The sequence below is a fragment of the Leifsonia sp. genome (assembly GCF_051955155.1).
In the GTDB taxonomy this organism is placed as follows: Bacteria; Actinomycetota; Actinomycetes; order Actinomycetales; family Microbacteriaceae; genus Leifsonia.
Genome location: NZ_JBQCGZ010000131.1, coordinates 1 through 56,670, shown reverse-complemented (window position 1 = coordinate 56,670; position 56,670 = coordinate 1). Strand labels below are relative to the sequence as shown.

Below are 56,670 nucleotides of genomic sequence, written 5' to 3'. Positions count from 1 at the left end.
ACGGACCGCTCCAGGCACCGCGACCTCGAACGCGTCGAGCGTCCCCTCGCCGCCGTCCGCCATCGGCGCGAGCCGCACCACGTCTCCCGGACGCACGCTGCGCCAGCCGTCGGCGAGCGCGGACGCGACCTCCGTCGCGGAGGCGGACCCCTTGAACGAGTCGGGGGCGACGACGACCGTGCTCACCCTGGTCACACTGGCACAGAACCGAGCGGGATGTGCTCGCCGAACGCGCGCACCGTCCGCTGGACGACCGACGCCGGGTCGGCCGCCCAGATCTCGGCGTTGAAGATCTCCACCTCGATATCGCCCGCGTACCCGGTCGCCTCCACCGCGCGCGTCAGGCTCCCGAAGTCCACGTGGCCATCGCCCATCATCCCGCGCGCGAGCAGCGCGTCCGCCGGGATCGGGGTGAGGAAGTCGCAGACCTGGTAGCTCGCGATGCGGCCTTCGACGCCGGCGCGGGCGATCTGCCCGAGCACCTCCGGGTCCCACCAGATGTGGAAGGTGTCCACCACGACGCCGACCGACTCCGCGGGGAACGGCTCGGCGATGTCCAGCGCCTGACCGAGCGTCGAGACGACGGCGCGGTCGGCCGCGTACATCGGGTGGAGAGGCTCGATGGCGAGCGTGACGCCCGCGGCGCGCGCCTCCGGCTCCAGCTCGGCGATCGCGTCGGCGACCCGCGCCCTGGCGCCCGCGATGTCGGTCGAGCCCGCAGGCAGGCCTCCGGCGACGAGCACGAGCACGGCGGCGGAGCCGGGAGCGCCCGCCGCGGCGAGCGCGGCCGTCTCCTCGATCGCGCGCCGGTTCGTCTCCAGTGCCGCGCGGCGCTCCTCGCCCTCGACCGCCGTGAAGAAGCCGCCGCGGCAGAGGCTGGAGACCCGCAGGCCGGAGTCGGCGACCATCCGCGTCGCCGGGGCGAGGCCGACCTCGGCGATGGGCTCGCGCCACAGGCCGATGGCGCCCACGCCGGCATCCGCGGTGACCCGCAGCGCATCCGCGAGGCTCGCGTACTTGATGGTCGCCTGGTTGATGGACAGTCGCGGGTCCGGGCTCATGCGTCCACCCCGTTCAGGCGCAGCAGGTCGGACCAGCGCTGCGCGGCCAGGTCCGGCCGCTCCAGCGCGCCGCATGCCGCCGCCAGCCGGACGATCTCCGACAGGTGCGGGAGGCTGCGCGCCGCGTGCAGGCCGCCGACCATGCTGAACGCGTCCTGGTGGCCGTTGAGCCAGGACAGGAAGGCGACGCCGGTCTTGTAGTAATAGGTGGGCGCGGCGAAGATCTGCCGGGACAGCGCCTCGGTCGGGCCGAGGATGTCGCGGTAGCGCTGCTCGTCCCCCGCGTCCAGCGCCTGGATGGCCGCCGACGCGCTGGGGGCGAGCGCCGCGAACGCGCCGAGCAGGGCGTCCGAGTGCTCGGCGCCGTCACCCTGGATGAGGCCGACGTAGTTGAAGTCGTCCCCGGTGAACATCCGGACGTGCTCGGGCAGGCGCGAGCGCAGCGCGATCTCGGCGTCCGCGTCCAGCAGGCTCATCTTGATCCCGGCGACCTTCTCGCCGCCGGCCTCGATGATACGCAGGACGGTGTCCGCGCCGCCGAAGTAGCCGGCGAGGGCGGGATCGAACGCCTCGCCCAGCCAGTGCAGCACAACCGGGGCGCCCGCGGCCGCGATCACCTCGGCGTAGACGCGCTCGTAGTCGGCGGGCGACTCGGCGGCGCGCGCCAGGTGCCTGCTCGCCATCAGCACGACGCCGGCGCCGGCGTCCTCGGTGAAGTGCAGCTGTTCCTTGTACGCGTCGACGACGGCGTCCAGCGCGATGCGCTCCTCGTCGACGTGGTCGGTGTTGACGCCGGCGACGACGCTGCCGCCGACGGCGCGCGCCTCGGCGGCGCTGCGTGCGATCAGCTCGCGCGTCGCCGCCGCATCCAGGCCCATGTTCCGCTGCGCGGTGTCCATCGCGTCGGCGACGCCGAGCCCCCACGAGTAGACGTGGCGGCGGAAGGCGAGCGTCGCATCCCAGTCGATGTCGGCCGGGGCGCCGGGGACGTTGTCGCCCCACGGCTTCGGGATGACGTGCGCGGCCGCGTAGGCGACCCGGGACCGCAGCGGTGCGGCCGGGCGCTCGTAGGCGGGCGCCGCGCCGAGGCCGGCGGTCGCTGTGGTGCCGTCGGGGCTGAGCAGGGTGGCGCCCAGGGCGGTCGCCTGCGCCGTCTTCATCATCGTGCAGCCCCGGCGAGCGCGGCCGGCTCGGGCAGCACGACCTCGGGCAGCTGGATGCGGCGGCCCTCGCGCGAGGAGAGCAGGCCCTGCTCGGCCAGCTGGACGCCGCGCGCGCCGGCGAGGAAGTCGTAGTGGTTGGGGCCGTCCTCGAGCACGTGGCGGAGGAACTCCTCCCACTGCGTCTTGAAGCCGTTCTCGAACACCTCGTTCGCCGGGGACTCGATCCAGTCGGCGGCGTAGTCGTGCTCGTCGGCGAGGTCCGGGTTCCAGACCGGCTTGGGAGTGGCGTTGCGCGGCTGGATCTTGCAGCCGAACAGCCCGACGACCGCGCTGCCGTGCGTGCCGTCCACCTGGAACTCGACCAGCTCGTCGCGGTTGACGCGGGTGGTCCAGCTGGAGTTGAGCTGGGCGGTCACACCGCCGGCGAGCTGGAAGATCGCGTACGCCGCGTCGTCGGCGGTGGCCGGGTAGGGCCTGCCCTGCTCGTCGACCCGCTGCGGGATCTCGGTGACCGCCTGCGCGTACACGGACTCGACGCGGCCGAACAGGTTCTCGAGCACGTAGCTCCAGTGCGGGAACATGTCGACGACGATGCCGCCGCCGTCCTCGGCGCGGTAGTTCCAGCTGGGGCGCTGGGCGGCCTGCCAGTCGCCCTCGAACACCCAGTAGCCGAACTCGCCGCGCACCGAGAGGATGCGGCCGAAGAAGCCGGAGTCGATCAGACGCTTGAGCTTGCGCATCCCCGGCAGGTACAGCTTGTCGTGCACGACGCCGTTCTTGACACCGGCCTCGTTCGCGAGCCTGGCGAGCTCGAGCGCCTCCTCGAAGCTCTCGGCGGTCGGCTTCTCGGTGTAGATCGCCTTGCCTGCGGCGATGGCCTTGCGGATGGCGGCGCTGCGCGCCTTGGTGACCAGGAAGTCCGCGTAGATCTGCCAGCGGTCGTCGGCGAGGGCGGCGTCGAGGTCGGTGGTGTAGTCGGGGATGTCGTGGCGCTTCGCCAGCTCGGCGAGCTTCTCCTCGCTGCGGCCGACGAGCAGCGGCTCGACCTGCACGCGGCGGCCGTCGGAGAGCAGCACACCGCCCTGCTCGCGGATCGCGAGGATCGACCGCACCAGGTGCTGCCGGTAGCCCATGCGTCCGGAGACGCCGTTCATGATGATGCCGATGGACGACACGTGTACTCCTTTGTCGGTGTGCGCCCCTGGATTCGTGTGGGAAAGCGCTTACCAGCAGCGTACCCACAGCCCTTCGCCGCGTCAACACCCGCACCGCCGCCCGCGCGCGAGGGGCGTGTCGTTGTCGCTTTCGGACGCGAGAAGCGACACGACGCGCCCCTCGGGAGCGCGCTGGCGCGGCTTACGAGGTAGTGCGGGCGGGAGTCCCGGGGATGGCGGCGCCCTCGGCGCGGAAGTCGATGCCGTGCGCCTGCCTGCCGAGCGCGGTGAGGACGATCACCGCCACCGCCGCGATCGCGACGGTCGAGGCCATCGCCCAGCCGTATCCCCACTGCGGCGCGAGCGCCTGCTGGATGGGCAGGTTGAACGCGGCGATCACGTTGCCGAGCTGATACGTCACGCCGGGATAGAAGCCGCGGATCGCGTTCGGCGACATCTCGTTGAGGTGGGCGGGGATCGCGCCCCACGCGCCCTGCGTCGTGAACTGGATGAGCGCGGAGCCCAGGCACAGCATCCCCGCGGTCGTCGAGAACGCGAAGATCGGGATGATCGGCAGCGTCAGCGCTGCACCCAGGATGATCGTCGCCTTCCTGCCCCAGCGGTCGGACAGCGACCCCAGCACGATGCAGCCGACGATGGCGCCCACGTTGTAGACGACGGCGATCCAGCCGGCGGTCGCCGCATCCAGCCCGGCGCCGCCGTTCTCGGTGGACTTCAGGAACGTCGGGTAGATGTCCTGCGTGCCGTGGCTCATCCAGTTGAACGCGGCCATCAGCAGCACCAGGTAGACGAAGCGGCGCAGCACCTTCCCGTCGAAGAACACGCGCCGGATGGAGGTGTTCGCCTTGCGCATGGTGTCGCGGGTGTTCTCCCACACCTCGGACTCGCGCACGCGCGACCGGATGATCAGCGAGATCAGCGCGGGCAGGATGCTGAGCGCGAACAGCCAGCGCCAGTTCAGCCCGAAGACCGAGTGCACGAGCAGGAACGCCAGCGCGGCGAGCAGGTAGCCGGCCGAGTATCCGGCCTGCAGGATGCCCGAGTACAGCCCGCGGCGGGTGCGCGGCACCTTCTCCATGGTGAGCGCGGCGCCGAGGCCCCATTCGCCGCCCATCCCGATGCCGTAGAGCAGGCGCAGGATGAACAGCACGGTGAAGTTCGGCGCGAACGCGCACAGGAACCCGACGACGGAGTAGAAGCAGACGTCCGCGATCAGCGGGATGCGCCGTCCCACCCGGTCGGCCCAGAGCCCGAACAGGTACGCGCCGACGGGACGCATGATGAGCGTGATGGTGGTCAGGAACGCCATCTGCTCGAGCGGGACGCCGAACTCGGCGCCGATGTCGGCGTAGACGAGGACGATGATGAAGTAGTCGAAGGCGTCCATCATCCAGCCGAGCAGCGACGCCGCGAAGGCGTTCCGCTGGTCGGGGCTGAGGCGGGTGGAGACGGTTGCGGTGTCGGACACGACGGTTACCCTTTCCGATCGGCTGTGATCGGCACGCGCGCGAGAAAGCGCTTACCAGCGGTAAGGATAGTCGCCGCGGCGTGGGAGTCAACCCGCGGTGGGGAGCGCTTCGACACTCTCGATTGAGGGAGTGTTTCTCGTTACCAACGATTCGCGCATTTCGGCGGGCTGATTTCGTTCTCGCCTATATTTGCCCTATCGCAGCTTGAAATCTCCCGGTGCCTCGAGCACTCGCATCGCATCTTTACGACGCTCCTTCGCCCCAACAAAAAGCACGGAGTTTCCGGATACTGAACGATAGATCCATCCCTGCGAGATCAACTCCTCGATCACCGCTGGGACATGAGAGCGATCGGCCAAGCTCAGCCCTCGAGTCAGTGCGCCCTCCTTGCGCGCCGAGCCGCGCTGACCAAACACTTTCTTAAAGATTGTCAGCGCGATCCGTGAGTCGCGGTCGATCTTGAGTCCCATGATTCCTGCGGTCGTTTGCGTAGCTGTGCTGAACCGCTCAATCTCGCACTCAGCGAAATTTGGCTCCATCCACGGCGGCAAACTCGCAAGGCCGTCGATAAACCCGATCATCGCTTGTTGAAAGTGGGGTACAGCGGAGTGCTCGTCGAGGCCGGACACATCGAGACGCTCGAGCACACAGTCCTTGAATGTGGTGGCACCAAGTAAAGGATGGTCCGAGAGAAGCAGTTGTTCGAAGTAGACGCCCACGACCAGAAATGTGTTGGTCAGCTGCCGGCCGTCCCACGTCATCTCGGTTCCTACACGGAGCAGATCTGCCATCACGGCATCAAAACGCTCGGACTTCTCCCGATTCACGAGTGCGGCCACAACGGACCCGACATTGAGCCCCATCCCAGTAAGCTCCGCGGCGGCTACCTCAACGCCTAGCTCGTCTGCGGCGGACACCCACGAAGCGATCGATCCAAGGGGATGGCTCTCCCCGTACGGGCTGGTCGCGTAAGCAGCGAGGTCAAGCCCGTAGGCGGTGTCGGCAAGGTCGCGGTCAACAAACTGGCGCATGTCTGTTTGATCTCGTGGGTCCGAAACCGCCAGGCCCGGTAGGCGCAGAAGTAGCTGAAGACCCTCCTCGTCTGGTTGGATCCCGTTGACCGCGACGAAGGCGCTCCTGAGCATGTCCATATCGATCGGACCAGTGACATCGGCACGAGAACGAGCGAGCGTTGCGACCCGCGCCACGATGTCCCGAATAGTCTCAGGTCGTACTGCGCTGAACATTTGGGCTTCGCGTTCACAGATGGCATCGATGAATCGACGCCACCCAGCGGCTCTGGTTACGGCGCCAGCAACCGATGAGGCATTGGCAGCCTCAATGGACACCAAGTACCCGAGCAGCAGCGGTCGCATAGGGACCCACTCGGGGACGGTCCAGGTGACACCGGATTGACGTAAGAATTCGGCGAGTTGGCCCTCGTCGAAATCCGGGACGCTGTATTGCTCATGAGCCTTGAACCCGAGCGCCGACACCATCTCCGCCGAGCCGGAGAAGTAGTGGGACCGGCCAGCGACCACAATCCCTGCCTGGGAGGGCGTCTCGTTGACGAGGCGACGTACGGGGCTCAGGGCCTCCCACCGGACGGTCTTCACATCGGCCGCACCGCCGAGCCACCTACTCGGCACGATCTCATCGAACCCATCGAGCAGGAGTACGCACGCGCCAGCGCGCCAAGCAGAGATCAGCCCATCGGGATGTTCGAAACCAATCTCCTCTGCGTGCCGTCGAAGAATCTCTGCTGGGGTTTTGAGTCCAGCACAGTCACGCAAATTGATGTGGATGGGAAACGGGGTCAGTTTCCCACGCTTGAAATGTTCCTTCCGTAAGCGGCGGTAGAGCTCGCGTAGCGTATGGCTCTTTCCTACGCCGTAATTGCCGACTATGAGAACGCGGTTCCCGGCAATTAGCTGCGATCCCATGTCCTCGAGGCTTACGGACTCGCCACTCGCACGTTTGACTTCAATCGGAACGTTAGCAGCAGGGCTGTTCGCCGATGCACCGAACGTGATGCTGCCGAAAGGTGCGTTGTCGCGCGACTGAATGTAGAGCTCGGAATTGCAGATGCGCTGGTGCAGCGTTGCGATGCTTATTGCGTGAATGCGTTCGCCGACGCGCGACGCAACAGCCTCAACTGCGGAGCGTTGATCAGCGGTGGGCTCGGCACGAGTCACAAACCATCCCGTGCGAGCCTTGAGAGGATTACCTGCCCGGGCGCCGACTGCCTTTAGGAGCTCTGCGAGCTTCTCGGCGTCCTTGATCGCTTTTTCTTTGGTCGCGAGCGTTGTGAACTCATAAGCGTGAATGTCGTCGTGACTCACGAAAAGTCCGTCACGCTCGCGTCCCGCGTACATGATCGCGCCTTGCGTGCCCATCGGGTCGTGCAGCGCTCGGGCGAGCACTAGGCCCCGCTGCTCGAATTCCGAACCGCTTTCCTCTGGGACAAGCCCCACAATTCCCCCTTTAGTGACTAAGGGATGACCGCGCGTTCTGACCTCATCCCCCTGCAGCCTCAGGCTATTGGGAACTGCCGTCCCGAATCGATGAGCCGGTTGTAACCATTACGGGTGGGCTAGCCCAATCGCACGATCTGAGCGGTAGGCGGCCGTCAGCGCCGCGGCGTCGACGCGCGGACGTGGACCTCGGCGGCGACCGCGGAGGCGTCGGGGGCCTCGTCGGCGAGCGCGAGCTCCAGGGCGCGCGCGCCGATGTCGGCGAGCGGGAGCGCCACCGAGGTGAGCGCGGGGGTGACATCGCCGACGAGCGGGATGTCGTCGAAGCCGGCGACGCCGATCCCCTCGCCCGGGGCGATGCCGGCCTCGCGCAGCGCCGCCATCGCGCCGATCGCCATCACATCGCTGACCGCGAACACGCAGTCCGGGCGGGCGCCCGAGGCGAGCAGCTCCGTCATCGCGCGGTGGCCGCCGTCGCGCGTGAACTCGGCGTTGACCACCGTCGCGTCCGGCAGCACCGAGAGGAACCCGTCCACCCGGTCGCGCACGGTGACCAGCTCGTCGGGACCGGCCAGCACCGCGATGTCCTCGTAGCCGAGCGCCAGCAGCTCGCGCGCGAGCGCGGCGGCGCCGCCGCGGTTGTCGACGCCGACCGCGCGCAGGCCGGGCGCGCCGGAACCGATCACGGCGGCGCGGTCCGCGGCGCCGGGGATCGCGGTCTCGGCGCCGGCGATGCGGCTGCCGGCGAGCACGACGGCCCGCGGACGCTGCCCGCGCAGGGCGGCGAGCGCCGCCCGTTCGCGCGCGACCGTCGCCTCCCCCGCGTACGGACCGGTCGCGGTGATCGTCACCACGAGCCCGCGCTCGTCCGCGACGCGCACGACGCCGGACGCGATCGACGAGAAGTACGGGTCGGCGATGTCGCCGACGACGAGCGCGACCACGTTGCTGGTGCCGCGCGCGACCGCCTGCGCCTGCACGTTGGGGCTGTAGCCGAGCGCCTGCGCGGAGGCGAGCACGCGCTCCTGCAGCTCCGGGTTGACCTTGCGGGCGCTTCCGTTCAGGGCGCGGGACGCCGTGGCGAGGGACACGCCGGCGTGCGCGGCGACCTCGGACAGCGTCGGTGCGTTCTCGCTCACACCGCAAACCTACCGGTGCGCGGCCGATCGGCGGATCGGTCCGCCGTGTATGGTTGTTCTGACAAACTACCGAAGGAGGCGGTTCGATGCCGGCCGAGCACCCGCTTCCCCGCGATCTGTTCGACGACCTGGACAAGACCAGCCCCGTCCCGCTCTACTACCAGCTCGCCACGCGGCTCGAGCAGGCCATCCACGACGACATCCTCCCTCCCGGCGCCCGCCTGGAGAACGAGATCGCGCTGGGCCAGCGGCTGGGACTGTCCCGGCCGACCGTGCGCCGCGCCATCCAGGAGCTCGTGGACAAGGGGCTGATCGTCCGGCGCCGCGGCATCGGCACGCAGGTGGTGCACGGCAAGGTGACCCGCAACGTGGACCTGACGAGCCTGTACGAGGACCTCTCCCGCTCCGGCCAGGCGCCCCGGACCCGCGTGCTCGGCCACGAGGTGCGCCCGGCGACGGAGGACGAGGCGGAGCACCTGACGCTCGCGCCGGGCGACCCGGTGCTGCACGTGCAGCGGCTCCGCTACGCGGAGGATGTGCCGCTGGCGATCCTGGACAACATCCTGCCGACGGAGTTCACGGACATCACCCGCGACGACCTGGAGGCGCGCGGGCTCTACCAGCTGCTCCGCGAGCGCGGCGTGACGATGCGGATCGCGAACCAGCGGATCGGCGCCAGGGAGGCGACGGCCGAGGAGAGCGAGCTGCTGGAGATCAAGCGCAACGCGGCCGTCCTCACGATGTCGCGCACCGCGTTCGACACCGCCGGCCGCGCGGTGGAGTTCGGCCAGCACCTCTACCGCCCCGACCTCTACTCCTTCGAGATCACCCTCGTCGATCGCTGACCCGCGGCGCCGCCGCGCGGCTGTCCCCGTTCGGTACGTCTGCGGGGTGCTCGCGGCCGTGGGCGCACGAGTGCGGTGCCGCGTAACGGTTGCGCCGCGGCGCCCGGGCGCACTCGTGACGCGGCGGCGCACTCACCCCGCGAGTGTGCCCGTTCGGGACGTGCGAGGGGTGCTCGCGCAGGGACAGGCGTCCCGAACGGGGACAGCGGACGCGGGACGCGCGAGTGCGGTGCCGCGAAGCGGTTGCGGCGCGCCGTCACGAGTGCGGCGCGGCGCCCGGGCGCACTCGTGACGCGGTGGCGCACTCGCCCCGCGAGTGTGCCCGTTCGGGACGTCCGAGGGGTGCTCGCGCGGGGACAGGCGTACCGGGCGGGGACAGACGCGGAGGGACCAGGCGCGCGCGGGGGCGCGCTACAGCAGCGGGCGCTGGCGGCGGCGCTGCTGCTCGTAGTCGGCGCGGGCCGTGCGGGTGCTGTCCAGCTCGGAGACCTCGGCGACCGGGACGTCCCACCAGCCCTCGCCGTCCGGCGCGTACCGGAACGGGTCGGACTCGATGTGGATGAGCGTGGAGGCGGGCGAGGCCTTCGCGGCCGCCACCGCCTCCGACAGCCGGGCGATCGCGTCGGGGCCCGGCGCGATCTCCACCACGTCGATCCCGTAGCTGCGCGCGTTCGCGGCCAGGTCGACCGGCAGGAAGTCGCCGCGCTCGAAGTTCGAGCCCTCGGCGTCGCGGTAGCGGTAGCGGGTGCCGAAGCGCTGCGACCCGATCGTCTCGGACAGGTGCCCGATGGACGCGAAGCCCTGGTTCTGGATGAGGACCACCACGAGCTTGATGCCCTCGGCGACCGCGGTCGCCAGCTCCGAGTGCAGCATCAGGTAGGAGCCGTCGCCGACCATCACGATCACGTCGCGGTCGTCGCCGAGCGCATCCAGGCCGCGCTTCGCGCCGAGGCCGCCCGCGATCTCGTAGCCCATCGTCGAGAACGCGTACTCCACGTGGTAGCCGAGCGGGTCGCGCACGCGCCACAGCTTGTGCAGGTCGCCGGGGAGCGAGCCCGCCGCCTGCACCACGACATCCCGCGGCGCGCTGGCCGCCTGCACGGCGCCGATGATCTCGGGCTGGCCGGGCAGGTCGGCGCCAGTCGGGGCGAGCGCGACGTCCACCACGGCGTCCCACGCTCGCTTCTCGGCGGCGACGCGCTCGGCGAGGGCGGAGGAGACGCGGTGCCCTGGGAGCGCAGCGCGCAGTGCGTCCAGGGTATCCCTGGCGTCCGCGATCACCGGTAGCTGCGTCCCGTGCTTGTAGGCGTCGAACGCGGCGACGTTCACGTTCACGAACGTGACGCCCTCGGCCTGGAACGCGGTGCGGCTGGCGGTCGTGAAGTCGCTGTACCTGGTGCCGATGCCGATCACCACGTCCGCGTCGGCGGCCAGCCGGTTCGCGGCCGTCGTGCCCGTGGCGCCGACGCCGCCGAGGTACTGCGGGTGGTCCCAGACGAGCGCCCCTCCCCCGGCCTGCGTGGTCCCGACCGGGATGCCGGTCTGCTCCACGAACGCGGCGAGCGCGTCCTCCGCGCCCGAGTACAGCACGCCGCCGCCCGCGACGATGAACGGCCGCTCCGCCCCGCGGATCGCGTCGGCGGCGGCCTGCAGCGCCCAGCGCTCCGGCAGCGGCCGGCGCACGTGCCACTCGCGGGGCGCGAGGAACTCCTCGGGGACGTCCAGCGCCTCGGCCTGCACGTCCTCCGGGAGCGCGATGGTGACGGCGCCGGTCTCGGCCGGGTCGGTCAGCACGCGCATCGCGGCGAGCGCGATCGAGAACAGCTGCTCCGGCCGCTGCACCCTGTCGAAGAAGCGCGAGACCGGGCGGAACGCGTCGGTCACCTGCATCCCGAGGTCGTGTGGATGCTCGAGCTGCTGGAGCACCGGGTCGGCGACCCGCGTCGCGAAGGTGTCGGAGGGCAGCAGCAGCGCCGGGAGGCGGTTCGCGGTCGCGAGCGCGGCGCCGGTGAGCATGTTCGCGGCGCCGGGGCCGACGGACGCGGTCGCGGCGAGGGTCGCCCGGCGGCGGTGGACGCGCGCGTAGCCGACGGCCTGGTGCACCATCGCCTGCTCGTTGCGTGCCTGGTAGTACGGCATCAGCGTCGCGTCCTGCACGTTCGCCTGCTTCAGAGCCTGGCCGAGCCCGGCGACGTTGCCGTGGCCGAAGATGCCGAGCATCCCGGGAACCGTGCGCTCGCGCACGTCCCCGTCGACGGTCCACTGGTTGGCGAGGAAGGCGACGAGTGCCTGGCCGACGGTCATCCTGCGCGTGGTCATCGGGTGGCTCCTTGCGTTGTCGTGTCGGTGCGGTACGGGAGGCGGGGATCCGTCTCCATCCCGGCCCAGGTCTCCCGCAGCCAGGCCTGGCGCGGGTCGTCGCTGACGAGCCAGACCCGCTCCTCGTCCGGTCCCGCCATCACGTTGAGGTAGTAGAGGTCGTACTCGGGAGGCGCGACCGCCGGTCCGTGGTAGCCGAACGGCACCAGCGCGATGTCGCCCGTGCGGACCAGCGCGTTGGTCTCGATCTCGCCCGCCGCCGAGGAGGAGGTGGCGAACGTCCCGAACGCGTCCGCCGTCTCCGGAGCGCCGCCGCCGCGGACCGGCGCCGCCTCGAAGTAGTAGATCTCCTCGAGCCGGGATTCGTGGCCCGGCACGTTCTCGTCGTGCTTGTGCGCGGGATGCGACGACCAGTTGCCGCCCGGCGTGATCACCTCGCAGACGATGAGGGACGCGGCGTCGAGCGCGGCCGGGGTGCCGAAGTTGTGCACCTGGCGGGAGTCGGCCCCCGCGCCACGGAGCTCCACGGGCACGGCCTCGCGCGGGATGTAGGCCGAGGGCGTTCGGACGGTCGTCGGCGCCTCGGCGACCGCGACTCGGCCGGTCCCGCGCACGAGAAGGCCCTCGCCCGCTCCCACGAACAGCACGTCGGTCGGGCCGTCGAAAACGCTCGCCCGGCCGGCCAGCGCCGTGCTCGTGCCCTCGTGCTCGACGGTGAACGAACCGGCGAGCGGGACGACGATCCGCTCCACATCGCCGGCGGGCAGCTCCACCGCTCCGCCGTCGAGGGAGGCCACCCGCAGGCCGGTGTGCTGCCAGCCGGGGATGCCGCCGTCGACCACCGACTCCCACGCGCCGTCGCTCAGCGCGCCGCGCGGGAAGAACCACTCGTTGTGCCGTGTCATCCGCCGTCCTCGCCGGTCAGTGGTTCTCGGGGAAGCCCAGGTTGATGCCGCCGTGCGACGGGTCGAGCCAGCGGCTCGTGATCGCCTTGAGCTGCGTGAAGAACTTCACGCCCTCCGCGCCGTGCGCCTTGGTGTCGCCGAACAGCGAGTCCTTCCAGCCGCCGAACGAGAACGTGGCGACCGGGACCGGGATCGGCACGTTGATGCCGATCATCCCCACCTGGATCTCCTTCTGGAACCGGCGGGCCGCGCCGCCGTCGTTCGTGAAGATCGCGGTGCCATTGCCGAACGCGCCGGAGTTGATCAGCGCGACGCCCTCCTCGAACGAGGACACCCGGACCACGGCGAGCACCGGGCCGAAGATCTCCTCGGTGTAGGCGCGGGAGGTGGTGGGAACGCGGTCGAGCAGGGTCGGGCCGAGCCAGAAGCCGTTCGCGTCGCCGTCGGGGTTCACGTCGCGGCGGTCGACGACGACGTTCGCGCCGTCCTGGGCGGCGATGTCGATGTAGGAGGCGACCTTGTCGCGGTGCTGCTGCGTGACCAGCGGGCCCATGTCGCAGCCGCGGCGGCCGTCGCCGATGCGGAGGCCCGCAATCCGCTCGGTGATCTTGGCGATCAGGTCGTCGGCGACCGGCTCGACCGCGACCACCACCGAGATCGCCATGCAGCGCTCGCCCGCCGAGCCGAAGCCCGCGTTGATCGCGGAGTCGGCCACCAGGTCCAGGTCCGCGTCCGGCAGCACCAGCATGTGGTTCTTCGCTCCGCCGAGCGCCTGCACGCGCTTGCCGTGCGCGGTCCCGGTCTCGTAGACGTACTTCGCGATCGGGGTGGAGCCGACGAACGAGACGGCGGCGACGTCGGGATGCGTGAGCAGGCCGTCCACCGCCTCCTTGTCGCCGTTCAGCACGGTGAAGACGCCGTCCGGGAGGCCGGCCTCCTTCCACAGCTCGGCCAGCCAGATCGCGGCCGACGGGTCCTTCTCGCTCGGCTTCAGCACGACGGTGTTGCCCGCCGCGATCGCGATCGGGAAGAACCAGGCCGGCACCATCGCCGGGAAGTTGAACGGCGAGATGATGCCGACGACGCCGAGCGGCTGCCGGGTCGAGTAGACGTCGATCCCGCTGGAGGCCTGCTCCGAGTACTCGCCCTTCAGGTGGTGCGCGAGGCCGGTCGCGAACTCGACGACCTCCTGGCCGCGGCTGATCTCGCCGAGCGCGTCGGAGAGCACCTTGCCGTGCTCGGACGTGATGATCTCGGCCAGCTCGCCCTTGCGCGCGTCCAGCAGCTCGCGGAACCGGAAGAGGATGGCCTGCCTGCGCGCCAGCGAGAGCTCGGCCCAGGCGGGGAACGCCGCCTTCGCGGAGGCGATGGCGGCGTCGATCTCCGCGCGGTCGGCGAGGCCGACGCGCTTGGTCTCGACGCCGAGGGCCGGGTCGAAGACCGGCGCGGTGCGGCCACTGGCGGACGGGCGGGCGGCGCCGTCGATCCAGTGCGGGACGACGGGGAGCGTTGCGGTGTCGGTCATGATCTTCCTTCTGGGTCGTGCGGTGCCGGCCGTCAGCGGCCGTGGACGAGGGCGGCGGCGATGTCGACCGCCTGGGCGACGTCGCCGTCCGGCGGGTAGAGCAGGGTGCGGCCGACGACGAGGCCGTGCACGCCGGGGAGGCGGAGGGCGGAACCCCACGCGGCGTACGTCTCGTCCGGCGCGGTGTCGGCGTCGCCGCCGAGCAGCAGGGTGGGCAGGGTGGTCGCCGCCATCACGCGCTCCATGTCGTCAACGACCGGCAGCTTCAGCCAGGTGTACGCGGACGAGGTGCCGAGCCCGGCGGCGATGGCGACCGAAGTGACCACCGCGTCCGTCGTCAGGTCGTTGACGATGCGGCCGTCCTGCCAGCGGCTCATGAACGGTTCGAGCATGATCGGCAGCCGGGCCTCGGCCGCCGCGCCGACCGCGCGGGCGGTCTCCTCCAGCGTGCGCGCGGTCGCGGTGTCCTCCAGGTTCACCCGGAGCAGCAGCTTCGCGGCGTCGACGCCGTCGCGGACCATCGCAGGGACGTCGTAGCCGGTGAAGCGGTCGTCCATCTCGAAGGCGGCTCCGCGCAGACCGCCGCGGTTCATCGAGCCGACCGCGATCTTGTCGTCGAGCGCGCCGAGCAGGGCGAGGTCCTCGATGATGTCGGGGGTGCCGAGCACGCCGTCCACCCCGGGCCGGGAGAGCGCCAGCGCCAGCCGCTCCAGCAGCTCGTAGCGGTCGGCCATCGCCGCGGGGTCGTTGCGCACCGACAGCGCGCCGCGGGCCGGGTGGTCGGCGGCGACGATGAAGAGCCGGCCGTCGCCGCGGACCAGCGGGCGGCGGGTGCGGGCGCTCAGGGCGGCGCCGACGGCCTCCGGCTGCGCGTGGCGCAGGTCGCGGAGGCGGGCGAAGGCGTCGGCGCCGAGCACCGGCTGCGAGCGGTGGGTCAGGTCAGCTGTCGACACGTTCGAGCTCCTCCAGGATGTCGTCGACCTCCGCCGTGGTGGGCATCGCGGTCGAGCACTCGCGGCGGGTGGCGACGATCGCCCCCGCGATGTTGGCGAACCGCAGCACCCGCTCCAGCGGCCAGCCCTGCAGCAGCCCGTGGCAGAGCGCGCCGCCGAAGCCGTCGCCCGCGCCCAGCCCGTTGACGACTTCCACGGGATACGGCGGAACCTCCACCGTCTCCTCGCGGGTCTTCGCCAGCACGCCGCGTGGACCCTGCTTCACGATCGCGAGCTCGACGCCGCTGTCGAGCAGCGCGTCGGCCGCGCGCTGCGGGTCGGTCTCGCCGACGGCGACCTCGCACTCCTCGCGGTTGCCGACGGCGACGGTCACGTGCTCGAGCGCGCGGCCGACCTCGGCGCTCGCCTCGGCGGCGGACGCCCAGAACATCGGGCGGTAGTCCAGATCGAGGATCGTGAGCGGCGCGCGTCCCCGTGCCGCCCACGCGGTGTGGTGCGCGGAGCGGCTGGGCTCGCGGGAGAGGCCGGTGACCGTCGCCCAGAAGATGCGCGCGTCGCGGATCGCGTCCAGGTCCAGGTCGGCGTCGGTGACGGCGAGGTCGGGCGCGATCGGGTCGCGGTAGAAGTAGAGGGGGAAGTCGTCCGGCGGGAAGATCTCGCAGAAGGTTATGGGCGTCTTCAGGTCGGGGACCGTGGCGACGAAGCGGTCGTCGACCCCCAGCCTGCGCAGCTCCCGGTGCGCGTAGCGCCCGAACGGGTCGGCGCCGGTGGCGGTGATGACCGCGGAGCGGAGCCCGTGCCGCGCCCCGGCGATGGCGACGTTGGTCGCGCTGCCGCCGAGGTACTTGCCGAAGGTCTGCACGTCCTCCAGCCCGACGCCGTCCTGCAGCGGGTAGAGGTCGACGCCGATGCGGCCGAACGTGATCAGGTCGTACGCCGCCGTGGTCTGGTCCGTCGTGGCCACGGAACTCCTTCGTCGTGTGGATGCGGTGGATGCTGCCTGCGAGCGAGTCTACACCTTATGTTCTATCAAACTTACAAGTCGATTCGACCCGATGACCCCGCGAGGTGAGGGCCGACGCTCGAACCCGCTCGCCGCTTCAGTGGCTGTCGCCGCCCCCGCCACCGAGGCTCGCCGCGAGCGCGTCGAGCAGCTGGTTCCAGCCGGACTCGAGCCCGGCGACCGCGGGTGCGGCACCGGACCGGACGGCCGAGACGTCGATCGTGAGTTCCAGTTCCGTCTCCCCCGCGGCGGCGCCTGCGATGGACAGCGTGTGCCGCGCCGCGAAGAGCGGGGCACCGTCGGGGCCGAGCGGCGCGAGCGAGAAGACGAGGCGGCGCGACGGGTCCGCCGCCTCCACCCTGCCCTCCGACGCGTAGCGGACCCCGTCCCCCTCGGCGAGCACGAGGTGGATGGTCGCGCCCGGCTCCGGCGACAGCTCCAGTCTCTCGACGGTGAAGTGCGGCGGCGCCCACCACCGGGCGGCGCGGGCGGGGTCGGTCCAGGCGACCCAGACGGCGGCGGGGTCCGCCGCGAGCGTGCGGGTGAAGCGCAGGACACGGTCGGCACCCCCGGCGCCCGCCTCCTCGGCCAGGATCGCCCGCTCGTAATCCTCGAGGACGGCGTCGTCGGCCCCCGGTCGTGCCAGGTCGCCGAAGTACGCGGACAGGGCCCCGAACGCCTCCCGATCCAGCCGTGCGACCCTGCGGCGGCCCAGCCGGTGCACCCGGATCACGCCCGCCGCCTCCAGCGCCTGCAGATGCTTGGTGGTCTGCGGCTGCAGCGCGCCGATGGCCTCCGCGACCTCCCCGACCGTGCACGCCCGGGAGGCGAGGAGCTCGACGATGCGGAACCGGGTCGGCTCCGCCACCGCGGCGAGCGCGCGCTGGACGTCCGGTCCGTTCACGCGGCGACGAGCGCGGCGAGGTTGTCCAGCTCGTTCGCCCTGCCCGCCAGGAGCCGCTGCGTCCACTCCTCGTCGTGCATCGGCTCGACGTGCATGAGGATCCGCGTTCCCTCACCCTCGGGCGCGAGCTCGACGACCGTGAGCTGCTCGTACGGCTCGTGGCCGGGGACGAAGTCGACCACCGACCGGTAGGCGAGCCTGGTGGGCTCGACGATCTCGGTGAAGTACTTGCGGGACTCGGTGCTCAGCGGCATCCCGTGCTGCTCCATGAACGCGATCTGCTCGGGCGCGACGGCGGTCATCGTATAGACGAGCTCGCCTCCCGGTGTCAGGTCGAGCCGAGTGACCTCGGTGCGGAAGCCCTCCGGGGCCCACCAGGAGGAGATGCCCTCCGCTGTGGTCCAGAGCTCCCAGACGCGGGCGGGTGCTGCGGCGACGGTTCGTTCGATGGTCTCGGTCATGCGGCCACCATACATTCGTCTAGACGAATGCGTCAATGGCCCCGAGCACGATCCAGGATCCGCGGCCCGCACAGCCAGGTGAGCACGCACAGCACGCCGGTGAATACGAACACCGCGGCGAACGCGCCCTCGGTCTCCGTTCCGCCGAACGCCGAGAACACGATGGCGGTCGCGGCGAGCGCGATCGCCGAGCCGATGGCGTCCGCGATCGACAGCGCCGAGCTGTTGAAACCCTGGTTGTCCGGCGTCGAGTACTCGAGCGTCAGGACGCCGAGCCGGGGATAGAGGACGCCCATCCCCGCGCCCGCGAACGCCCAGCCGATCACGACGACGACCGGGGACGCGCCGGTGAGCGCGGTGACGAGGAGGGCGGCGATCGCGACCGTCAGCCCGAGCGCGCCCAGGCGGGCGGCGAGCAGGTGGCCGATGGCCGGGAACCGGCCCTGCGCCCAGGACGCCGCGGCCCAGCTCAGCCCGGCTGCGGTCAGGGCGAGGCCCGCGACCGCGGCCGATGCTCCGTACTGGGTCACCAGGAGCAGCGGCACGTACACCTCCGCGGCGAAGAACGTGCCGGCGACGAGGGCGCGCATCAGGATCACGCTGGGCAGCCCGCGACGGGCGCGCAGCGTCCCCGTCGGCAGCAACGGGCGCAGGGCGACCAGCGCGACGACGGTCGCGAGCACCGGCGCGAGCCACTGCACCAGGCCGCGCGACTCGGCGGCGAGCGTGAGCGCGAGCACGGCGGCGGCGACCAGGACGGCCCAGCCGATCCGCACCAGCTCGCGGCGCCCGATCGCCGACCGCTCGGCAGGACCGTGCACGCCGCGCATCGCCGGGACGACCATCAGCATGGCGAGGACGACCAGGCCGACCACGCCGAGGAACACCCAGCGCCAGCCGACGGTCTCGGCGAGCGCTCCGGCGACGACCGGCCCGATCAGCGACGGGATGACCCACGCGGCCGCGAAGGCCGCGAAGATCCGCGCGTGCAGCGCGGGCGGGTAGACGCGGGCGACGATCACGTACAGGGCGACCGTCACCGCGCCGCCCGCGAGCCCGTGCACGAGCCGCCCGGTGACGAACAGGACCATGTCGGGCGCGGTGCCCGCGATCGTCAGGCCGGCGGCGAAGAGCACGACAGAGGCGAACAGCGCGTTGCGCGGGTTGCCGCGGTCCGACCAGACCCCGGCCAGCACCATCCCGACGACGCTCACGGCGAGCGGACCGGCGAACGCGAACGCGTACAGCCCGGCGCCGTCGAGCTCACGGCTGACGGTCGGCATGATCGTGGTGACCGCCATCGCCTCGAACGCCGCGAGCATGACGAGCAGGAACATCCCGATGCTCACCCAGCGGAAGCGCGGGCCGAGCACCCCCTCCGGCTTCGGGAGGCGGTCTGTTGCGGGCGGTGGAGCAGTGTCCGGCAGGGAGGCATTCCCGTCGCGAGAAGTCATGCGACGAGCCTAGAACCTCAAGTAAGGTTGAGGTCAATGACTCCCGCAGAGCCGATCCTGACCGTCGGGGACGTCGCCGCCCGCAGCGGCGTCGCCGTCTCCGCGCTGCACTACTACGAGCGCGAGGGGCTGATCGCGAGCGAGCGCACCGCCGGCAACCAGCGGCGGTACCGCAGGGATGTGCTGCGCCGAGTGGCGTTCATCCGCGTCTCGCAGCGGGTCGGCATGCCGCTCGCCGATATCCGCGCCGCCCTGGACTCGCTGCCGGCCGGGCGCACCCCGACGAAGAAGGACTGGGCGCGGCTGTCCCGGCTGTGGCGCGCGGAGCTGGACGAGCGCATCCGCTCGCTGGAGCGGCTGCGCGACGACCTCACGGGCTGCATGGGCTGCGGCTGCCTGAGCCTGCGCACGTGCACCCTGCAGAACCCCGGCGACGCCCTCTCCGCGGACGGCCCCGGCCCCCGCCGCTGGACCTGATGCCGGGCGCCGAGAAGAGAGTCGTTGTCGCTTCCCACCGCCGAAAGCGACATCAACCCGCCACTCGCGAACCGCACGGCGGCGGGTACGGCTAGCGGGCGCGGGCGGTGGAGGCGCGGACGACCAGCTCCGGGAGGATGCTCACGGGGCCCGGCTCGTCGCCGCCCTCGATCTCGGCGACCAGGCGCTCGACGCTGCGCCGGCCGAGCTCGGTGAAGTCCTGCAGCACCGTGGTCAGCGGCGGCCAGAAGTGCGCCGCCTCCGGGATGTCGTCGAAGCCGACCACGCTGAGGTCGTCCGGGATGCGCCTGCCCTGCTCCAGCGCCGCGTGGTACACGCCGAGCGCCATCTGGTCGTTGGACGCGAACACGGCGGTGACCGCGGGATCGGCGGCGAACTCCCGCGCCGCCCGGTACCCGGACCCTGCCGACCAGTCGCCGCGCCGCACCTCCTGCTCCGGCAGCCCGGCCTCGCGCAGCTCGCTCCGGTAGCCGTCGACGCGCGCCTGCGCCTCGAACCACTCCAGCGGCCCGGCGATGTGCACGATGCTGCGGTGCCCCAGCCCGATCAGGTGCCGCGTCGCCGCCCGGGCGCCCGCCTCCTGATCGACGGTCAGCTCGCGCGAGACGACCTCGGCGCCGCCCTGCAGGGTCACGTAGGGGACGCCGATCGCCGCCGACGCCACCCGGCGCAGCACCGCCTCCTGCGGCGCGATCACGATGATCCCCTCCACGGCCTGCGACAGCAGGTGGTCGATCCCCGCCGCGATGCCCGCGTCGCTCAGCTCGGTCAGCTGCGTCACCGCGACGTAGTAGCCGGCGTCGCGGCCCGCGCTCTGGATGGCGTTGATGCTGGACACCGGCCCGTACAGCGCGGCGGCCGAGGTGGACAGCACGCCGATCGTCCGCGACCGGGCCGTGACGAGGGCCCGCGCCGCCCGGTTCGGCCGGTAGTGCAGCTGCTCCATCGCGTCGAGCACGCGCTGGCGGGTCGAGTCCCGGATGCTGGGGTGGTCGTTGATCACGCGGGAGACGGTCTGGTGGGACACACCGGCGAGCTGGGCGACGTCCCTCATGCTCGCAGCGCGCGCCGGGTGCTCGTGGGTCACGTGGCTCCCCTTCGTCCACGTCACGGGTTCGGGCGGCCCGCGATCCCCCTCATTATGCGGTATCGCGCCGCCGTCGCCGGGAGAACGCCCCGAATGCCCCCACCAGCACCGCGACCACGGCGAGGACCGCGGGGAAGACCAGGTGCCAGCCGGCGAGCAGCAGCAGGCCGGCGGCGAAGACGCAGGAGAGCACGGCCATCCACCAGCCCGCCGACCAGCGCGGCAGCAGCACGATCGCCGAGGCGACGCCCAGCCCGTAGACGGCGGCGGCGATGCTGGTGTGGACGAGGATGAACGGCTGCAGGTCGCCGCTGGCCAGCACGACGAGCGAGTACAGCGCCATCACGACAGCCGAGAGCAGCAGGCCGCGCCGGGCGACCGCGCCGTTCTCGGCGCCGCGCCCGAACCACGACGGCAGGTCGCCGTCGCGCCCCATCGCCGCGCCCAGCTTGCTGAACGCGGCGAGGTAGGCGTTGAAGACCCCGGTGACGACGATCGCGGCGATCACCGCGACGACGACGCCGCCGCCGGAGCCGGTGGCGACCTCCACCAGGTCGAGCAGCGGCACCGCGGAGGCCGCCGCACGGTCGCCGAGCACGAGGACCGTGACCGTCTGGATGGCGAGGTAGGCGACCGAGACGATCACGAGCGCGAGCGCGGTGGCGCGCGGGATGTCGCGCCGCGGGTTCCGGAACTCGCCGCCGATGCCGGCCACCGCCTCCCAGCCCGCGAACGCCCAGATGTAGAGGCTCATCGCGAGGCCGACGCCCGCCCAGCCGTGCGGCAGCAGCGGCGTGAGCCGGGCGGCGTCGGCGTGCGGGGCCGCCGCGGCCAGCACGAACACGAGCACGGCGATCAGGGCGCCCGAGAGCACCAGCTGCACGGACGCGGCGAAGCGCACGCCGAACGCGGTCACGATCACCGGCACCACCATGAGCGCGACGGCGATGACCGTCGTGGTCACCGCGTCCCCGCCGATCACCGCGACCACGTACCGCGCGGTCATCAGGGCGGCGATCGGCGCGCCGATCGGGGTGCCGAAGAAGAACCAGTAGCTGATGATCCGCGCCGAGGTCGGCCCGAACGCGCGGCGGGCGAACGTCGCGACTCCGCCGGCGTCGGGATGCCTCCGCGCCAGCGCCGCGAACGTCGCCGCGAGCGGGATGGAGATCAGCGCCAGGGCTGCGACCGCGATGATCGCGCCGGGACCGGCGACCGCCGCGGCGAGCGCGGGCAGCACCAGGATGCCCGTGCCGAGCACGGCGGCGACGTACAGCGCCGTCCCGCCCGCGACGCCGAGCCGCCCGTGGCCGGAGGCCGGGACCGCGTCGCCCTGGCGCTCGGACGATGCCGGCACGCGCGTCGCCGGGGACACGGAATCGCTCATCCCCCGATCATCGCGCGCACCCCCGACATCGGGGCGCCCGGTCATCCGCCGACGTTCCGGAATCGTATACAATCTTCGGGAACAAGGAGTGGGCATGGACGACGCACCGACCGGCCGGACCACGGTGCAGCTGCGCCGCTACCGGGTCGCCGACGGCGAGCTCGACGCGTTCGTGCACTGGTGGCGGCAGTGGATGCCGCGGATGCGCTCCGCGTACGGCTTCACCATCGAGTTCGCCTACGCCCTCCCCGCGACCAGCGAGTTCGTCTGGGCCGTCAGCGCCCCGGGCGGCATCGGCGAGTTCGAGGAGCGCGAGGCCCGATACCTCGCTTCCGAGCTGCGTGCCCACGCATTCGACGGCATCCCCGAGCGGCTGGTCGGGCGGACGATCGGCTACGTCGACGACGTGGCCGGCCGCTCGGCCTGACGCTCTCCGGTCGCCGTCGTGAGCGGCAGCGTCCGGTAGGGCACCTCCACGCCGAGGAGGATCGTCGTCGAGGTCCGCAGCATGTGCGGATGCGCGGCGATCTCGTCGATCACGCGTTGCAGATCGGCATGATTCCGCGCAACGACGCGGATCCAGAGATCCTCGCGCCCTGTCACCGTGACGACTTCGAGGACTTCTGGGATCGAGCGCAGCTGATCGATCACGGAATGGTGCCGCATCGACTGGGCGATCTCGGCCGAGATGAATGCCGTCACGGCGTAGCCGAGCGCGGTGACATCGACGGTCGGAGCGAAGTCGACGATGATCCCCCGGCTGGTCATCCGGTCCAGGCGGGCCTGGACCGTGCCGCGCGCGATGCCCATCCGGCGCGAGACCTCGTAGACCCCGATTCGCGGATGGTTCGTCATGATCTCGAGGATCGTGGCATCTGTCTGATCGAAACTCATAGCGCGCACCCCACCCTTTGTATAGCATTGCCGCAAATGAGAGTACACGATGGTGACGATGAGGCACCCGTGGCCAGCAGAGTGCCACGTGCGCGGCGCCGCGAGCCGAATCCGGTCGGCACCGACCGCGGCGACGGTAGCACCGTCTTCACCGAGCTGCAGCGCATCTGGGACTTCGAGGACATCATCGCATCGCGGTTCGGAGCGATCCGGGACGAGCTCGACCTCATCCGCCCGGTGCCGCAGGATCGCGAACGGCTGCAACGCGCCATCCGGGCCGCTGACGAGATCCAGAACGCCGTGCACGGCCTCTCCTCGCATTCCCGCGGTCGGGTCCTCGGCGGCAGGACGCTCGAGGGCGCCATCGACGCACGCCTGGCGCGGATGGCCCCGGACGGCCCCGTCGCCACGCTGAGGGTCGTCGGGGAGCGCGTTCCGCTCGACCGGATGACGGTGCACGACATTTTGCTGGTCTTCCACGAGGCGATCGAGAACGCCATCCGCCATGCCGGCGCCACGGCCGTCCGCGTCGGCCTCGTCTATGCCGGCCCGACGGTCGTGCTGCTGGTCGAAGACGACGGAGTCGGGTATTCGCCAGAATCGCTGGTCGAGGAGCGCGGATTGCGCCGGATGAAAGAGCGCACCATCGAGAACTCCGGCTCGTTCTCGATCTCCTCCCTCGCCGGCTGGGGCACGACTCTGCGCGCGACGTTCTCGGTCGACCGGCTGCGACGGAGCGGAACGGAGCGCACCGCCGTGATCGTGATCGACCCGCGCGCCGTGGTGGTGGCCGGCCTCGCCGTCCTCGCCGCGCGCGCGGACCCGCGGATCGCGGTGGTCGGGGAGTTCACCCGGCCCGACGACGCGGCTCAGGCGGTGGCGCTCGCCCGCCCGCAGCTGGCATTGGTCGGTCTCGGCTTCGGTCAGGAGACGCCGGCGGTGATCGAATCACTTCGCCGGGCGCTCCCGGAGCTTCAGATCGTGGTCATCTCCGACGCGTCGACCACGACGGATCTGCTCGGCGCGGCCCGCGATTCCGGCATCGCCGCCGTCGTCGATGCCCAGGCGCCGGTCGGGGCCGTCCTCGACACGATCGTCGCGGCGGCGAGGGGCGACGCCGCACGGCGGGCCTGGCAGGCCTCCCGGCCCGACCTCCAGGAGCCCGTCGAGGCGCTCACCGACCGCGAGCGCGAGGTCCGCGCGCTGCTCTTGGACGGCGCGAGCAACCACGTCATCGCGGCGACGCTCGGGCTCTCGGTCCGCACGGTCGAGAAGCACGTGAGTGCTGTGCTGCACAAGGCCGGTGCGCAACCGGATCCAGCTGCTCGCGGGGAGCAGGTCTCCGGCGACGCGCACCGACTGAACAGTGCGTCAGCGCCCGGCTGCGGGATGCTCCGGGTACTCCAGGCCGAAGTGCTCGCGGAGCGTCTCGCCCTCGTAGTCGTGCCGGAACAGCCCGCGCTCCCGCAGGATCGGCAGCACCTCCTGGGCGAACACGGCCGCCTGGCCCGGCAGGTTCGGGGCGAGCACGAATCCGTCGGCAGCGCCGACGCTGTGCCACTCCTCGATGAGGTCGGCGAGACGCTCGGGCGTTCCGACCACGCGCGTGCCGAAGCCGCTGGCGGTCCGCGCGAGGAAGGCGCCGACGGTCATGCCCGGCGTCTGCGCGATCTGCCGGTAGCGCTGCAGCGCGGACTGGTTCTTCTGGGTGCTCTCGGGAAGCGCCGGCATCGGGGCATCGGGGTGCAATCCCTCCAGGTCGATGTCCACCTCCTGCAGCTTGGCGATCTGCAGCTCCGGGACGAACAGCCCGCCGATGTACTCGTCCGTCCGCTCGGCCTCCTCGTCCGTCGACCCCAGGACGAAGCTGAGCTGCGGGGTCACCAGCGGCGCCGAAGTCCGGCCTGCGGCATGCGCCTCGCTCCGGACCCGGTCGCGGAACGCGGCGCCGGCCGATGCGTCGCCCTGCATGGTGAAGACGACCTCGGCGTTGCGCGCGGCGAAGGCGACACCGGCCCCGGAGGAACCGGCCTGGAAGAGCACGGGCCGGCCCTGACGCGACCGTCGAGCGCCCAGCGGACCTCTGACGTCGTAGTACGTCCCGTGGTGGTCGGCGACGTGGATCTTGGCGGGGTCGGTGAAGACGCCGCGCGCGTGGTCGGCGACGACGGCGTCGTCTTCGAGCGAGTCCCACAGCGCCCGGATCACGTCGACGGCCTCCTGCGCCTGGCGATACCGTTCGTCGTGCTCGGGGAGCCCGTCGGCGCGGAAGTTGTCCGCTGCCTCCGCCGCCCACGTCGTGACGATGTTCCAGCCGGCACGGCCGGCGCTCACGTGGTCGAGGGAGAGCACCTGGCGGGCGAGCGTGTACGGCGCTTCGAACGTGGTCGATCCGGTGACGACGAGTCCGATCCGGTTCGTCGCCATGGCGAGCGCGGCCGCGAGCGTGAACGGATCGAAGTCGTCCGTGACCCGGTATGGCCACGTGCCCCGGTCCCCGAAGAAGAGCGTGTCCGTCAGGAAAACGCCGTCGATCGCTGCCGATTCGAGCGCCTGCGCCTCCTGGACCAGGAAGTCCAGCGATCCGGGGAGCGGATCCCCGTGGCGCTGCGCGCGCCAGGAGTTGAGATTGGTCCGCGTGACGTTCGCGACGACGAGGAAGTGCAGCGCGGAGGTCATCGGGTCCCCCCGGACGCCGGGGCGAGCCACGGAGCTATCGTGACGTGGATCGCCTGCTCACCGGGGATCTCCCCGCCGAGCAGGCGGATGCCGTACTCCGCGTCGTCGAGGCCGACGGTGTGGCTGTGCAGCTTGTGGAAGGGGAAGCGGCCCTCGGCGAGCATCTCCAGCGCCATCCGTGTCGACGTGTCGGTGCGGCCGGCGGCGCCCTGGAGCCGGATCGACCGCAGCACGACCTCGTCCAGCATCAGCTCCGCCGCGCCGCGGCCCTTGTTCCCTGCGACGACGACGGTTCCCCAGCGGCGGACCGAGCGCACCCCGTCGACGGTCGCCTGAATGGATCGCGGCGTGCTGTCGACGGCGACGTCCGCCCCGCGACCGCCCGTGATCCGTTTCACTTCGGCGACCGTGTCCTGCGTCTCGACGTCGATCGTGTGGGTGGCGCCGAACTCGCGCGCGAGCTCGAGCTTGTAGGCGTCCCTGGTCAGCCCGGTCACGATGATGTGACGTGCGCCGAGCGTCGCGGCGACAGCGGCGACCCCCAGTCCGCGCTGCCCGCAGCCCAGGATCAGGACCGAGTCGCCAGCGGTGATCCCCCCGGCCTCACGACCCCAGTTGAAGGAATTCGAGAGGGCGTTCCAGTAAGCGGCGTCCTCGTCCGAGACGCCGTCGGCGATCGGCAGGACGCGCGAGCCGGGCTGGAGCACGAGGTACTCGGCCATTCCGCCCCACAGGCCGTGCCCGACCGTCGTCTTGGTCTTCGAGTAGCCCATGAAGTCGACGCACCTGAACGGGTCGCCGAAGTGGCACTGCGTGCACTGCCCGCAGAAGACCAGCCCCTCGACGGCGACCCGGGCGCCGACCGAGACGCCCCACCGGCGCTCGGCGACAGGGTCGATCGCGTGGATCTCGCCCACGATCTCGTGCCCGGGGACCATCGGGAACGTCGCGTGGCCAGGATCGTCGGCCTGGCCGGTGTAGATGTCGTAGTCGCTTCCGCAGACCCCGTTGGCGAGAACCTTCAGGATGGCGCCGCCGGCGGGCGGGGAGTCCGGCACCTCGAACTCCTGGAGTTCCATCTGGCGCGGAGCGGTCATGACCACAGCACGGGATTTCATGTGAGTTTCTTTCCTTTCGGGTGGCGTCAGAAGCCGTAGCGCTTCATGCCGCCGTCGACGGCGATGACCTCGCCGGTGATGTAGCGGCCCTTCGGCGAAGCCAGCAGGGCGACGAGCCAGGCGATGTCGTCGGCGGAGCCGACGTACCCGGCGGGGATGAGGCGGCGAGCGAGATCGGCGCGCTGCTCGGCGGTGAAGTCCCGGTCGAGCTGCTCGCTCTCCACGAAGCCGGGCCCGATCGTGTTCACGGTGATGCCGTACGGCCCCACTTCGCGCGACAGGCTCTTGCTGAACGAGATCCGGGCGGCGTTGATCGCGTTGGCGGCGTTGATGACGTCCTGCGGTTCCAGGAGGCCGCCGATATTGATGATCCGCCCGTAGCGCTGCTCCTTCATATTGGGGACGAAGCGCTGGATCATCTGGCGCACGGCGGTGAAGCGCAGCGCGAAGGCCTGCGCCCAGTCCTCGTCGGTGCCGTGCAGGGAGACGGGCATCGACCGTCCTGCCGAGTTGACGAGGATGTCGACCCGGCCGTACTTCGCCGTGATCTCGTCGGCGATCCGGGCGCCGGCACCCTGCTCGGTGAGATCGCCGCAGACGATGTGCGGACGCTTGCCACCCGCATCCGCGATCTCGTCGGCGAGCGCCGTGAGCACCGCCTCCCGCCGGGCGACGCCCACGATCTGCACACCTTCCCCGGCGAGGACGCGTGCGATCGCACGGCCGATTCCGGTGCCAGCGCCGGTGATGACGGCGAGCTTCCTGTCTAGCTCGAGTTCCACAGTGCTTTCCTTCTCTGGGTTGCCGGGCTCCCGGACGCCGTGCCGGGCACGGCGTCCGGGGTCCTGCTCTAACGGGGGGTGGAGATGATGTCGGAGGCGGTCACGACGTTCGGGACGACGCCGTAGTCCTTGAGGATCGCGAAGTAGCGGTCGACCGCGCCCTCGTCGATCGTGGAGGTGAAGGTGGGCAGCCGGCCGGAGCGGACGACGGCGACATCCGTGTCGACATGTTTGGCGATGATCTCGGTCAGCTCGTCGTAGTTCGCCTTGTCGTTGACCCAGGTGATCGCCTTGTCGATCGCGCGCAGGAAGCGCGGTGCAGCAGCGGAGTCGATCCAGGCCTTCGTCGCACCGAACGCCGTCGCCGGGGTGCCTTGCAGCCCGGCTTCGACGGTCGGATAGCCGATGATCCGCAGCGACCCGTCGCCGTCGAGGACCTGGGTCAGAGCGGGCTCGGTGATGAAGGAGGCCGTCAGGCTCCCCGTCTTCACCAGTTGCGCGCCCTGGGTGATCGGGACGTTCTGGAACTTGACCGCCTTCGAGTCGCCGCCCGCCTTGTCGATGGCGTAGCTGATGTACGCCTGGGCGGGTCCACCGGCCCCCGGGACGCCGACGGTGTCTCCCGCTCCGAGCGCGCCGAGCGAGGCGGGGCCGTCCTTCTTCGCCACCATGGCGATCTGGGAGGCGTCCTCGGTGTCGGCGTACGAGGAGGTGATACCGAAGATCCGGAAGTCGAGGCGCTTCGCCGCGGACTGCGCGGTGACGCCGAGCGTGGTGATCCCTGCCTGGTAGGACCCGCCGACGATGAGCGGGACCGCCTCGGCGGCGACCCCGTTCGCGGCGTTCTCCGCGGTGACGTCCAGGTTCTCCTGGTCGAAGAAGCCCTTGTCCTTCGCCACCCAGAGCGGGGCGGCATCGTACGCGAGGCCCTCGACGACCTTGATCGAGATGCGCTTCTGCGCGCCTCCGGTGTCCGCCGCGCCCGGTGCGCTGCCTCCGCCTGCGCACGCGGTGAGCGTGAGCAGCAGGGCCGCCGCGCCGGCCGCGACGAGTGAACGGTGTGCCATGTGACTCTCCTTTGAGGTGCATGCGATCACCGGCGCTGGTGATCGTCTTCGACGCTAGGGCGTCGCCGATGGGGCCTTGAAGGGTGCTGGCACCCAGGCCGGTATGGGTGGAACCCGGGGCGTCAGTCCGCGGACCTGCGCCAGCGCAGGATCCGGGCTTCGACACGTCCGTAGGCCACCGTCACGAGGTAGCCGATCAGGCCGAGCAGGATCACTCCCGACCACACGGCAACCGTGTCGAACTGCTGCTGAGCGCTGATCACGTAGAAGCCGATGCCCTGTGTCGATGCGTAGATCTCGCTCGCGATCATCACGACCAGACTCACCGAAAGCGAGACGCGGATGCCGATCGAGATCTGCGGGAACGCGCCGGGGAGCAGGACACGGAAGAAGACGTTCCCGCGGGTGACGGAGTAGACCCGCGTGGTCTGCCAGATCTCCGGATGGATCGAGCGGATCGCGTCGACGGTGTTCAGGAGGATCGGCCACAGGGCCGAGAATGCGATCAGCAGGACCTTCTGCTCGGTGCCCGTTCCGAGGATCACGAGCGAAAGCGGGATGAGCGCCACGACGGGGAGCGCCCGCGCGAACTGCAGCAAGGGGTCGACGATCTGCTCGAGGCGACGGGAGAGCGCGAGCGCCGTCCCCAGCGCGACGCCGACGACGAGCGCGAGGCCGACGCCTGCCGCCCAGTTCGCCATGCTCGGCAGGATCGCGTCGACGAACCCGGGGCCGAACCAGGTCTCGCGGAAGGAGGTGACGATCTCGGAGAGCGGAGGGAAGTACGGCAGGGTGGACGACGCGGACGCGAACCACCACACTCCGACCAGGACGATCGGCAGCCACGCCGCCCACGCCACGGCGGCGAGGCGCGATCGGACGGGACGGGGGGAGCTCATGAGTCGCCCTTCGTGGTGCGGTAGTGCCAGTGCAGGGTGGTGTGCTGCGCCCACTGCAGCAGCGCGTTCAGCCCGAGCCCGACGAGCCCGGTCGCGATGATCACGATCAACGACTCCGTCGTGTTGCTCACCTGCTGCAGTCGCGAGATCAGTGCGCCGAGCCCGCCGGAGGACGTGATCACCTCGGTGCCGACCGCCAGCAGCAGCGACAGCGTCGCCGAGATCCGCACCGCCGTCGCGAACGGCGGGAGCATGGCCGGCGTCGTCACGAGCGCGAGCCGTTGCCACACCGTCAGCCGGTAGATCCGGGCCGTCTCCAGCAGTTCGGGCTCGACCGTGGAGATGCCGTAGTAGACCTGGAGGATCACGGGCCACACCGCGGCGATCACGATGAGCGTGACCTCCATCCCCATGCTCACCCCCAGCACCAGCAGAGCGATCGGCACCAGGGCGATCGGCGGGATCGTCCGCATGAAGTCGACCACGAAGCGCGAGGAGGCCCACGCGTTGCGGTGCAGGGAGAGCACGAGGCCGATGACGGTGCCGAGGGCGAGTGAGATCGACAGACCGAGCAGCGTGGCGACGATCGTGTGCACGATCGCGAGCCAGAACCGGGCGTCGGCGACGACGTCGACCGCCCCGGCGGCGAGCTCGCCGAGGTCCGGCAGCGTGGCGGCGAACGTCGGCACCACCGTGACGGCGGCCTGGTAGCCGGCCAGCATGACCAGGAAGAACACCGCGCGGGCCGCAGCGAGGCGCGCCCCGCGCAGCTCGCCGCGAGTGCGGCGAGGGGCGAGCGGGCGGCCGACCACCAGCGAGCTGGTGACCGTCTCCTGCCCTGTCGACGACGTCATCGCGCGACCGCCGCCCTGGCCGCCGCGATGCTCTCGAACACCTCGGCACGGTGGGCCAGGAACTCCGGGAGCGCCTTCGTGCGCAGCTGATCGCGGTCCCGCCCGAGGCGCACCTCGATGGTGTTCGTGACCGATGCCGGCGCTCCGCCGAGGACGACGACGCGATCGGCGAGGTAGACGGATTCGTCGATGTCGTGCGTGATGAGGACGACGGTGATTCCGGTCTCGCGCTGGAGCCGCAGGATCAGGTCCTCCAGCTCGGATCGCGTCTGGGCGTCGACGGAGGCGAACGGCTCGTCCATGATGAGCACCTCAGGCCGGTAGGCGAGGGCCCTGGCGAGCGAGACGCGCTGCTGCATGCCGCCGGAGAGCTGCCACGGGTAGGACCGTCTGGCCCCGACGAGACCGACCGCGGCGAGCGCCTCGGTCACGCGCTCGTCGATCTCCGCGCGCGGGATCCCCTTGCCGCGCAGCGGGAGCCGGACATTGTCCTCCACCCGCAGCCAGGGCATCAGCGATCGGCTGTAGTCCTGGGACACCAGGGCGAGTCCGGCCGGCGTGCTGGTGTACGGCTCCCCGTCCATCGCGACCCGGCCTGCGGTCGGCGCGAGAAGCCCGCACATGCAGCGGATCAGCGTCGTCTTGCCCGTTCCGGACGGGCCGACGATGCAGACGAATTCGCCTCGCAGGACGGCGAGGTCGAGGTCGGACAGCACGTGCTTGGTCCCCGCTGCCGCGGGGAAGGACACCGCCAACCCCCGGATCTCGAGGACGACGCCGGCGGCGCCGGCACCTCCCTCTCGGGTCAGGCTCGATGCGGGCATGTCTGGCACTCTTTCCTTCTGGTCAGCCGTCGTCGTCGACGGGGCTCGCTTCGTGAGGTCGGGGCGATCGTGACACGTCTCAAACCGCGAATACAACAGCTGCGCAGCGGATGTGACATTGTGCTGGCATACCGCTCAGACTTCTCGATATTTGTCGACACTTTGTATCACAGGAGCGCTTCCCGCCCAGCAATCTGGTCATGGATGACGGTGAACTTTCCGTTCACGAATCCGAGAGCGTCGCCGAAGCGGTACTCGTAGCGCTGGACCTTACCGAGGAAGAGCGTGTGGTCACCGCCGTCGTACTGCGCCCAGGGCGTGCACTCGAAGAAGGCGAGCACCCCGGCCAGCCGCGGAGCGTGGTTGCCCTGCACCCACAGCGGCTCCTCCTGGGGCTTGCCGGCGAAGTGCAGCGCGAGCTTGCTCTGTTCTGCACCGAGGATGTTGACGGAGAACGGCCGGCCCACCAGCCCCGTGTGCGATTCGGCGAACGATCCGATCGAGACGAGGATGAGCGCGGGATCGATCGACACCGACGTGAACGAGTTGATCGTGATTCCGTGGAAGCCGTCCGGTGTGTCGTAGCCGACCACCGCGACTCCCGTCGCGAATCGCCCGAGCCCGCCGCGGAAGTGCTGGGCCGGCGGCCGGTAGAGCGGGGAATCCGGCTGATAGCGGATGGCGAATTCAGTGGACATGACTGTTCCTTTCGAGGGGGACCGATGGAGGGAGGTGTGCGCGGTCGCGGCCCCGCGGGTGGACAACAGGCCCATTTCCGCGGCCGCTACCGGCCGCTGCGATGTACAGGATGCGCGGCCGGATCGTGCGCGGTCGTGATCGGCCACGCACGTCGCCTATCGTGCGATCGGAGCCGATGCCACCGGGGCGTCGGCCGTGATCTCTTGGAGGAGCGACGTGCGGACGATCGACGCCCAGATCCACGTCTATGAGGCGAACACACCGGAGCGGCCGTGGGCCGGCTCCGGTCACGGGCCGGCCGAGGCGCTCGGCGAGGATGCCGTGCGGATGCTGGACGAGACGGGTGTGGACGCCGCGGTCATCGTCTCGCCCTGGTCGATCTACCGGTTCGATCCGGCGTACTCGCTCCGAGTCGCCGCCGCCCACCCTGGCCGGTTCGGCGTCGTGTGCCCGATCGACACCGGCTCGCCGTCGGACGCCCGGGCCTTCGTCCGCGCGTGGGCCGGCACGGCGTACGCCGTCGGAGTGCGCATGATGCTGATCGATGACGCGATCCGGGAAGCGGTGCGCGACGGCTCCCTCGACAGCGTGTTCGCGGAGATCGCGGGCACCGGACTCCCGCTGTGCGTCGCGTGCCCTGGCGAGCTCGGCACCGCGCGGCGCATCGCGGAGGGCCGGCCGGATGTCACGCTCGTCATCGACCACGCCGGGCTGCGGACCACATTCACTCCCCCGCCGCCGCGCGACACGCTGGACGACCTGCCGGAACTCCTCGCGCTCGCCGACCTTCCGAATGTCGTCGTGAAGGCCACCGGCCTGCCGTCGCTCTCGCCGGGAGCGTACCCGTGGCCGGATATCCACGCCGTGCTCCGGCGCATCCTCGACGCGTTCGGCCCCGAGCGCGTGATGTGGGGAAACGACTGGACGAGGACGGCCGAGTTCCTGAGCTACGAGCAGGGGCTGCGCTACCTCGAGGGCTTCGCCTTCCGCGACGAGCAGGAGCGCGCGTCTCTGCTGGGGGCGACCGCCGACCGCGTCTTCGATCTGCGCAACCGGATCGGCGGTCCCTGACCTCCGCACCGCGTTCACCGGCGGACGGACGACGGCGCCCGTCCGCCGGTGCGCAGCGCGCCGCGGGCGCGATCGCGGAGCTCGCCCTCCGCTCCCCCGAGGACGCCGGAGAGCCTCCGTGGATCGCCGAACAGGTGCGTCTCGGCCACGACCTGACGCGCCGCGAAGCCGCTGACCGCGACCTCCGACACCAGGTGCGAGAACTCCACCCGCTCGGGCCCGGAGAGGAAGCGCGACTGGAAGAACGCCTCGACATCCGCGGCCGCGGCGGCCGCCGTGCGCGGGTCGGGGCTCATGAGCAGTCTCGGCCCGCCGATCTCCTGGAGGATCTGCGGAAGTCGGCGTGCCGCCGGAGCGAAGGCGATCCTCGCCGAGGCCAGGGTGCGCCAATCCGGCTCCCACATCCCCCACTCGTTGGGGCCCGCTTCCGCCTCCGCCGCCACGACGGCCGCGCGGCAGGCCGCGGTGATCGCCCGCGCCTCTGCGAGCAGATCGCCGACCCAGTCGTAGTGGTCGACGCCGAGCAGGTGAGCGAGCTCCGTCGCGAGGCCGAAGTAGAACTCCGCCTTCACCCCGCGCCGCACGGTCGCCTGGTGGACGAGCAGGGCAGCGGCACCGGTCCGGCGGTACACCTCGTTGCACGCCGCGGGCGCCCCGAGGAGGAACACCCGCTCGTGGGGGATGAAGACGTCCTCGAGGACGATCGCCGTCTGCACTTCGTCGTAGCGCCGTCCGAAGCGTTCCACGCTGCCCGACGTATCGACCGCACGGCAGACGAACCGGACGCCGGGCGCGTCCGCAGGGACGGCGACGGCGAAGGAGTACGGTGCTTCATCCGGGCCGTTGCCCGCGACCGTCGCGGGCAGGAGGAGGATCTCGTCGCACAGCGGCCCGGATGATGCCATCATGCGCGCGCCGGACAGGACGATCCCGTCCGCCCTGTGCTCGATGACCCGCGCGGCCATCTGCCCGCCCAGCTGATCGCTGCCGTCTGGCTGTCGATTGACTTCGGGGAGGGACAGGGCGTAGCCGACGGCGAGATCCGCGCTCCGCACGTGGGCGAGATACGCGGCGACCCGCTCGCCGAACGCCGGGTCGACTCCGGCGAACCACGCCGTCGCCCTGCCGAACGCCGCCACCAGCGCGTGCCCGTGATCCGGGCTCTGCAGCAGGTGCCCGAAGGAGTGCTCCGCCACCGCGGCGACGGCGCGGGTGCGGCTCGCCAGCTCGGTGGCGTTCTCCGGCGCGTGCAGACTGGACGCGAACGGCCCGGTCTCCTCGGCGCGAACGAACAGCTCGGCGAGGGACGGATCGAGGCGCAGGTCGAAGGTCTGCGCGTAGCTCCCCGCCGTGGGGGCGAACGCCCCGTGCCTGGCGATCCCGCGGCGGACGATCTCACCGTCGACGGCCACCTCGACCGTTCGCGCGTCGAGGTCGGCGAGGTAGGTGTTGCCGCTCCGAAGTGTCATTGCATCCTCCCGGTCGGGATCGAACTGTTGTCGCGTCAGGACGGCGTCCACCCGATCGCGATCGGCGATGGCGCCTGACAGTGCGCCCAGCATGAGCCCCGCAGGTCAGCCACTGCAAGTGATGCGCAGTAGATCCCTCAACCTGCGAGCTTCACGACCAGGGAATGCGCAAATCACCCTGCATTCTGCGAGATATCTCGGCATGACCGCGCATCTTGTCCACCCGGAAACCGACCGTTCGCATCCGGTCGTGGCGGTCTCCATAATCGGGTTCCAGCTCCGCCGTGACCGCCACGGCACGACCAGCGCCGAAAGGTATCCGATGCCCTCCGTCTCCGCCCACGTCGCCCACGCCATCGCGTCCCACGCCCGCCACGTCTTCGGCGTCATGGGGAACGGCAACGCGCACTTCATCGACGCGGTGGAGGCGCGCACCGACATCGCATACACGCCCGTGCGCCACGAGGCGGGAGGCGTCGCGGCGGCGGACGCGCACTTCCGTGCCGGCGGTGGAATCGCCGTGGCGACCGCGACCTACGGTGCGGGATTCACGAACATGATCACGCCGCTCGCGGAGTCCGTGCAGGCGTCGGTGCCGCTCGTCCTGGTCATCGGCGACGCGCCGACGACGGGAGCCCGACCCTGGGACGTGCGTCAGCGGGACATCGCGGACGCCGTGGGCGCGCCCACCTACACGGTCGGCGTCACGGACCCCGCGCAGACCGTGCATCGCGCCGTCGCGGACGCCCGGGTGCTGAGACGACCGGTGGTGGTCGCCATCCCGTACGACATCGGCGCGCAGGAGGCCGGCCCGCTGCGGGAGCACACCGGGGAGCCGATCGACGCGCGGGTCCACGAACCCGGCGCCGGGTATGCCGAGCTGCGGGACGCCCTGGCCGCCTCCCGCCGCCCGCTTCTGCTTGCGGGACGGGGCGCCTGGCTGGCCGGCGCCGCAGAGCCGCTCAGCTCCCTCGCGGACACCCTCGGTGCTGTCACCGCGTCCACCGCGCTCGCCCGGGGCATCTTCGCCCGGCGCGAGCACGACCTCGGGGTGGCCGGCGGGTTCGGTGCGGAACCGGCGATGGCCCTGGTCGCGGAAGCGGACGTCGCCGTCGTCTTCGGTGCGTCGCTGAACCAGTTCACGATGCGGTTCGGCGGCCTCTTCGGCCCCGATACCCGGGTCTTCCAGGTCGACACCGCCCCCGCTGCGACGCACTCCCGCGTGGATGTGCACGTGCGAGCCGATGCGGCGCGAGCCGCGCACCGCTTGACCCGCGACCTGCCCGCCCGGCCGGTGAGGGACCACTGGCGCACGCAGGTCGACGTCGCCGCGCTCCGCGTCCACGACGACGGCCCCGAGTTCGCCGACGATCGTCGCCTCGATCCGCGAGCGGCGGCCCGCCGGATCGGGCGGCTGCTGCCCGACGACCGCGTCGTGGTCTCGGACGGAGGCCACTTCATCGGCTGGGCCAACATGTACTGGCCCGTCGCCTCCCCCGACCGCATGATGATGGTCGGCACCGCGTATCAGTCGATCGGTCTGGGGATCCCCAGCATGATCGGCGCCGCCCGCGCCCGGGCCACCGCCACCGTCGTCCTGACGTCCGGAGACGGCGGCGCGCTCATGGCTCTCGCGGACCTCGAGTCGGCCGTTCGCGTCTGCGGCGGCCTCGGCTGCGCCGTGATCTGGAACGACGCCGCCTATAGCGCGGAGGTGACCCTCTACGGGGCGAAGGGCCTCGCACCGGGACCGATGCTCATCCCGGAGACCGACTTCGCAGCGCTCGCCCGCGCACTGAACGCGGAGGGCGTCGTCGTCCGGTCGCTCGACGATCTGGAAGCGCTGCGCGAGTGGGCCGCTCGCGATCCCCGGGAGCGGCCCTTCCTCCTGCTCGATCTGCGCGTCTCCGGGACGGTCGTCGCGCCGTACCAGCACGAGATCATCCGGGTGAACTCATGAGGACGACCCGGCGACCCTGAACCGGAAACCGGGTCTTCGCCCGCTCGCCGAAGTGAATGACCTGCGCCCGGCTCTGCGGGGCGGTTCCTCTGGCGGCGGGGACGCCGGCGTCCTTCGCCGACCCCGCCCGGCGCTGTAACCTGGCCATGCCGATGCCACGCACATCCCCGATCCCGGACCCGGCCGCCGCGGACAGCGACGCCGGCGCTCCGCGCTACGCCAGGGTGGCCGCCGACCTGCGGCGCCGGATCGCCGAGGGCGACCTGGCCGTCGGCACCCGGCTGCCGAGCGAGGCGTCGCTCGCCGCCGAATACGGTGTGACGCGCAGCGTCGTGCGCACCGCCCTCGCCCAGCTCGCGCGCCAGTCCCTCGTCGTCTCGCGCCCGCGCGGCGGCTGGACCGTGCAGCCGCGGCACCGCACGCAGGGCTTCGACAGGATGCTCTCGTTCGCGCAGTGGGCGGCCGACGGCGGCCGGGTGCCCGGCGGCACCATCGCCTCCCGGCAGCTGCGCCCGGCGACGGCCAGGGAGGCCGGCCTGCTCGGGATCCGCTGGCAGGAGCCGCTCGTCTCCTTCACCAGGGTCCGCACGCTGGACGGCCGGCGCGTGATGGTGGAGCGCTCCACCTGGGCGCCGTGGCTGACGCCCGTGATCCAGGCCCTCCCCGACGACGTCGCCTCCACGACCGAGGCGCTCGCGGCCGAGGGCATCCACATCACCTCCGGCAGCCACCGCATCGAGGCCGTCGCGGCGTCGAGCGAGGACGCGGCGCTGCTCGGGGTCCGGCGCTCCAGCCCGCTGCTGCAGGTGACGAGGGTCACCACCACCAGGGAGGGCCGCGTCGTCGAGCTGGGCCTCGACCGCTACATCTCCGGCGCCATCGCGTTCGAGGTGACCGCCGGCGGGAGCCAGCGCACGCTGGTCTGAGCGTCACCCGCGGCCGGCGACCGCCCAGTGCGCACAGTCGGCCGTCGGATCCGGCTGCATCCTGCCTCCCGCGGGCGTTTCGACGCCTGGCGTTCACCGGCCATTCGCCTCGGCTTGCTCGGCTGTGCTCGCCCCCTCCCCCCGATCGGGCGCCTCCGACACGACCACACCGAGGAGACCCATGTCCAGCGAGCCGCAGCCGTTCACCCCGGACCCGTACGAGCGCGAGCAGACCGTCCCTGACGAGATCCTGCGCTCCGGCCTTTCCCGGCGCGGGATGCTGCGCGCCCTCGGTCTGCTCGGCGGTGCGGCGGCGATCGGCGGCGCGACCGGCGCGGCTCTCAGCGGCGGCGGAGCCGCGCAGGCCGGAACGACCCGCGCGGCGCTGCCCGCCGGGTTCGCGGGGGACATCACCGACATCAAGCACGTCGTCGTGTTCGTCCAGGAGAACCGCTCCTTCGACCACTACTACGGTGCCCTGCCCGGCGTCCGCGGCTTCGAGGACAAGCAGGCCGTGCGCTTCCAGAACGGCGGCGACGTCTTCTCACAGCCCAGCGGCTCCTCCTTCGTCAAGCCGACCAGGGTCACGACCGTCGCCGGCACGACGACGGGACTCGACCACTCGTACTCCGGCGGCCTGTCCGCGTGGGCCGGCGGCCGGTACAACAACTGGATCGGCGCGAAGGGCGCGGCGACCATGCACTACGTCACGGGCGAGGAGATCCCCTGGCAGTACTCGCTCGCGAGCGCGTACACGATCTGCGACGCCTGGCACTGCTCGGTGATGGGCCCGACGACCCCGAACCGGCTCTACCACTGGACCGGCACCTCCGGCGGGGTGACCGACAACGGCGGCGAGTCGGACGGGACACGCTCCTGGCAGACCTACCCGGAGGCCCTGCAGAAGGCCGGCGTCTCGTGGCGCGTCTACGTCGACAACAGCGACAACGGCTCCAGCTGGGTCGGCGACTACACCGACAACCCGATCCGCGGGTTCGCCCCGTTCACGACCTCGGGATCCACCGCGACCGACCTGGCCAACCGGGCCGATCCCGTGAAGAACGCCCCGGGCACCGGCCTGGTCTGGCGGGCGGGTTCGGCGCCGTACGCGCCGACCGGTGCGCCGAACAACGACAGCGACGCCAACCTGGACGCGGTGCTCAAGGACTTCATCGACGCCTGCAAGCCGGACGCCGAGCACCCCCTCCCCCAGGTGTCGTGGGTCGTCGCCCCGTACGGCTGGTGCGAGCACCCGTCCGCGAACCCCGAACACGGCGCCCACTTCAGCAACCGCGTCATCCAGGCCCTGCAGAGCAACCCGGAGCTCTGGAAGAGCACGCTGCTGATCATGACGTTCGACGAGAACGACGGCTACTTCGACCACGTGCTGCCGCCGTTCGCCGAGCCCGGCACGCCGGGCGAGTACTCCGGCAGCACGCCGATCGGCTACGGCGCGCGCGTGCCGGCGATCCTCGTCTCGCCCTGGACGCGGGGCGGCTGGGTGAACAGCGAGGTCTTCGACCACACCTCGATCATCCGGTTCCTGGAGACCTGGACGGCCGCCATCGGAACGCCCGCGCTGAGCTCGACGATCACGCCGTGGCGGCGCGCGATCTCCGGCGACCTGACCAGCGCGATGGACTTCGCCAACCCGATCGTGGACGTGCCGGACCTGCCGGACACGGAGGCGCTGGTGCAGATCGCCAGGGCGGGCGGCACGATCGCCACCCAGGTCCCGCCCGCCGACCGCTGGGACGGCGGGACGCTGCGGCACCGGCCGCTCTCCTTCCACCCGCACGGCACGTTCAGCGAGGACCGCACGACCGGAACAGTGACCGCGCACCTCAGCCTGGAGGGCGGCCCCGCGGGCAAGGCGGTGAGCCTGCAGGCCTTCCCGGACCGCTACCTGCCGTTCGCGAACACGCCGCACACGGTCTCCGCCGACGCCCCCGCGTCCTACGCGTGGGACGCGGCAGCGCACGACGGCCGCTACGCCTTCTCGGTCTACGGGCCGGACGGCTTCGTCCGCTCGCACGCCGGCACGGTGCTCCCGGTCGGCCAGAACAACGCGGGCGTCCCCCGCATCGACGTGGCGCTGGTCCGCGGCGCGCAGCCGACCGTCGCCATCGACCTGCACAACGACGGTCTGCAGGCGGTGCACTACATCCTGAACGCGAACGACCACTCCGGCGGCACGCGCAGCGTCTGGGTGCAGCCGGGCGCGAAGCAGAGCGTGAACTGGCCGACCGACGACGGCTACTACGACGTCGTGATCACGGCGAACACCGGCACCGGCTGGCGGCACCGCTACGCCGGCCGCATCGCCCAGCTCTCCGCCTGACCCCGCCCCGGCCGACCGGCCCGGTCCCCGATTCAGCTCCAGACCCAGAACCCGATCCCGACCGCATGCAGGAGACCCCCATGTCCGCGTCCTCCCGTCCGCTGCTCCGACTCCCCCGCTCGCGCGTGGCGCGGATCGCCTCGGCGATCGCCGTCCTCGCCGTCGTCGCCGGTGGCGCCCTCGGCGTCGGCTACGCGGCGTCCGCTGCCGGCTCCGCCGTCGATCCCGGGGATGCGATCAAGCCCGTCGCCGCCTACACGTTCGACGGGGACAGCGGAACCAGGGTCGTCGACACGTCCGGGTCGGGCAACGACGCGGCCTGGAAGGGCACGCCGGCCTACGTGGCGGGCGTCTCCGGCCAGGCCGCGTCGGTCAGCGGCGGCGCGAACTACGTGAAGCTGCCGCTGGTGGCGGGCAAGACCGACGCCTCCTCCAGCTTCTCGTACGAGTTCTGGATGGCCGAGCGCAGCCGCACCAGCTACGGCCCGATCGTCAGCAACCAGGACTTCAACTACTGCAACAACGCGGGGATCACGCTGTACAACCAGGCCACCCCCGGAACCCTGGAGGCGTGCTGGGGGCAGACCGCGGGCGGGACGCGGGAGTACGTGCACGACATCCAGCCGAACGTGCTCGGCGCGTGGCACCACATCGCCGTCGTCGTCGACCGCACGGCGAACACCGCGACCTTCTATGTGGACGGCGTGGAAGCAGCCAACTCGCCGGCCGACGCGATCACCGCCGACACGGCCTTCCAGAGCGGGTTCGCCTTCAACATCGGCGGGCTCTCCGGCAGCGAGAGCGACACCGGAGACGGCTTCGTGAACGCGTCCGTCGACGACTTCGCGTTCTTCGACCAGGCCATCCCGGCCCAACAGGTGGCCGCCGACTACACGGCCACCAAGCCGACCGTCGTCAACTACACGATTACGTACGACGGCAACGGCGCGGCCGGGGGCTCGACCGCCGCACAGACCGTCACGGCGGGCCAGTCGGTTGCCCTGACGAAGAACGGGTTCACCCGCCCCGGCTACCGGTTCGTCGGCTGGGCGACCAGCCCGTCCGGGCAGCCGGAGTACACGGACGGCCAGGCCGTCTCCGGTCTCGCCTCCGCCCCCGGCGCCATCGTGAACCTGTACGCGGTCTGGAACCGCTACCGCGCCGCAGGCGACACGGTCGCGCCGATCGTGTCCTACGACTTCGACGCCGACAGTGGCAGCACGGTCGCCGACAGCTCCGGCAACGGGTTCTCCGGCTCCTGGTCGGGGACGCCGTCGTACGGAGCGGGGATCGACGGCAAGGCCGCGTATGTCAACTCGCCGGCGGGCAGCCTCAAGGGCGTCAACGTCCTCAAGCTCCCGCTGATCGCCGGCCGCACCGACGCCTCCTCCAGCTTCTCCTACGTGTTCTGGCTGAACCAGACGGCCTCCAGCTCCGACTCGCCGATCGTGTCCAACCAGGATTTCGCGCACTGCTATAACAAGGGCACGACCCTGTACAACACGGCAGGCAGCCCCGGCGTGCTGCGCGCGTGCTTCGGCCGCAACGGCACCTCGACGTCCCAGAACTACCTGCCCCAGGTCAGCCCGACCTCGGTGATGGGCGTCTGGCACCAGGTCGCCGTGGTCGCCGACCGCGCCGCCGGCACCATGACCGCCTACCTGGACGGCGTGCAGACCGCCCGCAGCACCGGCCTGACCAGTGCCTTCGCGCTCGCCAGCGGCTTCCCGTTCACGGTGGGGGCCGAAGGCTCGGGGACGGACCAGGGCGACGGCTTCGTGAACGCGTTCGTCGACGACTTCGACTTCTACGACAGCGCGGTGAGCGCCGACCAGATCCAGAACGACTTCCGGGCGACCCGGCCGGCCACCGGCCCGGCGACGCCCGGCTCGACGGTGCCCGCCGGCTTCGTGAGCGACACCTTCCGGGCGCCGGAGGTGCGGGCGGGCACCACCTTCACGCAGCGCGTCGCGGGGCTGTTCAACGGCGGCGCTGCCACGTTCAGCAAGGTCGCGGGCGACGGCTGGCTGAGCGTCGACGCTGGCGGTGTCGTCACCGGCACCGCCCCCGCCGCCGCACCGGCCGATCCCGCGACGATCACCGTCCAGGCGACCGATGGCACGACGACCGCCCAGCTCACGGTCGAGGTGCGCGTTCTCGCGGCCACCGCGGCACCCCAGCTGGCGACGGCGACGTGGAACCTGTGGGACGCGGGCAGCCACGTCGACGACGCCGACTTCAAGGACCTCGCGGTCATCGCCGCGGACGGCCTGGACGTGATCGGCCTGCAGGAGGACGACGGGACCGTCGCCGAGCGGCTGGCGAAGGCCCTGGGCTGGTACGCGCAGACCGGCGACGGCGTCTCGCTCCTCTCCGCGTACCCGCTGGCCGCGCGGCCATCGACGCTCGCGGCCGGGACGCTTCCCGCCGTCTCCGCGACGGCGGACGTGCTCGGTCACCCGATCCGGCTGTGGAGCGTCGGCCTCGACGCCGGCGGCTACGGGCCGGAGGCGCTCTGCCGCAGGGCGTCGCCCGACGCGGCCGCCGCGGTCGCCGCGGAGAAGGCGTCCACCCGGTACGGCCAGGCGAAGGCCGTCGCCGCGGCCATCGCGCCGGAGGCGGCGAAGGCCGCGGGGACGCCGGTCATCGTGCTCTCCGACCTCGAGTCGCCCTCGGCGGCCGACTGGACGGCCGCGACCTCCGCCGCGCACTGCGGAGCGGGCGCGGTCGACTGGCCGGTCCCGGACCTGCTCACCGGCGCCGGCCTGACCGACTCGTTCCGCGCAGCGCACGCCGACCCCGCGGCCGACGCCGGCGTCACCTGGTCGCCGCTCGTCACGGTCGACCCGACGACGGGCGGCCCGGAGCCGCAGGACAGGATCGACTACGTCCACTACGCCGGCTCGTCGCTGTCCGTCCTCGGCTCCAATACCCTCGTCGCCGGCTGGCCGTCGCCGAAGAACATCCCCGGCAACGCGTGGACGAGCGATCACCGCGCCGTCGTCACGACGTTCGCGGTCGGGAACGCGAAGCCGGCGCCGGTCGTCACCGTCGGCGCGTCGACGGCCGCGGTGCAGCGCGGGACGCATCCCTCCTCCGCCGACCTGCTCCGGCTGCTGAAGGCGGCGAGCACCACTGCAGGCGCGCGGCTCGCGATCGACGACAGCGCCGTGGACGTCACGACGGTCGGCGACTACCGGGTCACCGTGACCGCCACCGACCCGGCGACGGGGCTGACCTCGGCGCCCGTCGACGCGACCGTCCGGGTCGTCCCGGTGATCGCTCTGACACTCGGCCACTCGACCGCGACGTTCCAGCTCGGCCGCGGCGATGGCCTGACCGCCGCGCGGGTGCTCGCCGCGCTGAAGCCGGAGCTCTCCGTGCCGGGGACGGTGAGCGTCGACCTGTCCGCGATCCAGAAGGGACGCGCGGGCCGCTACCCGGTGACCGTGACCGGGACGGACGGCTACGGGTTCACGGCCCGGGCGTCCGCGACGGTGACGATCACGATCGCCGCGGGCGGCGCGACGACCGCACCCACCGGGACGCCGAGTGCCGCCCCGGCAGCGAGCGACCCCGGCTCCCCGCTGGCGGGGACCGGCTCCGACGTCGCCGTGCCGGTCATCGTGCTGGTGCTGCTGCTGGCGGCGGGCGGAGCCGCGATGGGGCTGCGGACCGCGATCGCCCGCAGGCGCCGGCTGTGACGCGGGGCCGCCGCCGGCGCACCGGCGGCGGCCCTGCCCGTCACGAGGTCAGGTCGTAGACGGTGACCCCGTCGACCGTCGTCGCGGTGTAGTTCGCCTGCACCCAGCTCGCGATCTCGCTGGAGGCGCTGCTGCCGCCGTTCGCCTGGCCGACGCCGCCCGCGATGAAGTAGTGGATCTTCTTCGCGGCGACATCCGCCTGGAACTCGGCCAGCGTCGGGGACGGATCGGACCCGTTGAAGCCGCCGATCGGCATCACCGCCTGCTGCGTCGCCAGCTGGTAGCCGGCCGCCGCGTTGGAGCCGATCGCCGCCGCCACCCAGGTGTAGGAGGAAGCGTCCGCCTTCAGGAGCGCGGCGAGCTTCGAGCCGACGGCGGAGGAGCCGAGGAGGCCGCCCATCCCGCCGCCGCCCGCGCCGGGTGCGGTGCCGGTGGTCCCGGTGCCGCCCGTCCCCGTCCCGGTCCCCCCGGTCCCCGGCATCGCGCCCGGCGCACCCCGGCCGCCGAAGCCGCCCGCCGGGCCGCCCTGCGCCTGTCCGCCCTGGCCGCCCGGTCCCCCGCCGAACCCGCGGCCGCCGCCCGGGCCGGCCATGCCGCCGGACACCGTCGGGCCCGCGGTCACGATCGAGCCGCTGTGACCGGTGGTCACGGTCTGCAGCGCGTACGCGGTGGGCGCCAGCAGCGCCGCGACCAGGGCCGTCGCGATCGTCGCACCGGAGAGCGCCCTGCCGCGCGGGGGACGGAGCAGCAGCACCGACGCCGCGAGCGCGACGACCACGACCACGACCTTCAGCCACGGCAGCCAGTCCGTCGCGCGGTCCAGCAGCACCCAGGCCCAGATGCCCGTCCCGAGCATCGCGACGGCGGAGACGATCCGCACCCACGGGCGCTCGCGCGCGCCCCACACGGCGGAGGCGCCGATCGCGGCGACGACGGCCAGTGCCGGCGCCAGCGCCACCGTGTAGTACGCGTGGAAGATGCCGGCCATGAAGCTGAACGCGAGCGCGGTCACGATCAGCCAGCCGCCGAACAGCAGCAGCGTCGCCCGCCGCGCGTCCGTCCTGGCCGCCGCCCGGCCGAGCACGAGCGCGACCGCGAACAGCACGAGCGCCGCCGGGAGCAGCCAGGTGATCTGCCCGCCGATCTCGTTCTCGAACAGGCGCAGGATGCCGGTCGATCCCCACATCCCGCCGCCGGCCGCGGTTCCCCCGCCGCCGGTGACGCTGCCGGTCTCGTCCCCGGTGAGCCGGCCGAGGCCGTTGTAGCCGAAGGTCAGCTCCAGGAAGCTGTTCGTCTGCGAGCCGCCGATGTACGGCCGCATCGAGGCGGGCACGAGCTCGACGATCGCGACCCACCATCCCGCCGAGACGATCACGGCGGCGAGCGCCGCGAGCAGGTGCCAGAACCGCTTCGCGAGCGACGTCCGCGCCACGGCGAGGTAGACGCCCGCGAGCACCGGCAGGATCAGGAACGCCTGCAGCTGCTTGGTCAGGAAGCCGAAGCCGATGGCGACGCCCGCCCAGATGACCCAGCGGATGCGCCCGGACTCGATGCCGCGCAGCGTGAGGGAGGTCGCGAGGGTGAGCAGCAGCACGAGCAGGGCGTCCGGGTTGTTGAACCGGAACATCAGCGCGGCGACGGGGGTGACGGCGAGGACGCCGCCCGCGAGCAGCGCGGTGCGCGCGCCGAAGTGCCGCCGGACGGTCGCGTAGACCAGCCAGACGGTCGCAACGCCCATCAGCGCCTCCGGCACCAGGATGCTCCACGAGCTGAGTCCGAACAGCCGCACCGAGAGCGCCATGATCCACAGGCTCGCCGGCGGCTTGTCGACCGTGATCGAGTTGGCGGCGTCGCTGGAGCCGTAGAAGAACGCCTCCCCGTTCACCGAGCCGGCCTGCACGGCGGCGGAGTAGAAGGAGTTGGCCCAGCCGTTCGCTGCCAGGTCCCAGAGGTACAGCAGCGCCGTGACGGCGAGCAGCCCGAGCAGCGCGGGACGCTCCCAGGCTGCGGCGTCCTCGCGGCCGCGCACCAGGCGTCGCAGCGCCGAGCGCGCACGGCCGCGGGGCGGCGCGGTCACCGTCGAGGCGGACGGGGTGGATGCGGTGGTGGCGGACATGTCACTGCTCCGTTTCGGTGGGGGTGAGGACGAGGACGGGGGTGGAGTCCGCGGGCGCGGCCGCGGGCGCACCGAACGCGCCCTCCGCGGGGACCTCGGCCGCCACCACCGCGGCGGGCCGGCGGGACGCCCGGAACACCCAGAGCCGCAGCAGCATGAACCGCAGCAGCGTCGCCACCAGGTTCGCCGCCGTGAGCACGAGCAGTTCGACGCGCGGCGGCGCCCCGGGCGCCGTCGCGTGCAGCACCGCGAGCGAACCGCTGGTCAGCGCCCACGCGATCCCGAAGACGGCGAGCCCCTGGAACTGGTGCCTGACCATCCCCGGCCGCCCGCGCACGCCGAAGGTGAACCGGCGGTTCGCCCAGGTGTTCGCCACCGCCGTGAGCAGCAGCGCCGCGAAGTTGGCGACCTGGGCGGTCAGGACCACCTGCAGCAGCAGGTAGAGCACCGCGTACGCGGCGGTGGAGAGCACCCCGACCAACGCGAAGCGCACCACCTGGCCGAGGAAGCCCGGTGGATCCGGCGGCGAGAACGGGTGCCGGCCGAGCTCCGCGTACACGGAGTCGAGCGGGATGCGGCCGCGGGCGATGTTCGTGCCGACGCGCAGCATCCCCTTGAGGTCGTCGCGCGCCGTTCGCACGATGTCCACCGAGCTGTCCGGGTCGTCGACCCAGTCGACGGGGATCTCGTGGATGCGCAGCCCCGCCCGCTCGGCGAGGATGAGCAGCTCGGTGTCGAAGAACCAGCCGTCGTCCTCCACGAGCGGCAGCAGGCGCTCGGCGACGTCCCTGCGGATGGCCTTGAAGCCGCACTGCGCGTCGCTGAAGCCGACGGACATCGTGCGGCGCAGCAGCAGGTTGTAGCTGCGCGAGATGAACTCGCGCTTGCCGCCCCTGCTCACCCGGGCGCTGCGGCCGAGCCTGGTGCCGATCGCGAGGTCGGAGTGCCCGGACAGCAGCGGGGCGACGAGGGGCGGGAGTGCGGCGAGGTCCGTGGAGAGGTCCTCGTCCAGGTAGACGAGGACCTCCGCCGGGGACGCTCCCCACACCGCCTTGAGCGCGCGGCCCCTGCCCTTGAGGGGCAGGTGGACCGCGACGACGCCGGGGAGCCGGGCGGCGACGGCGTCCGCGATGGCGGGCGTCGCGTCGGTGCTGGCGTTGTCGGCGACGGTGATCCGCCAGCTCGCCTGGACCGCGTCGGTCAGGTAGGCGTGCAGCCGGGTCAGGGACGATTCGAGCGTCGCCTGCTCGTTGTACACGGGCACGACGATGTCGAGCGAGAGAGTGGATGTGTTCTGCATCCCCTCACGCTGGCTCCGTTACATTCCCGTGACCTTTCGCGACGGTATGCCCGGTGTATGGGTCTGCTGGGCGGTTCCTATGCCGCGCCGCTGGGGACGCTGGCCGTCGCCCACGCGAACCCGTCCGGGTCGGTGCCGGCCGGTCCGTCCCAGCCGATCTCGACGCGGTGCGAACCGCTGCCGGCGACGGGGACACCGGCGTCCTTCGCCAGCGCCGCCCGCTTGTAGAGGCCGAAGCCGATCGGGCTGCCCGTCAGCGCGAAGTCGACGTAGGACCCGAAGCTCTTGCCGACGGTCAGGCCGCGCTCGACGTGGAACCGCTTGCTGGCCTTCACGTCGTCGGCGCCGACCAGCAGGACGACCGAGTCCGCCTTCTTCTGCGCGGGGCCGGTGTCCTTCTTGGCGGAGGTGGCGACCTTCCAGATCGCGCCGTCCGGCGCCTGGATGGAGCCGCCGACGCCCCACAGCGACGACGAGACCGGCTTCAGCACGGTCGCGCCCGCGGCAACGGCCGCGTCCACGAACGCGTGCACGTTTGCGGGCTGGGAGACGATGATGGAGAGGGTGAAGCCGCGGAAGCCGGTCGACGGCTCCGCCGCCTCACGGACGCGGATGAGGTCGCCGAGCCCGAAGGCCTCGGCGTAGAAGCGCTCGGCGGCCCGGGTGTCGGCCGCCTCCAGGGTGATGTGCTCGATGGATGTCATGCGGCAACGGTATTTCCGCGGCCGATCGGGGCGCTTCTCCAAAGCTGCTCGATCCCCCGCTGCCGCTCTCCCAGGCGCCGCCCAGGGAGGAATGCGCGGACCGGGCGTACCGTTCCACCAGACGAGCAACGAATCCCGGAGGGGGACACCCATGGCAACCGTCGAGCTGACCGCCGCGAACATCGAGTCGAAGATCACCGAGAACGACATCGTCTTCGTCGACTTCTGGGCCGAATGGTGCGGACCGTGCCGCATGTTCGGGCCGGTCTTCGAGAAGGCCTCCGAGCAGCACCCGGATGCGGTGTTCGGCAAGGTCGACACCGAGGCGCAGCAGTCGCTCGCCGCGTCGGCCGGCATCACCTCCATCCCGACGCTGATGGCGTTCCGCGACGGCATCCTCGTCTTCTCCCAGCCCGGCGCTCTGCCGGAGCCGGCGCTGCAGGACCTGATCGGCCAGGTCAAGGCGCTCGACATGGACGCCGTGCGCGCCTCGATCGCCGAGGCCCAGGCGTCCGCGGGGGCGAACCCCGCCGAGTGACGCCCGCGTCATCCCGCCCGCCCGGCCCGCGCCATCGGGGCCGGGCGGGCGTACCATGCGCGGCATGACCGACGCGAAAGAGAACGACCCCGAGACCCCGTCGGGGGAGCCGATCGACACCGATGCCATCGCCGAGGGCGAGGGCGGTGGACCCTACGACGCCGACGGCGTCATCGAGCCCAGGGACGACGCGGCCGCCGACGACGAGGACGACCCGACGACCTGACGTCGCCAGCCGTTCACCTGAAAATACTTGTCCCCCGGCCCTGTACCCCACTAGTGTCGTGCCAAGGGGCCCCCGATGAGGGGCTGGCAGCAGCACATCTGGGGAGGGGTGCCGCATGACGACCTACGACACACCGATCGGGAACGCGCCGAAGCCGGGACAGGACATCCATCTGGTCCGCTGGACGCGTTCGGCCGACGGCTGGAGCAGCGAGACCGTTCTCTGCACCTATCTGGGCGGGACGCCGAAGGACTGGATCGTCGAGAGATTCGGCGAGCGCGTCAGCCTGGCCAGGGAAGAATGGGCCCAGTTCGCCTTCTAACCGCACCCGTCTGACCCCACTCGGTACGTCTGCCCCTGCTCGAGCACCGGCGCAATGTACCGAACCGGCACAGTCGCCCGCATTCGTGCGAGGTCAGGCGGCGGGGCGGGTAGGGCGGTAGGCGGCGTCGTAGGCGCGGCGGAAGCGGTCCGCGGAGGCGAAGCCCCAGCGCGCGGCCACGACGGCGTCCGTCTCGGCGGGGCCGCTCTGCTGGTCGGCGTGCGCGGCCGAGAGCCGCGCCCGGCGCAGGTAGGCGCCGGAGCTGGACCCGGTGCGGGCGCGGAACGCCGCGTCCAGCCCGAACAGGCTGGTGCCTGCCGCGGCGGCGACGTCGGCGGGGGTGATCGGCAGCGAGAGGTTGTCGTCCACGAACCGCATCGCCCTGCGGTGCACCTGCGCCTGCCCGCTTGCCGTGGCCGGGCGCAGCTCCCGCTCGCCCGAGAGCGGGAAGCATTCGAGCACCGCGAGGGCGACGGTGTGGAACAGCCCGGCGCGCACCATCGGGTTGTCGATCGTGCCCGACTGCACGTACTCGGCCGCCACCTGCGCCACCTGCAGGGCCCAGCGGCCCTGCTCGGCGCTCACCGGTCGCGGCGAGGAGAACTCGGGCACGATCGCGTCGTCCGCGTAGACGACGCGGGCCACCTCGCGGAGCCGGTCCGCGGACAGGTAGATGTTCACGATGGACAGGTCGTGGCCGTGGCCGAACAGGTCGTGCCCCGGCCGGGAGAGGAACGGCATCCCGTACGACGTGTCGCGGTCGCCGTCGATCTCCCACGCGTAGTCGCCGGAGAAGACGGCGGACAGCGAGAACTGGTCGAACTCGCCGTCGGACTCCCAGCGTCCCCCGATCCGGTAGAGACCGATCGACAGCTCGTCGTCGCCGTCCTGCTTGACGTCGAAGGTGAAGTCCGATCCGGGGTCGCGCGAGAATGCGAAACGGCCGTCCGCCTCCCTGAGGAGGGCGTCGGCCTCTGCCGGGTCGTTCGTCCGGCTCCGCACGCGCTTGAGCTCGTCCACGCCCGCAACGCTACCCCCGCTCTCGACGGGAATCGCTGGACTCGGTCGACTAGGATGAAAGACGGAGCATGCCCGCATCCCGCGGCCCTCCCATCGGGAGGTGTCGTGCCCAGCACGTTCCATTCACGCAACGAGACGGTGGGACCGGATGCGACGGAGCAGATGCTCCGCGCGAACTACGGCGACATCCGGCTCGGCTCCGGCGTCCGGCTCAGCGGCCTCTCCTACGCGGAAGAGCTGCACGGCGAGGACCGCCTGCTGCTCGGCAGGCACCGCTTCGCGGGCGAGGTCACGATGAACGTCGGCCTCCCGTTCATCGCGATCGGGCTCGCCTCCGGCGAGTACCTGTGGCGCAACGGAGACCAGCTCGGCGACATGACCGTGCAGCCGGCGCTGTTCCAGCCGGAGGACGACGTCGTGACCAGCTTCGAGCACGCCGACGTCGAGGTGGTCGGGCTCGAGGTGGCGGCCCTGACCCGTACGGCGACCGTGCTGTTCGGCGAGGACGATCTGCGGATGCGATTCCTCTCCTCCTCTCCCGTCGACGCCGCCGCGGCCGCGCACTGGCGGGCGGTCGCCCGCGTCGCCTGGGCGTCGCTGGACGAGAGCGCCGGCGCGGGATTCGGCAACGAGCTGGTGCGCGCGTCCGTCTACCGGCAGCTCGCCGTCGCCACCATCGAGACGTTCCCGCTGGCCGGCGACCACGCCGCGCGCCGGACGACGGTCGCCTCCCGGGCCGCCGCGTTCAAGCGCGCGATCGGCTACATCGACGCGCACGCCTCGCTCCCGATCACGCTGGACGACATCGCCGTCGCCGCCGGGACGACCCCGGCCGAACTCGACCGCGCCTTCGACATGCACCTGCCGTACACCGCGGAGCAGTACCTCGCGAGCGTCCGGCTGTCGGCGGCGCGCGCCGACCTCGCGGACGCCGATCCGGTGGCCGGCACCGTCGCGGAGGTCGCGGCCCGCTGGGGCTTCGCCGACACCAGGGCCTTCGCCCGCCGCTACCGCGAGCGCTTCGGCGAGACCCCGCAGCAGACGCTGCGGCGGTGAGCGCCCGCGACTAGCTGCAGGCCCATTCCCTCAGCGCATCGGACGCGGGGATGTCCCCGCCCCGGTCGTTCCCCGGCACGCAGAGCTCGATGTCGTCGGCGCGCGTGCACGCGCTCGCATCCAGCGACTGCGTCGCGAAGTGCAGTGTCTCGGTCTCGCCGGGGCGCATCGTGCGGTCGCCCGTCCCGCAGGTCCACGAGATCGTGTGGCCGGTGTCGTTGGTGATCGTCCGGTCGACGCCGCCCATCGTCAAGCCGTCCCACCACGGGACCCATGCCCCTGAGACCAGGACGAGCACCGTGGCGGCCGCGACGACTCCGCCGATGGTGCGTGCGATGCGTCGCCGTCGGTGCGGGACATCCCCACACCCTAGCGGTCGCGGGCATCGCGCGACCGAGCGCTCACAGCCCCGCGTTCTCCGCCAGCACCTCCACGGCGATCCGCCAGTCGCGGGCCGGGGTCCCGTCGCCCGTCTCCTCCTCGCCGGGCAGCCGGGCGACGAAGGCGGGGAACAGCGCGCCCTCCTGGTGGGTCTCCTCGATCAGGCCGAGGTACTCGCCCCCGAAGTACACCTCCCAAGCCGCCGTCGCCGTCGGGCTGTACATGAGCGTCAGCGGCAGCGAGCCGTACGAATAGACGGCGTGCTGGTGAGCGAGTTCCTTCCCCGTCATGTCCGCAGGATAGGCGTGTTCCTTCCCGCGGGGAAGGGACTGTGACGTCACCGAGGGAGGAGGTCTCGGACGACACGCCGGCCGAGAGCACGCGAGGGAGGAGTTGAGCACCTCTTGGGCCCGCGGGTCCTCCGTTTCGGAGGGGACCGTCACGCGACGAAGCGGTCGTCGTCCTCTTCGCCGAGCTCGTGCGTCGCGGACACCGCCGAGGCCACGACATCGCGCATCCGGCCGCGCCGGGCGAACGCCGCGCGCTGCAGGCCGGCGCCGCCTCCGGTCGCCAGGATGCGCGCGACGCCCTCGCGGACGCTGGCCAGGTCGCCGTTCTCGGCGAGCGCCTGCGCGGTGTGCGCGACGAGCGCGTGCACGGCTTCCTCGGCCGGCACCTCGCGCCCGGTCACCGGGTGCGGGAGGCTGCCCGTCGTGCCGGTGAGCGCCGCCTGCCACTCGGCCAGCCGCAGCGCGGCGGACGGCACGGGCACGGGGGCGACTCCGGCGCGCCACTGCGCCACCGCGGTGTCGACCAGGCCGCGGACCAGAGCGGCGAGCACGACCGTGTCGCGCGCGTCCAGGCACACGTCGGCGACGCGCACCTCCACCGTGGGCTGCTTGTGCGAGAGCCGCGCGTCCAGGTACAGCATGCCCTTGTCCAGGATGACGCCGGTGTCGACCAGCAGCCGCTCGAACCGGTCGTACTCGGCCACCGACCCGAACAGGTCGGTCGGGCCGGCGCTCTGCCACTGGTGCCAGGCGACGAACCGGTAACTGGCGTGGCCGGTGTCGGCGCCGCCGAAGAACGGCGAGTTCACGCTCATCGCGAGCAGCACCGGCAGCCAGTTCCTGATCCTGTCGAGGATCGCGACGCCCTCCTCGCGCGAGTCGATCCCGACGTGCACGTGGCAGCCGCACACCAGCGTCCCCCGCGCGGTCTGGCCGTAGCGCTCCAGCATCTGCGCGTAGCGCGGGTCCTCTGTCACGTGCGGCCGCAGCCGCATCGGCGACATCGCCACCGCCGCGGCGCGCGCACCGTGCGGGCGCGCGAGCGCGTCGGCGAGCCGGCGCCCGGCGACGACGTCGGCCAGCAGCGCGTCCGTGTCGGTGTGCGGCCGGGTCTGGGTCTCGATCATCTCCTGCTGGATCTCGGCGGTCAGCCGCGCGCCCGCCTCGCCGTCCGGCCGGTCGGCCAGGGCGAGCGGAGCGACCGGCGTCGCCAGGCCACGCGAATCCACGAGGAGAAGCTCCTCCTCCACCCCCACAGTCCTCACGAGACCACTATCGGGGCGAACCGGGCGTGCGGCAATACCCCTCGTGACTCAGCGCAATCGGCGCGCGAGCACCTGCCCCGGCCAGTCGCCGACCGTGAACGTGTCCGTCCGTTCGTAGCCGCAGGACTCGTAGAAGCGGACCAGATCGCCGGAACCGCCCGCGTAGCAGTCGACGCGGAGCAGCCCGATGCCCGCGGCCTCCGCCTGCTCGCCGGCGAAGCGCAGCAGCCCGCGGCCGACGCCCTTCGCGCGCGGGTCGCGGGAGCCGATCAGCACGCGGACGTACAGCTCCGGCTCGTCCACCGGCCACACGTAGTCGGTGGCCTGCCCGAGCACCAGGAAGCCGACGGGGCCCGCGTCCTCGTGCTCGGCGATCCAGGCGCCGGGCTCGGCGACCCAGCCCTGCACCCTCGCCACCTGCTTCGGCTGCGCGGAGAACGGCTCCGTCCCCCACTGCCCGGTGTTGCCGATGGCGGCGAACCAGGCGATGGCCCCGTCGAAGAGCCGGAGCACGTGCGGAGCGTCGGAGGCGGTGGCGCGGCGGATGCTGGTCATCCCCCGATCATCCCGCATCCGGCCGCTAGACTCCGGGCCATGCCGAGCCTCGCCGAACTCCTGCCGGCCGCCCTGCGCGGAGACCGGGCACCGCTCGAGTCCGCGCTGGCCGCGGACAGCCGGCTGCCCGGCCCGCGCGCGAACCTGGAGCTCGCGCACCGGTTCGCCGACCTCGCCGCCGCGACGTCGCCCGCCGACCGGGATGCGCTCGTCGCGCTGCTGACGACTGGCTCGCCTCGCGGTTCGCCGCCGACGTGCCGGAGGGCGCCGCCGAGTTCCTGCCGGCGACCGCGGCCCTCGCGGCGGGCGCGCTCGGCGAGCTGCCGCTCCTGGACGACGCCGCCGCCGACCAGCGCTGGCGCGTGCGGGAGCTGGCCGCGACCGGGATGCAGCGCGTGCTCGCCGCCGACTGGGCGGCCGGCGTCGCCGCCGTGCGCGGGTGGCTGCGTTCGGGCGACCCGCTGCGCGTGCGCGCGGCCGTCGCCGCCGTCGCGGAGCCGCCGCTGCTGGCGGACGACGCCCACGCGGCGGAGGCGTGCGCGATCGTCGGAGACGCCGTCGACGTGCTGCTCGCCGTCCCGGCCGCGGAGCGCAGGGACGACAAGGTGCGCGTGCTGCGGAAGGCGCTCGGCTACGCGGTGAGCGTCGTCGCCGTCGCGCATCCCGACTCCGGCATCCCGCTGCTGGAGCGGCTGGCGACGTCGACGGACGCGGACGCGGCCTGGGTCGCGCGGCAGAACCTGTCCAAGGCGCGGCTGACGCGCCTCGGCGACCGCCTGGCCGTTGCCAGGGACGCGGTCAGCCGACGGTGAGCGTCCCGTCGTCCGCGAGCGTCCAGCCGGGGTTGTACGCGACCTCCCAGACGTGGCCGTCCGGGTCGGCGAAGTAGCCGGAGTAGCCGCCCCAGAACACCCGCTCGGCGGGCTTGAGGATGCGCGCGCCCGCGGCCTCCGCCTGCGCGAGCACCGCATCCACGTCGGCCTCGGTGCGCTGGTTGCAGGCCAGGGTGATGCCGCTGAAGGTGCCGTCGATCGGCCGCCGCGCGTCCTCGGCGAGGTCGTCGCGGCCGAACAGCGCGAACGCCATCCCCGGCAGCTGGTAGAACACGACGCCCTCCGGTGCGTCCGCCGGCCGCCAGCCCAGCCCGTCCTCGTAGAAGGCCCGCGCCCGCTCCAGGTCCGCGACCCCCACCGTCACCAAAGAAACCCGCTGATCCATCCCCAGACGCTACCAGCCGAGTACGCAGAAAATGCGCCCGGAACGGCCGAGTACGCAGATGATCTGCGTACTCGGCTGGTGCGGGTCAGCGGGTGAGGGCCTGGGTGAGGTCGTCCAGGAGGTCGGCGAGGTCCTCGATGCCGACCGAGAGGCGGATGATGTTGTCCGGGACCTCGAGCTCGGTGCCGCGCACGGAGGCGTGGGTCATCTCGGCCGGGTAGCCGATCAGCGACTCGACGCCGCCGAGCGACTCGGCCAGCTGGAACACGCGCGTCGACTCGGCGAACCGGCGGGCCGCCGCGGCCCCGCCGCTGAGCGCGACGGACAGCATCCCGCCGAAGCCGCTCATCTGCTTCGCCGCGAGCTCGTGCCCCGGGTGATCGGGCAGGCCAGGGTAGTACACCGCGTCGATGCCGTCGCGGCCGACCAGCGCCTCGGCGATCGCCTGCGCGTTGGCGCTGTGCCGCTGCATCCGCACGTCCAGGGTCTTGATGCCGCGGACGGTCAGCCACGCGTCCATCGGCGCCGAGACGGCACCCGCCGCGAACTGGATGAACTGCACCTTCCCGGCCAGTTCTTCGTCCGCGAACACCAGGGCGCCGCCGATGACGTCCGAGTGGCCGCCCAGGTATTTGGTGGTCGAGTGCACGACGACGTCGGCGCCGAACGAGAGCGGCTGCTGGAGGGCGGGAGAGGCGAACGTGTTGTCGACGACCACCAGCGCGCCCGCCGCGTGGCCCAGCTCCACCAGCGCCGCGAGGTCGCTGATCTTCATCAGCGGGTTGCTCGGCGTCTCGATCCAGAGCACGCGGGTCCGGTCGGCGCCGAGGGCGGCGCGCACCGCGTCCAGGTCGGTGAGGTCGACGGTCGTGTTGCGCACGTCCCACGCGCCGTGGATGCGGTTGATCAGGCGGTGCGTGCCGCCGTACACGTCGTTGCCGAGCACGACGTGGTCGCCGGGGGCGAGCACGGCGCGCAGCAGCGCGTCCTCCGCGGCGAGGCCAGAGGCGAACGAGAGCGCCTGCACGCCGCCCTCCAGCGACGCCAGCAGCGTCTCCAGCGAGGTGCGCGTCGGGTTGCCGGCGCGGCCGTACTCGTAGCCGCCGCGCAGCCCGCCGACGCCGTCCTGCACGAACGTCGAGGTCTGGTAGATGGGCGGGATGATGGCGCCGGTGGTCGGGTCGAACTCCTGGCCGACGTGGATGGCGCGCGTGGCGAAACCGTGGGTCATTGCTGCCTTTTCTGCGTGTGGGGGCTATTCGCTGAGGTAGGTGAGGAGGTCCTGGCGGGTGAGCACCGCGACGGGCTTGCCGTCCTCCGTCACCAGCAGGGCGCTCGCGACGGCGAGCGCGGCGCGGGCCGCGGTCACCGACTCGTTGACGCCGATGAGCGGCAACGGCTCGCCGAGGTGCGCGCCGACCGGGTCGCTCATCTTGGCGCGGCCGCTGAAGACGGCGTCCACGAGCGAGGTCTCGTCGAGCGCTCCGGCCACTTCTCCCATCACGACGGGCGGCTCGGCAGTGAGCACCGGCAGCTGCGAGACGCCGTAGGTGTTCATGATCCCGATCGCGTCGTGGACGGTCTCGCTCGGGTGGGTGTGCACCAGGTCGGGCAGGTCGCCGCGCTTCGTGCGGACGATGTCGTGCACCGTCGCCTCGTCCGGCACCTCGCTGAAGCCGTAGGAGCGCATCCACTTGTCGTTGAAGATCTTGGCCAGGTAACCACGGCCGCCGTCCGGCAGGATCACCACGACGACGTCGTCGGGACCGAGGTCCTTCGCGGCGCGCAGGGCGGCGACGACCGCCATGCCGCTGGAGCCGCCGACGAGGATGCCCTCCTCGCGCGCCAGCCGCCTGGTCATGTGGAACGACTCGGCGTCGGTGACCGGGATGACCTCGTCCACCACGCTCGGGTCGTAGGCTCCCGGCCAGAAGTCCTCGCCGACGCCCTCCACGAGGTAGGGACGACCCGTCCCTCCGGAGTACACGGAGCCCTCGGGGTCGGCGCCGACGATGCGCACGCGGCCCTCCGACACCTCCTTGAGGTAGCGTCCCGTTCCGGTGATCGTGCCGCCGGTGCCGACGCCGGCGACCAGGTGCGTGATCCTGCCGTCGGTGTCCCGCCAGATCTCGGGCCCGGTGGTCTCGTAGTGGCTGCGCGGCCCGTTCGGGTTGAAGTACTGGTTGGGCTTGAACGCGCCGGGGATCTCGGCCGCCAGCCGGTCGGACACCGAGTAGTAGGAGTCGGGGTGGTCCGGGGGCACGGAGGTGGGCGTGACGACGATCTCCGCGCCGTAGGCGGTGAGCACGTTGCGCTTGTCCTCGCCGACCTTGTCGGGGAGCACGAACACGCACCGGTAGCCGCGCTGCTGGGCGACGAGCGCGAGGCCCACGCCGGTGTTGCCGCTCGTCGGTTCGACGATGGTCCCGCCGGGCTTCAGCAGCCCTTCCTGCTCCGCAGCGTCGATGATGCGGGAGGCGATGCGGTCCTTCGACGATCCGCCGGGGTTCAGGTACTCGAGTTTGACGAGCACCGTCGCCGCGATCCCGTCGGTCAGCCTGTTGAGCTTC

51 protein-coding genes and 1 pseudogene (1 of these 52 only partly in view) are annotated in these 56,670 nt (G+C 71.8%); 14 read left to right on the top strand and 38 right to left on the bottom strand.

Annotated elements, in window-relative coordinates:
• The 7 genes from ACTHMF_RS14680 to ACTHMF_RS14650 all read right to left on the bottom strand — a co-directional run.
• Window positions 1-186 carry part of the coding region annotated (locus ACTHMF_RS14680) for a glycerate kinase (RefSeq protein WP_440318612.1) on the bottom strand (this coding region is incomplete at its 3' end). The annotated region extends 953 nt beyond the left edge of the window, so 186 of the 1,139 annotated nt are shown.
• A gap of 5 nt (window positions 187-191) precedes the next feature.
• Window positions 192-1,061 (bottom strand): sugar phosphate isomerase/epimerase family protein, encoded by an 870-nt coding sequence (locus ACTHMF_RS14675; RefSeq protein WP_440318608.1) that lies wholly within the window; start codon window positions 1,059-1,061, stop codon window positions 192-194.
• Window positions 1,058-2,224 (bottom strand): dihydrodipicolinate synthase family protein, encoded by a 1,167-nt coding sequence (locus tag ACTHMF_RS14670; RefSeq protein ID WP_440318606.1) that lies wholly within the window; start codon window positions 2,222-2,224, stop codon window positions 1,058-1,060. The genes ACTHMF_RS14675 and ACTHMF_RS14670 overlap by 4 nt, the downstream gene beginning before the upstream one ends.
• Complete coding sequence (locus ACTHMF_RS14665) at window positions 2,221-3,399, bottom strand: Gfo/Idh/MocA family protein (protein ID WP_314149628.1); 1,179 nt, start codon at window positions 3,397-3,399, stop codon at window positions 2,221-2,223. The genes ACTHMF_RS14670 and ACTHMF_RS14665 overlap by 4 nt, the downstream gene beginning before the upstream one ends.
• 181 nt (window positions 3,400-3,580) lie before the next feature.
• Complete coding sequence (locus ACTHMF_RS14660) at window positions 3,581-4,867, bottom strand: MFS transporter (RefSeq protein WP_440318604.1); 1,287 nt, start codon at window positions 4,865-4,867, stop codon at window positions 3,581-3,583.
• A 195-nt stretch (window positions 4,868-5,062) separates the two neighbouring features.
• Window positions 5,063-7,342: an NACHT domain-containing protein gene (locus ACTHMF_RS14655; RefSeq protein ID WP_440318602.1), complete on the bottom strand. Its 2,280-nt coding sequence runs from the start codon at window positions 7,340-7,342 to the stop codon at window positions 5,063-5,065.
• A 155-nt stretch (window positions 7,343-7,497) separates the two neighbouring features.
• Window positions 7,498-8,481, bottom strand: coding sequence for a LacI family DNA-binding transcriptional regulator (locus ACTHMF_RS14650; protein ID WP_440318600.1), 984 nt, complete (start codon window positions 8,479-8,481; stop codon window positions 7,498-7,500).
• Between the two features lie 86 nt (window positions 8,482-8,567).
• Between ACTHMF_RS14650 and ACTHMF_RS14645 the strand changes: the two genes are divergently transcribed.
• Entirely contained in the window at window positions 8,568-9,326 is a 759-nt protein-coding gene (locus ACTHMF_RS14645) for a GntR family transcriptional regulator (RefSeq protein ID WP_314149550.1), read from the top strand.
• Between the two features lie 411 nt (window positions 9,327-9,737).
• Here the strand turns inward: ACTHMF_RS14645 and iolD are convergent, their stop codons facing one another.
• From iolD to ACTHMF_RS14605, 8 genes are all read right to left on the bottom strand, one after another.
• Window positions 9,738-11,645: a 3D-(3,5/4)-trihydroxycyclohexane-1,2-dione acylhydrolase (decyclizing) gene (gene iolD / locus ACTHMF_RS14640; protein ID WP_440318598.1), complete on the bottom strand. Its 1,908-nt coding sequence runs from the start codon at window positions 11,643-11,645 to the stop codon at window positions 9,738-9,740.
• A complete protein-coding gene (iolB, locus tag ACTHMF_RS14635) occupies window positions 11,642-12,550 on the bottom strand; it encodes a 5-deoxy-glucuronate isomerase (RefSeq protein ID WP_314149548.1) in 909 nt (302 codons plus the stop codon). The genes iolD and iolB overlap by 4 nt, the downstream gene beginning before the upstream one ends.
• A 16-nt stretch (window positions 12,551-12,566) precedes the next feature.
• Entirely contained in the window at window positions 12,567-14,075 is a 1,509-nt protein-coding gene (locus ACTHMF_RS14630) for a CoA-acylating methylmalonate-semialdehyde dehydrogenase (protein ID WP_440318596.1), read from the bottom strand.
• A gap of 32 nt (window positions 14,076-14,107) precedes the next feature.
• Window positions 14,108-15,028, bottom strand: a complete 921-nt coding sequence (locus ACTHMF_RS14625) for a class I fructose-bisphosphate aldolase (RefSeq protein WP_440318594.1) — start codon at window positions 15,026-15,028, stop codon at window positions 14,108-14,110.
• Window positions 15,015-15,992 carry a 5-dehydro-2-deoxygluconokinase gene (iolC, locus tag ACTHMF_RS14620; RefSeq protein ID WP_440318592.1) on the bottom strand — a complete coding sequence of 326 codons (978 nt, stop codon included), beginning with the start codon at window positions 15,990-15,992 and terminating at the stop codon, window positions 15,015-15,017. Before iolC ends, ACTHMF_RS14625 begins: the two co-directional genes overlap by 14 nt.
• 136 nt (window positions 15,993-16,128) lie before the next feature.
• Window positions 16,129-16,935 carry a metalloregulator ArsR/SmtB family transcription factor gene (locus tag ACTHMF_RS14615; RefSeq protein WP_440318590.1) on the bottom strand — a complete coding sequence of 269 codons (807 nt, stop codon included), beginning with the start codon at window positions 16,933-16,935 and terminating at the stop codon, window positions 16,129-16,131.
• Window positions 16,932-17,396, bottom strand: a complete 465-nt coding sequence (locus tag ACTHMF_RS14610) for an SRPBCC family protein (protein WP_440318588.1) — start codon at window positions 17,394-17,396, stop codon at window positions 16,932-16,934. Before ACTHMF_RS14610 ends, ACTHMF_RS14615 begins: the two co-directional genes overlap by 4 nt.
• 32 nt (window positions 17,397-17,428) lie before the next feature.
• On the bottom strand, window positions 17,429-18,850 hold the full coding sequence (locus ACTHMF_RS14605; RefSeq protein ID WP_440318586.1) for an MFS transporter: 1,422 nt from the start codon (window positions 18,848-18,850) through the stop codon (window positions 17,429-17,431).
• Window positions 18,851-18,886: 36 nt separating this feature from the next.
• Here ACTHMF_RS14605 and soxR point away from each other — a divergent pair, with 36 nt between their 5' ends.
• Window positions 18,887-19,327 carry a redox-sensitive transcriptional activator SoxR gene (soxR, locus tag ACTHMF_RS14600; protein WP_440318584.1) on the top strand — a complete coding sequence of 147 codons (441 nt, stop codon included), beginning with the start codon at window positions 18,887-18,889 and terminating at the stop codon, window positions 19,325-19,327.
• A gap of 91 nt (window positions 19,328-19,418) precedes the next feature.
• On the opposite strand, the gene ACTHMF_RS14595 is transcribed toward soxR, so the two are convergent.
• Entirely contained in the window at window positions 19,419-20,402 is a 984-nt protein-coding gene (locus ACTHMF_RS14595; RefSeq protein ID WP_314149128.1) for a LacI family DNA-binding transcriptional regulator, read from the bottom strand.
• 85 nt (window positions 20,403-20,487) lie between these two features.
• Window positions 20,488-21,822, bottom strand: a complete 1,335-nt coding sequence (locus ACTHMF_RS14590; protein WP_440318583.1) for an APC family permease — start codon at window positions 21,820-21,822, stop codon at window positions 20,488-20,490.
• Window positions 21,823-21,916: 94 nt separating this feature from the next.
• On the opposite strand from ACTHMF_RS14590, the gene ACTHMF_RS14585 reads away from it, so the two are divergent.
• The gene (locus ACTHMF_RS14585) at window positions 21,917-22,249 is read left to right on the top strand and encodes a hypothetical protein (protein ID WP_440318582.1); all 333 of its coding nucleotides are present in this window, start codon (window positions 21,917-21,919) and stop codon (window positions 22,247-22,249) included.
• Here ACTHMF_RS14585 and ACTHMF_RS14580 read toward each other — a convergent pair.
• Window positions 22,216-23,223 (bottom strand): Lrp/AsnC family transcriptional regulator, encoded by a 1,008-nt coding sequence (locus ACTHMF_RS14580; RefSeq protein WP_440318580.1) that lies wholly within the window; start codon window positions 23,221-23,223, stop codon window positions 22,216-22,218. The genes ACTHMF_RS14585 and ACTHMF_RS14580 overlap by 34 nt on opposite strands.
• On the opposite strand from ACTHMF_RS14580, the pseudogene ACTHMF_RS14575 reads away from it, so the two are divergent.
• Window positions 23,164-23,964 (top strand): annotated as a pseudogene (locus ACTHMF_RS14575) (ATP-binding protein); the annotation flags it as partial. The gene ACTHMF_RS14580 and the pseudogene ACTHMF_RS14575 sit on opposite strands and share 60 nt — an antisense overlap.
• Before the next feature lie 123 nt (window positions 23,965-24,087).
• Here the strand turns inward: ACTHMF_RS14575 and ACTHMF_RS14570 are convergent.
• From ACTHMF_RS14570 to ACTHMF_RS14535, 8 genes are all read right to left on the bottom strand, one after another.
• Window positions 24,088-25,395 (bottom strand): NtaA/DmoA family FMN-dependent monooxygenase, encoded by a 1,308-nt coding sequence (locus ACTHMF_RS14570; RefSeq protein ID WP_440318577.1) that lies wholly within the window; start codon window positions 25,393-25,395, stop codon window positions 24,088-24,090.
• On the bottom strand, window positions 25,392-26,513 hold the full coding sequence (locus tag ACTHMF_RS14565) for a zinc-dependent alcohol dehydrogenase (RefSeq protein ID WP_440318575.1): 1,122 nt from the start codon (window positions 26,511-26,513) through the stop codon (window positions 25,392-25,394). The genes ACTHMF_RS14570 and ACTHMF_RS14565 overlap by 4 nt, the downstream gene beginning before the upstream one ends.
• 26 nt (window positions 26,514-26,539) lie before the next feature.
• Entirely contained in the window at window positions 26,540-27,295 is a 756-nt protein-coding gene (locus ACTHMF_RS14560) for an SDR family NAD(P)-dependent oxidoreductase (RefSeq protein ID WP_440318573.1), read from the bottom strand.
• 68 nt (window positions 27,296-27,363) lie between these two features.
• Complete coding sequence (locus ACTHMF_RS14555; RefSeq protein ID WP_440318572.1) at window positions 27,364-28,362, bottom strand: ABC transporter substrate-binding protein; 999 nt, start codon at window positions 28,360-28,362, stop codon at window positions 27,364-27,366.
• 122 nt (window positions 28,363-28,484) lie between these two features.
• Window positions 28,485-29,261: an ABC transporter permease gene (locus tag ACTHMF_RS14550; RefSeq protein ID WP_440318570.1), complete on the bottom strand. Its 777-nt coding sequence runs from the start codon at window positions 29,259-29,261 to the stop codon at window positions 28,485-28,487.
• Complete coding sequence (locus tag ACTHMF_RS14545; RefSeq protein WP_440318568.1) at window positions 29,258-30,115, bottom strand: ABC transporter permease; 858 nt, start codon at window positions 30,113-30,115, stop codon at window positions 29,258-29,260. Before ACTHMF_RS14545 ends, ACTHMF_RS14550 begins: the two co-directional genes overlap by 4 nt.
• The gene (locus tag ACTHMF_RS14540; protein WP_440318566.1) at window positions 30,112-30,939 is read right to left on the bottom strand and encodes an ABC transporter ATP-binding protein; all 828 of its coding nucleotides are present in this window, start codon (window positions 30,937-30,939) and stop codon (window positions 30,112-30,114) included. The genes ACTHMF_RS14545 and ACTHMF_RS14540 overlap by 4 nt, the downstream gene beginning before the upstream one ends.
• A 167-nt stretch (window positions 30,940-31,106) precedes the next feature.
• Entirely contained in the window at window positions 31,107-31,637 is a 531-nt protein-coding gene (locus ACTHMF_RS14535) for a flavin reductase family protein (protein ID WP_440318564.1), read from the bottom strand.
• A 217-nt stretch (window positions 31,638-31,854) separates the two neighbouring features.
• Between ACTHMF_RS14535 and ACTHMF_RS14530 the strand changes: the two genes are divergently transcribed.
• Window positions 31,855-32,709 (top strand): amidohydrolase family protein, encoded by an 855-nt coding sequence (locus ACTHMF_RS14530; protein WP_440318562.1) that lies wholly within the window; start codon window positions 31,855-31,857, stop codon window positions 32,707-32,709.
• Between the two features lie 14 nt (window positions 32,710-32,723).
• On the opposite strand, the gene ACTHMF_RS14525 is transcribed toward ACTHMF_RS14530, so the two are convergent.
• Window positions 32,724-34,178, bottom strand: a complete 1,455-nt coding sequence (locus ACTHMF_RS14525; protein WP_440318560.1) for a 4-hydroxyphenylacetate 3-hydroxylase N-terminal domain-containing protein — start codon at window positions 34,176-34,178, stop codon at window positions 32,724-32,726.
• A 322-nt stretch (window positions 34,179-34,500) separates the two neighbouring features.
• Here ACTHMF_RS14525 and ACTHMF_RS14520 point away from each other — a divergent pair, with 322 nt between their 5' ends.
• The 4 genes from ACTHMF_RS14520 to ACTHMF_RS14505 all read left to right on the top strand — a co-directional run bounded on the left by ACTHMF_RS14520 (window position 34,501) and on the right by ACTHMF_RS14505 (window position 43,109).
• Window positions 34,501-36,138, top strand: coding sequence for a thiamine pyrophosphate-binding protein (locus ACTHMF_RS14520; protein WP_440318558.1), 1,638 nt, complete (start codon window positions 34,501-34,503; stop codon window positions 36,136-36,138).
• A gap of 152 nt (window positions 36,139-36,290) precedes the next feature.
• The gene (locus tag ACTHMF_RS14515; protein ID WP_440318556.1) at window positions 36,291-37,064 is read left to right on the top strand and encodes a GntR family transcriptional regulator; all 774 of its coding nucleotides are present in this window, start codon (window positions 36,291-36,293) and stop codon (window positions 37,062-37,064) included.
• Window positions 37,065-37,245: 181 nt separating this feature from the next.
• Entirely contained in the window at window positions 37,246-39,405 is a 2,160-nt protein-coding gene (locus ACTHMF_RS14510; RefSeq protein ID WP_440318554.1) for an alkaline phosphatase family protein, read from the top strand.
• A gap of 80 nt (window positions 39,406-39,485) precedes the next feature.
• Window positions 39,486-43,109 (top strand): LamG-like jellyroll fold domain-containing protein, encoded by a 3,624-nt coding sequence (locus ACTHMF_RS14505; RefSeq protein ID WP_440318552.1) that lies wholly within the window; start codon window positions 39,486-39,488, stop codon window positions 43,107-43,109.
• Window positions 43,110-43,149: 40 nt separating this feature from the next.
• On the opposite strand, the gene ACTHMF_RS14500 is transcribed toward ACTHMF_RS14505, so the two are convergent.
• From ACTHMF_RS14500 to ACTHMF_RS14490, 3 genes are all read right to left on the bottom strand, one after another.
• Complete coding sequence (locus ACTHMF_RS14500) at window positions 43,150-45,225, bottom strand: ArnT family glycosyltransferase (RefSeq protein WP_440318551.1); 2,076 nt, start codon at window positions 45,223-45,225, stop codon at window positions 43,150-43,152.
• Between the two features lies 1 nt (window position 45,226).
• The gene (locus ACTHMF_RS14495; protein WP_440318549.1) at window positions 45,227-46,525 is read right to left on the bottom strand and encodes a glycosyltransferase; all 1,299 of its coding nucleotides are present in this window, start codon (window positions 46,523-46,525) and stop codon (window positions 45,227-45,229) included.
• 77 nt (window positions 46,526-46,602) lie between these two features.
• Entirely contained in the window at window positions 46,603-47,229 is a 627-nt protein-coding gene (locus tag ACTHMF_RS14490; protein WP_314149469.1) for a glyoxalase, read from the bottom strand.
• A gap of 151 nt (window positions 47,230-47,380) precedes the next feature.
• On the opposite strand from ACTHMF_RS14490, the gene trxA reads away from it, so the two are divergent.
• The 3 genes from trxA (at window position 47,381) to ACTHMF_RS14475 (ending at window position 48,315) form a co-directional block, all read left to right on the top strand.
• Entirely contained in the window at window positions 47,381-47,767 is a 387-nt protein-coding gene (gene trxA, locus ACTHMF_RS14485; protein ID WP_314149470.1) for a thioredoxin, read from the top strand.
• A gap of 64 nt (window positions 47,768-47,831) precedes the next feature.
• Window positions 47,832-47,993 (top strand): hypothetical protein, encoded by a 162-nt coding sequence (locus ACTHMF_RS14480; RefSeq protein WP_314149471.1) that lies wholly within the window; start codon window positions 47,832-47,834, stop codon window positions 47,991-47,993.
• A gap of 115 nt (window positions 47,994-48,108) precedes the next feature.
• Entirely contained in the window at window positions 48,109-48,315 is a 207-nt protein-coding gene (locus ACTHMF_RS14475) for a hypothetical protein (RefSeq protein ID WP_314149472.1), read from the top strand.
• Between the two features lie 93 nt (window positions 48,316-48,408).
• Here ACTHMF_RS14475 and ACTHMF_RS14470 read toward each other — a convergent pair whose 3' ends face one another.
• Entirely contained in the window at window positions 48,409-49,335 is a 927-nt protein-coding gene (locus ACTHMF_RS14470; protein WP_314149473.1) for a helix-turn-helix transcriptional regulator, read from the bottom strand.
• Between the two features lie 105 nt (window positions 49,336-49,440).
• Between ACTHMF_RS14470 and ACTHMF_RS14465 the strand changes: the two genes are divergently transcribed.
• The gene (locus ACTHMF_RS14465) at window positions 49,441-50,391 is read left to right on the top strand and encodes a helix-turn-helix domain-containing protein (RefSeq protein WP_440318547.1); all 951 of its coding nucleotides are present in this window, start codon (window positions 49,441-49,443) and stop codon (window positions 50,389-50,391) included.
• Between the two features lie 10 nt (window positions 50,392-50,401).
• Here ACTHMF_RS14465 and ACTHMF_RS14460 read toward each other — a convergent pair whose 3' ends face one another.
• The 4 genes from ACTHMF_RS14460 to ACTHMF_RS14445 all read right to left on the bottom strand — a co-directional run bounded on the left by ACTHMF_RS14460 (window position 50,402) and on the right by ACTHMF_RS14445 (window position 52,882).
• Entirely contained in the window at window positions 50,402-50,638 is a 237-nt protein-coding gene (locus tag ACTHMF_RS14460; RefSeq protein ID WP_440318545.1) for a hypothetical protein, read from the bottom strand.
• A 154-nt stretch (window positions 50,639-50,792) separates the two neighbouring features.
• Complete coding sequence (locus ACTHMF_RS14455) at window positions 50,793-51,062, bottom strand: hypothetical protein (protein ID WP_314149476.1); 270 nt, start codon at window positions 51,060-51,062, stop codon at window positions 50,793-50,795.
• A gap of 149 nt (window positions 51,063-51,211) precedes the next feature.
• Entirely contained in the window at window positions 51,212-52,318 is a 1,107-nt protein-coding gene (locus ACTHMF_RS14450; protein ID WP_440318610.1) for a carboxylate-amine ligase, read from the bottom strand.
• A 57-nt stretch (window positions 52,319-52,375) separates the two neighbouring features.
• Entirely contained in the window at window positions 52,376-52,882 is a 507-nt protein-coding gene (locus ACTHMF_RS14445) for a GNAT family N-acetyltransferase (protein WP_440318543.1), read from the bottom strand.
• Window positions 52,883-53,136: 254 nt separating this feature from the next.
• Between ACTHMF_RS14445 and ACTHMF_RS14440 the strand changes: the two genes are divergently transcribed.
• On the top strand, window positions 53,137-53,694 hold the full coding sequence (locus ACTHMF_RS14440) for a hypothetical protein (RefSeq protein ID WP_440318542.1): 558 nt from the start codon (window positions 53,137-53,139) through the stop codon (window positions 53,692-53,694).
• On the opposite strand, the gene ACTHMF_RS14435 is transcribed toward ACTHMF_RS14440, so the two are convergent.
• The 3 genes from ACTHMF_RS14435 to ACTHMF_RS14425 form a co-directional block, all read right to left on the bottom strand.
• Window positions 53,681-54,100, bottom strand: coding sequence for a VOC family protein (locus ACTHMF_RS14435; RefSeq protein ID WP_314147704.1), 420 nt, complete (start codon window positions 54,098-54,100; stop codon window positions 53,681-53,683). The genes ACTHMF_RS14440 and ACTHMF_RS14435 overlap by 14 nt on opposite strands.
• A gap of 85 nt (window positions 54,101-54,185) precedes the next feature.
• Window positions 54,186-55,331 (bottom strand): cystathionine gamma-synthase, encoded by a 1,146-nt coding sequence (locus ACTHMF_RS14430; RefSeq protein WP_440318539.1) that lies wholly within the window; start codon window positions 55,329-55,331, stop codon window positions 54,186-54,188.
• Between the two features lie 24 nt (window positions 55,332-55,355).
• A partial coding sequence (locus ACTHMF_RS14425) for a cystathionine beta-synthase (protein WP_440318537.1) occupies window positions 55,356-56,670 on the bottom strand: 1,315 nt, incomplete at its 5' end.

Excerpts from the sequence above, each read along its gene's own strand:
- ACTHMF_RS14675 (WP_440318608.1), bottom strand. The coding sequence starts at position 1,061 with ATGAGCCCGGACCCGCGACTGTCCATCAACCAGGCGACCATCAAGTAC.
- ACTHMF_RS14670 (WP_440318606.1), bottom strand. The coding sequence starts at position 2,224 with ATGATGAAGACGGCGCAGGCGACCGCCCTGGGCGCCACCCTGCTCAGC.
- ACTHMF_RS14645 (WP_314149550.1), top strand. The coding sequence starts at position 8,568 with ATGCCGGCCGAGCACCCGCTTCCCCGCGATCTGTTCGACGACCTGGAC.
- iolD (WP_440318598.1), bottom strand. The coding sequence starts at position 11,645 with ATGACCACGCGCAGGATGACCGTCGGCCAGGCACTCGTCGCCTTCCTC.
- iolB (WP_314149548.1), bottom strand. The coding sequence starts at position 12,550 with ATGACACGGCACAACGAGTGGTTCTTCCCGCGCGGCGCGCTGAGCGAC.
- ACTHMF_RS14630 (WP_440318596.1), bottom strand. The coding sequence starts at position 14,075 with ATGACCGACACCGCAACGCTCCCCGTCGTCCCGCACTGGATCGACGGC.
- ACTHMF_RS14610 (WP_440318588.1), bottom strand. The coding sequence starts at position 17,396 with ATGACCGAGACCATCGAACGAACCGTCGCCGCAGCACCCGCCCGCGTC.
- ACTHMF_RS14605 (WP_440318586.1), bottom strand. The coding sequence starts at position 18,850 with ATGACTTCTCGCGACGGGAATGCCTCCCTGCCGGACACTGCTCCACCG.
- soxR (WP_440318584.1), top strand. The coding sequence starts at position 18,887 with ATGACTCCCGCAGAGCCGATCCTGACCGTCGGGGACGTCGCCGCCCGC.
- ACTHMF_RS14595 (WP_314149128.1), bottom strand. The coding sequence starts at position 20,402 with ATGAGGGACGTCGCCCAGCTCGCCGGTGTGTCCCACCAGACCGTCTCC.
- ACTHMF_RS14590 (WP_440318583.1), bottom strand. The coding sequence starts at position 21,822 with ATGAGCGATTCCGTGTCCCCGGCGACGCGCGTGCCGGCATCGTCCGAG.
- ACTHMF_RS14585 (WP_440318582.1), top strand. The coding sequence starts at position 21,917 with ATGGACGACGCACCGACCGGCCGGACCACGGTGCAGCTGCGCCGCTAC.
- ACTHMF_RS14580 (WP_440318580.1), bottom strand. The coding sequence starts at position 23,223 with ATGGCGGATGGCGTTCTCGATCGCCTCGTGGAAGACCAGCAAAATGTC.
- ACTHMF_RS14570 (WP_440318577.1), bottom strand. The coding sequence starts at position 25,395 with ATGACCTCCGCGCTGCACTTCCTCGTCGTCGCGAACGTCACGCGGACC.
- ACTHMF_RS14565 (WP_440318575.1), bottom strand. The coding sequence starts at position 26,513 with ATGAAATCCCGTGCTGTGGTCATGACCGCTCCGCGCCAGATGGAACTC.
- ACTHMF_RS14555 (WP_440318572.1), bottom strand. The coding sequence starts at position 28,362 with ATGGCACACCGTTCACTCGTCGCGGCCGGCGCGGCGGCCCTGCTGCTC.
- ACTHMF_RS14550 (WP_440318570.1), bottom strand. The coding sequence starts at position 29,261 with ATGAGCTCCCCCCGTCCCGTCCGATCGCGCCTCGCCGCCGTGGCGTGG.
- ACTHMF_RS14545 (WP_440318568.1), bottom strand. The coding sequence starts at position 30,115 with ATGACGTCGTCGACAGGGCAGGAGACGGTCACCAGCTCGCTGGTGGTC.
- ACTHMF_RS14540 (WP_440318566.1), bottom strand. The coding sequence starts at position 30,939 with ATGCCCGCATCGAGCCTGACCCGAGAGGGAGGTGCCGGCGCCGCCGGC.
- ACTHMF_RS14535 (WP_440318564.1), bottom strand. The coding sequence starts at position 31,637 with ATGTCCACTGAATTCGCCATCCGCTATCAGCCGGATTCCCCGCTCTAC.
- ACTHMF_RS14525 (WP_440318560.1), bottom strand. The coding sequence starts at position 34,178 with ATGACACTTCGGAGCGGCAACACCTACCTCGCCGACCTCGACGCGCGA.
- ACTHMF_RS14520 (WP_440318558.1), top strand. The coding sequence starts at position 34,501 with ATGCCCTCCGTCTCCGCCCACGTCGCCCACGCCATCGCGTCCCACGCC.
- ACTHMF_RS14515 (WP_440318556.1), top strand. The coding sequence starts at position 36,291 with ATGCCACGCACATCCCCGATCCCGGACCCGGCCGCCGCGGACAGCGAC.
- ACTHMF_RS14510 (WP_440318554.1), top strand. The coding sequence starts at position 37,246 with ATGTCCAGCGAGCCGCAGCCGTTCACCCCGGACCCGTACGAGCGCGAG.
- ACTHMF_RS14505 (WP_440318552.1), top strand. The coding sequence starts at position 39,486 with ATGTCCGCGTCCTCCCGTCCGCTGCTCCGACTCCCCCGCTCGCGCGTG.
- ACTHMF_RS14500 (WP_440318551.1), bottom strand. The coding sequence starts at position 45,225 with ATGTCCGCCACCACCGCATCCACCCCGTCCGCCTCGACGGTGACCGCG.
- ACTHMF_RS14495 (WP_440318549.1), bottom strand. The coding sequence starts at position 46,525 with ATGCAGAACACATCCACTCTCTCGCTCGACATCGTCGTGCCCGTGTAC.
- ACTHMF_RS14490 (WP_314149469.1), bottom strand. The coding sequence starts at position 47,229 with ATGACATCCATCGAGCACATCACCCTGGAGGCGGCCGACACCCGGGCC.
- trxA (WP_314149470.1), top strand. The coding sequence starts at position 47,381 with ATGGCAACCGTCGAGCTGACCGCCGCGAACATCGAGTCGAAGATCACC.
- ACTHMF_RS14480 (WP_314149471.1), top strand. The coding sequence starts at position 47,832 with ATGACCGACGCGAAAGAGAACGACCCCGAGACCCCGTCGGGGGAGCCG.
- ACTHMF_RS14475 (WP_314149472.1), top strand. The coding sequence starts at position 48,109 with ATGACGACCTACGACACACCGATCGGGAACGCGCCGAAGCCGGGACAG.
- ACTHMF_RS14460 (WP_440318545.1), bottom strand. The coding sequence starts at position 50,638 with ATGGGCGGCGTCGACCGGACGATCACCAACGACACCGGCCACACGATC.
- ACTHMF_RS14455 (WP_314149476.1), bottom strand. The coding sequence starts at position 51,062 with ATGACGGGGAAGGAACTCGCTCACCAGCACGCCGTCTATTCGTACGGC.
- ACTHMF_RS14445 (WP_440318543.1), bottom strand. The coding sequence starts at position 52,882 with ATGACCAGCATCCGCCGCGCCACCGCCTCCGACGCTCCGCACGTGCTC.
- ACTHMF_RS14435 (WP_314147704.1), bottom strand. The coding sequence starts at position 54,100 with ATGGATCAGCGGGTTTCTTTGGTGACGGTGGGGGTCGCGGACCTGGAG.
- ACTHMF_RS14430 (WP_440318539.1), bottom strand. The coding sequence starts at position 55,331 with ATGACCCACGGTTTCGCCACGCGCGCCATCCACGTCGGCCAGGAGTTC.